Annotated in this window: 46 protein-coding genes, 1 rRNA gene and 1 riboswitch (1 of these 48 running past the window's edge); of the genes, 17 read left to right on the top strand and 30 right to left on the bottom strand. The window is 46.2% G+C overall.

Features of this window, described 5'->3' with window-relative positions:
* Both dhaK and J2T16_RS26275 read right to left on the bottom strand, forming a co-directional pair.
* Positions 1–515, bottom strand: the 5' end (the start) of a protein-coding gene (dhaK, locus tag J2T16_RS26280) for a dihydroxyacetone kinase subunit DhaK (RefSeq protein WP_221789311.1). Its footprint begins 1,255 nt before the window's first position; 515 of the gene's 1,770 nt are visible here — the first part of the coding sequence; its start codon is at positions 513–515; its stop codon lies beyond the left edge, outside the window.
* Positions 516–1,655: a glycerol dehydrogenase gene (locus J2T16_RS26275; RefSeq protein WP_090917434.1), complete on the bottom strand. Its 1,140-nt coding sequence runs from the start codon at positions 1,653–1,655 to the stop codon at positions 516–518. It lies immediately after the preceding gene.
* Positions 1,656–2,022: 367 nt separating this feature from the next.
* Between J2T16_RS26275 and J2T16_RS26270 the strand changes: the two genes are divergently transcribed.
* Positions 2,023–3,054, top strand: a complete 1,032-nt coding sequence (locus tag J2T16_RS26270) for a PocR ligand-binding domain-containing protein (protein WP_154985564.1) — start codon at positions 2,023–2,025, stop codon at positions 3,052–3,054.
* 106 nt (positions 3,055–3,160) lie between these two features.
* The gene (locus J2T16_RS26265) at positions 3,161–4,150 is read left to right on the top strand and encodes an aldo/keto reductase family protein (protein ID WP_499019708.1); all 990 of its coding nucleotides are present in this window, start codon (positions 3,161–3,163) and stop codon (positions 4,148–4,150) included.
* 6 nt (positions 4,151–4,156) lie between these two features.
* Here the strand turns inward: J2T16_RS26265 and J2T16_RS26260 are convergent, their stop codons facing one another.
* Genes J2T16_RS26260 through J2T16_RS26245 form a run of 4 tightly spaced genes read right to left on the bottom strand, consistent with a single transcriptional unit; the run spans position 4,157 to position 7,500 of the window.
* On the bottom strand, positions 4,157–5,032 hold the full coding sequence (locus tag J2T16_RS26260; RefSeq protein ID WP_221789313.1) for a LysR family transcriptional regulator: 876 nt from the start codon (positions 5,030–5,032) through the stop codon (positions 4,157–4,159).
* 28 nt (positions 5,033–5,060) lie between these two features.
* On the bottom strand, positions 5,061–5,534 hold the full coding sequence (locus J2T16_RS26255; RefSeq protein WP_499019704.1) for an SMI1/KNR4 family protein: 474 nt from the start codon (positions 5,532–5,534) through the stop codon (positions 5,061–5,063).
* Positions 5,531–6,625: a threonine aldolase family protein gene (locus J2T16_RS26250; protein ID WP_154891142.1), complete on the bottom strand. Its 1,095-nt coding sequence runs from the start codon at positions 6,623–6,625 to the stop codon at positions 5,531–5,533. The genes J2T16_RS26255 and J2T16_RS26250 overlap by 4 nt, the downstream gene beginning before the upstream one ends.
* Positions 6,626–6,639: 14 nt before the next feature.
* Positions 6,640–7,500: a LysR family transcriptional regulator gene (locus J2T16_RS26245; protein WP_221789316.1), complete on the bottom strand. Its 861-nt coding sequence runs from the start codon at positions 7,498–7,500 to the stop codon at positions 6,640–6,642.
* 268 nt (positions 7,501–7,768) lie between these two features.
* On the opposite strand from J2T16_RS26245, the gene J2T16_RS26240 reads away from it, so the two are divergent.
* The 6 genes from J2T16_RS26240 to J2T16_RS26215 all read left to right on the top strand — a co-directional run bounded on the left by J2T16_RS26240 (position 7,769) and on the right by J2T16_RS26215 (position 11,499).
* A complete protein-coding gene (locus J2T16_RS26240) occupies positions 7,769–8,761 on the top strand; it encodes a zinc-binding dehydrogenase (protein WP_499019777.1) in 993 nt (330 codons plus the stop codon).
* 84 nt (positions 8,762–8,845) lie between these two features.
* On the top strand, positions 8,846–9,148 hold the full coding sequence (locus J2T16_RS26235) for a hypothetical protein (protein ID WP_221789317.1): 303 nt from the start codon (positions 8,846–8,848) through the stop codon (positions 9,146–9,148).
* A 57-nt stretch (positions 9,149–9,205) separates the two neighbouring features.
* The gene (locus J2T16_RS26230) at positions 9,206–9,424 is read left to right on the top strand and encodes a bacteriocin immunity protein (RefSeq protein ID WP_221789318.1); all 219 of its coding nucleotides are present in this window, start codon (positions 9,206–9,208) and stop codon (positions 9,422–9,424) included.
* A gap of 26 nt (positions 9,425–9,450) precedes the next feature.
* Complete coding sequence (locus J2T16_RS26225; RefSeq protein ID WP_221789319.1) at positions 9,451–9,972, top strand: hypothetical protein; 522 nt, start codon at positions 9,451–9,453, stop codon at positions 9,970–9,972.
* On the top strand, positions 9,972–10,385 hold the full coding sequence (locus J2T16_RS26220; protein ID WP_154985555.1) for a hypothetical protein: 414 nt from the start codon (positions 9,972–9,974) through the stop codon (positions 10,383–10,385). Before J2T16_RS26225 ends, J2T16_RS26220 begins: the two co-directional genes overlap by 1 nt.
* Positions 10,386–10,707: 322 nt before the next feature.
* The gene (locus J2T16_RS26215; RefSeq protein WP_090917411.1) at positions 10,708–11,499 is read left to right on the top strand and encodes a formate/nitrite transporter family protein; all 792 of its coding nucleotides are present in this window, start codon (positions 10,708–10,710) and stop codon (positions 11,497–11,499) included.
* A 175-nt stretch (positions 11,500–11,674) separates the two neighbouring features.
* Here J2T16_RS26215 and J2T16_RS26210 read toward each other — a convergent pair whose 3' ends face one another.
* The 5 genes from J2T16_RS26210 to J2T16_RS26190 all read right to left on the bottom strand — a co-directional run bounded on the left by J2T16_RS26210 (position 11,675) and on the right by J2T16_RS26190 (position 22,697).
* Positions 11,675–12,127 (bottom strand): GNAT family N-acetyltransferase, encoded by a 453-nt coding sequence (locus J2T16_RS26210; protein WP_090917408.1) that lies wholly within the window; start codon positions 12,125–12,127, stop codon positions 11,675–11,677.
* A gap of 267 nt (positions 12,128–12,394) precedes the next feature.
* Positions 12,395–17,368, bottom strand: coding sequence for a DUF5724 domain-containing protein (locus J2T16_RS26205; RefSeq protein ID WP_499019697.1), 4,974 nt, complete (start codon positions 17,366–17,368; stop codon positions 12,395–12,397).
* Positions 17,369–17,404: 36 nt separating this feature from the next.
* Positions 17,405–17,824, bottom strand: a complete 420-nt coding sequence (locus J2T16_RS26200) for a hypothetical protein (RefSeq protein WP_221789322.1) — start codon at positions 17,822–17,824, stop codon at positions 17,405–17,407.
* Between the two features lie 398 nt (positions 17,825–18,222).
* On the bottom strand, positions 18,223–20,355 hold the full coding sequence (nasC, locus tag J2T16_RS26195) for an assimilatory nitrate reductase catalytic subunit NasC (protein WP_336122746.1): 2,133 nt from the start codon (positions 20,353–20,355) through the stop codon (positions 18,223–18,225).
* 35 nt (positions 20,356–20,390) lie between these two features.
* Positions 20,391–22,697: an FAD-dependent oxidoreductase gene (locus tag J2T16_RS26190; RefSeq protein ID WP_499019694.1), complete on the bottom strand. Its 2,307-nt coding sequence runs from the start codon at positions 22,695–22,697 to the stop codon at positions 20,391–20,393.
* Between the two features lie 505 nt (positions 22,698–23,202).
* Between J2T16_RS26190 and J2T16_RS26185 the strand changes: the two genes are divergently transcribed.
* A complete protein-coding gene (locus J2T16_RS26185) occupies positions 23,203–24,435 on the top strand; it encodes a nitrate/nitrite transporter (protein ID WP_154891132.1) in 1,233 nt (410 codons plus the stop codon).
* An 83-nt stretch (positions 24,436–24,518) separates the two neighbouring features.
* Here J2T16_RS26185 and fabF read toward each other — a convergent pair whose 3' ends face one another.
* Positions 24,519–25,757 carry a beta-ketoacyl-ACP synthase II gene (fabF, locus tag J2T16_RS26180; protein ID WP_336122747.1) on the bottom strand — a complete coding sequence of 413 codons (1,239 nt, stop codon included), beginning with the start codon at positions 25,755–25,757 and terminating at the stop codon, positions 24,519–24,521.
* Positions 25,758–25,905: 148 nt separating this feature from the next.
* On the opposite strand from fabF, the gene J2T16_RS26175 reads away from it, so the two are divergent.
* Together J2T16_RS26175 and J2T16_RS26170 are read left to right on the top strand one after the other, a co-directional pair.
* Positions 25,906–26,754 (top strand): helix-turn-helix transcriptional regulator, encoded by an 849-nt coding sequence (locus J2T16_RS26175; protein ID WP_336121074.1) that lies wholly within the window; start codon positions 25,906–25,908, stop codon positions 26,752–26,754.
* A 74-nt stretch (positions 26,755–26,828) separates the two neighbouring features.
* A complete protein-coding gene (locus J2T16_RS26170) occupies positions 26,829–27,503 on the top strand; it encodes a response regulator transcription factor (protein ID WP_090917395.1) in 675 nt (224 codons plus the stop codon).
* Between the two features lie 15 nt (positions 27,504–27,518).
* Here the strand turns inward: J2T16_RS26170 and J2T16_RS26165 are convergent, their stop codons facing one another.
* The 6 genes from J2T16_RS26165 to J2T16_RS26140 form a co-directional block, all read right to left on the bottom strand.
* Positions 27,519–30,743 carry a response regulator gene (locus J2T16_RS26165; protein ID WP_499019687.1) on the bottom strand — a complete coding sequence of 1,075 codons (3,225 nt, stop codon included), beginning with the start codon at positions 30,741–30,743 and terminating at the stop codon, positions 27,519–27,521.
* Positions 30,744–30,985: 242 nt separating this feature from the next.
* On the bottom strand, positions 30,986–32,974 hold the full coding sequence (locus J2T16_RS26160) for a methyl-accepting chemotaxis protein (protein ID WP_499019685.1): 1,989 nt from the start codon (positions 32,972–32,974) through the stop codon (positions 30,986–30,988).
* Positions 32,975–33,173: 199 nt separating this feature from the next.
* Positions 33,174–34,010, bottom strand: coding sequence for a MetQ/NlpA family ABC transporter substrate-binding protein (locus J2T16_RS26155; protein WP_499019683.1), 837 nt, complete (start codon positions 34,008–34,010; stop codon positions 33,174–33,176).
* A gap of 51 nt (positions 34,011–34,061) precedes the next feature.
* Positions 34,062–34,733 (bottom strand): methionine ABC transporter permease, encoded by a 672-nt coding sequence (locus J2T16_RS26150; protein WP_499019680.1) that lies wholly within the window; start codon positions 34,731–34,733, stop codon positions 34,062–34,064.
* Positions 34,730–35,557 (bottom strand): methionine ABC transporter ATP-binding protein, encoded by an 828-nt coding sequence (locus J2T16_RS26145; RefSeq protein ID WP_499019678.1) that lies wholly within the window; start codon positions 35,555–35,557, stop codon positions 34,730–34,732. The genes J2T16_RS26150 and J2T16_RS26145 overlap by 4 nt, the downstream gene beginning before the upstream one ends.
* A 153-nt stretch (positions 35,558–35,710) precedes the next feature.
* Positions 35,711–38,134 (bottom strand): outer membrane protein assembly factor BamB family protein, encoded by a 2,424-nt coding sequence (locus J2T16_RS26140; protein WP_499019675.1) that lies wholly within the window; start codon positions 38,132–38,134, stop codon positions 35,711–35,713.
* 241 nt (positions 38,135–38,375) lie between these two features.
* Between J2T16_RS26140 and J2T16_RS26135 the strand changes: the two genes are divergently transcribed.
* Entirely contained in the window at positions 38,376–39,338 is a 963-nt protein-coding gene (locus J2T16_RS26135; RefSeq protein ID WP_499019673.1) for a copper amine oxidase N-terminal domain-containing protein, read from the top strand.
* A 169-nt stretch (positions 39,339–39,507) separates the two neighbouring features.
* Here J2T16_RS26135 and J2T16_RS26130 read toward each other — a convergent pair whose 3' ends face one another.
* From J2T16_RS26130 to J2T16_RS26100, 7 genes are all read right to left on the bottom strand, one after another.
* Positions 39,508–40,209 carry an ankyrin repeat domain-containing protein gene (locus tag J2T16_RS26130; protein WP_261769403.1) on the bottom strand — a complete coding sequence of 234 codons (702 nt, stop codon included), beginning with the start codon at positions 40,207–40,209 and terminating at the stop codon, positions 39,508–39,510.
* Positions 40,210–40,218: 9 nt separating this feature from the next.
* On the bottom strand, positions 40,219–41,730 hold the full coding sequence (locus J2T16_RS26125; protein ID WP_499019670.1) for an S-layer homology domain-containing protein: 1,512 nt from the start codon (positions 41,728–41,730) through the stop codon (positions 40,219–40,221).
* Between the two features lie 120 nt (positions 41,731–41,850).
* Positions 41,851–42,543 carry a response regulator transcription factor gene (locus J2T16_RS26120; RefSeq protein ID WP_090917376.1) on the bottom strand — a complete coding sequence of 231 codons (693 nt, stop codon included), beginning with the start codon at positions 42,541–42,543 and terminating at the stop codon, positions 41,851–41,853.
* Complete coding sequence (locus tag J2T16_RS26115) at positions 42,536–44,017, bottom strand: sensor histidine kinase (RefSeq protein WP_221789336.1); 1,482 nt, start codon at positions 44,015–44,017, stop codon at positions 42,536–42,538. The genes J2T16_RS26120 and J2T16_RS26115 overlap by 8 nt, the downstream gene beginning before the upstream one ends.
* A 319-nt stretch (positions 44,018–44,336) precedes the next feature.
* The gene (locus J2T16_RS26110; protein ID WP_154891123.1) at positions 44,337–45,005 is read right to left on the bottom strand and encodes a pectate lyase; all 669 of its coding nucleotides are present in this window, start codon (positions 45,003–45,005) and stop codon (positions 44,337–44,339) included.
* Between the two features lie 333 nt (positions 45,006–45,338).
* Positions 45,339–48,176 carry an S-layer homology domain-containing protein gene (locus J2T16_RS26105; RefSeq protein ID WP_154891122.1) on the bottom strand — a complete coding sequence of 946 codons (2,838 nt, stop codon included), beginning with the start codon at positions 48,174–48,176 and terminating at the stop codon, positions 45,339–45,341.
* 249 nt (positions 48,177–48,425) lie between these two features.
* Positions 48,426–49,307 (bottom strand): radical SAM/SPASM domain-containing protein, encoded by an 882-nt coding sequence (locus J2T16_RS26100; protein WP_090917367.1) that lies wholly within the window; start codon positions 49,305–49,307, stop codon positions 48,426–48,428.
* A 229-nt stretch (positions 49,308–49,536) separates the two neighbouring features.
* A riboswitch (TPP riboswitch) is annotated at positions 49,537–49,639 on the top strand.
* 156 nt (positions 49,640–49,795) lie between these two features.
* Between J2T16_RS26100 and thiM the strand changes: the two genes are divergently transcribed.
* From thiM to J2T16_RS26080, 4 genes are all read left to right on the top strand, one after another.
* On the top strand, positions 49,796–50,605 hold the full coding sequence (thiM, locus tag J2T16_RS26095) for a hydroxyethylthiazole kinase (protein ID WP_154891120.1): 810 nt from the start codon (positions 49,796–49,798) through the stop codon (positions 50,603–50,605).
* Positions 50,605–51,417 carry a bifunctional hydroxymethylpyrimidine kinase/phosphomethylpyrimidine kinase gene (thiD, locus tag J2T16_RS26090; RefSeq protein WP_336121083.1) on the top strand — a complete coding sequence of 271 codons (813 nt, stop codon included), beginning with the start codon at positions 50,605–50,607 and terminating at the stop codon, positions 51,415–51,417. Before thiM ends, thiD begins: the two co-directional genes overlap by 1 nt.
* A complete protein-coding gene (gene thiE, locus J2T16_RS26085; RefSeq protein ID WP_499019664.1) occupies positions 51,417–52,082 on the top strand; it encodes a thiamine phosphate synthase in 666 nt (221 codons plus the stop codon). The genes thiD and thiE overlap by 1 nt, the downstream gene beginning before the upstream one ends.
* A gap of 413 nt (positions 52,083–52,495) precedes the next feature.
* Positions 52,496–52,951 carry an Lrp/AsnC family transcriptional regulator gene (locus J2T16_RS26080; protein WP_090917359.1) on the top strand — a complete coding sequence of 152 codons (456 nt, stop codon included), beginning with the start codon at positions 52,496–52,498 and terminating at the stop codon, positions 52,949–52,951.
* Positions 52,952–52,984: 33 nt separating this feature from the next.
* Here the strand turns inward: J2T16_RS26080 and J2T16_RS26075 are convergent, their stop codons facing one another.
* Complete coding sequence (locus J2T16_RS26075; protein ID WP_336121085.1) at positions 52,985–54,172, bottom strand: MFS transporter; 1,188 nt, start codon at positions 54,170–54,172, stop codon at positions 52,985–52,987.
* Positions 54,173–54,435: 263 nt separating this feature from the next.
* Between J2T16_RS26075 and J2T16_RS26070 the strand changes: the two genes are divergently transcribed.
* Positions 54,436–55,179: a MerR family transcriptional regulator gene (locus J2T16_RS26070; protein ID WP_336121086.1), complete on the top strand. Its 744-nt coding sequence runs from the start codon at positions 54,436–54,438 to the stop codon at positions 55,177–55,179.
* Positions 55,180–55,310: 131 nt separating this feature from the next.
* On the opposite strand, the gene J2T16_RS26065 is transcribed toward J2T16_RS26070, so the two are convergent.
* From J2T16_RS26065 to rrf, 4 genes are all read right to left on the bottom strand, one after another.
* A complete protein-coding gene (locus J2T16_RS26065) occupies positions 55,311–55,793 on the bottom strand; it encodes a hypothetical protein (RefSeq protein WP_221789340.1) in 483 nt (160 codons plus the stop codon).
* Between the two features lie 271 nt (positions 55,794–56,064).
* Positions 56,065–56,721 (bottom strand): deoxynucleoside kinase, encoded by a 657-nt coding sequence (locus J2T16_RS26060; protein ID WP_221789341.1) that lies wholly within the window; start codon positions 56,719–56,721, stop codon positions 56,065–56,067.
* Complete coding sequence (locus J2T16_RS26055) at positions 56,718–57,341, bottom strand: deoxynucleoside kinase (protein WP_090917349.1); 624 nt, start codon at positions 57,339–57,341, stop codon at positions 56,718–56,720. Before J2T16_RS26055 ends, J2T16_RS26060 begins: the two co-directional genes overlap by 4 nt.
* Positions 57,342–57,576: 235 nt before the next feature.
* Positions 57,577–57,671 (bottom strand): 5S ribosomal RNA (gene rrf, locus J2T16_RS26050); the annotation flags it as partial.

Raw genomic sequence — 57,671 nt, 5'->3', positions numbered from 1 at the left:
ACTTCTTCCAGGCTACGTCCTTCTTCTGCTGCTGCGCCGGCAATTTTATGAACCAGAACCGTTCCAGCCACACCGCGGCGTCCTACCGTATACAAGCTGTCTTGCACAGCAATGTCATCTTCCACACGTACATATTGCACGTTGATGCCATCTTCTTCAGCCAGATGTGCTGCGTTTTTGAAGTTCATCATGTCGCCGCTGTAGTTTTTGATGATAAGCAGTGTACCTTTATTGCTTGCCGTTGCTTTGATCGCTTGATATACCTGGATTTGGGAAGGGGATGCGAATACATCTCCGCACACCGCTGCATCCAGCATACCTTTACCGACATAACCAGCATGTGCTGGCTCGTGACCGCTACCGCCGCCGCTAATCAGGCTGACTTTATCCGCCTGAATCTCTCTGCGTTTAATCACTTTATATTTTTTCAGGAACTCTAGCTCCGGGTGCGCAAGCGCAATCCCGTTGCACATTTCCATGACAACATGTTCAGCTTGGTTGATGATTTTTTTCATTTATTTTGCCTCCTGGCGTGCTTTGTACTCCCGTCCGATTCGGTCAGCTGCTGCAATCGCTGCGGCTACTTCAGGAACAGTAATCGGGAATGGCATCGCGTGGATAGATTCCTCTGGAATGCACGCAATCTCTGCTACTTTCAACAATTCTTCTTGTGTAATGGTTTCTACGCCGATATCTGCCAGACTTACAGGCAATCCCACGGAAAGACAGAAATCCATCACTTGGTGTAATTCTTCGGTCGGTGCATTTTCAAGAACGAGCTGTGCAATCGTACCGAAGGACACTTTTTCACCGTGGAAATAGTGGTGTGTGCCTTCCAGAACCGTCAGACCATTGTGGATCGCGTGAGCTGCAGCCAAACCGCCGCTTTCGAATCCAAGACCGGACAGCAAGATGTTCGTTTCTACGATGTTTTCCAGGGCTTGAGTTACCACATTGCTGTCACTCGCTACTTTTGCTTTAGCGCCGTCCGTCAGCAACATTTCGTAACACAATTTAGCAAGTGCCAGTGCTGCATTCGTTCCTACAGCAGAAGGTGTGTACCCTTCACGGGAACCCATTGGCAGACTTGCATTCACACGGGAGTAAGATTTTGCTGTTGCTCTTGCCTCGAAATAAGTTGACAACGCATCTCCCATACCGGATACGAGGAAACGTGTTGGTGCATTCGCAATAACCGTTGTATCTACCAGCACCACGCTTGGGCTTTGTTTGAAGTATGCATAATCGTCAAAAGAACCTTCTGGTGTGTACAATACTGCCGAGTGGCTTGTCGGTGCGTCTGTTGCTGCAATCGTTGGGCAGATGATTAATGCATCACCTTCAGCAACACATTTTGCGGCATCAATGGCTTTACCACCACCGAGACCGATCGTGCACGTACAGCCTTTTTCTTTCGCAATTTCTTGCAAACGAGCAACTTCCTCACGTGAACATTCGCCTCTAAAACCGCTTTCAACAAACGTGATATTGAATTTTTCTGCTGTTGCATCCAGCTTGGCTTTAACACGCTGTACATCGTCCGGGTGTGCGATCAGCAATGCAGAATCTCCGAAGGATTTTACGAAATAACCCAGGTTCAACAATTCGTCTTCGCCTTGCACGTACTTGGTTGGGCTGATAAATGCTTTTCTCATAATATGATATGCCTCCTAAAAGTAGATTCGATAGAATGTTTTGCGCAGCAACGCTTGTCCTTCTTGACTTGAATTCAGAGGTTAAGGTGCCTCGCTCCGTGTTACATCAAATTTTAATTGTTGCAATTGACCTAAATATAACGCAGAAACAAGAGGTTTACAGTGGACTTTGATAACAAATTATTATAATTTGCAATCGTAATTTTTTGCTTTTTCGCATAATCGTGGTATGTTATTGTCATGAGATGGTTGAATTTTGACCTCCCATGTTCCATTACCCGTCCTGTTCACGTCTTAATATGTACAACTTTCAACTTTTTAACGACTCTCCAATCGATGAATTCGGTCTGCCACGGAGGTTTTTCACATGATTAAAGAATATCTGCACATCAATAAAATACTGGATCTGGACAAGTGGAAGCGCCTTCAGGATTCCCTTGCCACCGTTACCAAACTTGCCATTCTCACCGTTGATTATAAAGGCATACCCGTGACCAGCCACAGCAGCTGTCAAGCATTCTGCCAGAACGTTCGCAAAGATCCTGAGCTTCTTCCCTACTGCCAAAAATGTGATTCTCGCGGCGGTTTGGAAGCTGTCCGCCTTAACGAACCTTACGTTTATCTATGTCATTTCAATATCATTGATATTGCGATTCCGATTACGATTGACGGAAAATATATTGGCGCGGTCATGGCCGGACAAGTCAAACTGGCTGACCCCGAGAAGGGAAGCGATCTGGAGCAGATCGTGACGTCCAAAAACGTACCGATGCATGATGCGAAAATGAAGGAGTTGCAGGCAGATTACGATCAATTACCCGTCATGACGTATGAGGAGATCGTGAAGATTTCCAATATGTTATCCCTGCTCTGCAACTATATTGTAGAGGAAGCCTTAAACAAAAACTTGCTGGTGGAGATGTTTGAGAAAGCTTCAGGCAATCAGGAGTCCGTCAACTTGTCCACCATCCTGCCGGGTTACTCGATCCGTAACATCGAGTCGATCAAAAAGGAAATGACCAATGCCATTGCGGACGCTTATCTCAAAAATAGTCCAAGTGATACGGAGAGTCTCAATCCGGTAATCCAGCCTGCTTTTGAATATATCCATAGCCACAAGAGCGAACAAGTGTCTCTTAAACAAGCAGCCGATCTGTGCCACCTGAGTCCAAGTTATTTCAGTAGACTGTTTGCCAAGGAGACGGGTGAAAACTTCACCACCTATCTCGCCAAGCTCAAAATCAAGTGGGCCAAGCAACTGCTGGAGGTCACAGACATGCCCGTTTCACAGATCAGCGATGAGCTGGGATTTAATGAATCGGGGTATTTTATTAAAATATTTAAAAAGTTCGAGGAAATCACACCTGCCCTCTATCGTAAATATATTCAGGAGAGCTGATTAACCTGTGATATGTTTTTCATATCAATCATGCGCTTAATAGATATTTCACCTAATTATCTGCACTTGCTACAATGGAGTCCAGATGAGTAAGGAGGCATGACAAATGGAATATCGCAAATTGGGAAACAGCGGTTTAACCGTCAGTGAGATTTCGCTGGGCAACTGGATTACACATGGATCACAAGTTGATGATCCAACAGCACAAGCTTGTGTCCAAGCTGCATTGGAGGCAGGTATTACGACATTTGATACGGCAGACGTATATTCGGATACCAAGGCGGAAACTGTGTTGGGACAGGCTCTCAAGGGAGTACCAAGAGAGAGTATTGAACTATGCACCAAAGTCTGTCATCCAACCGGCCCAGGTCACAATAACAGAGGACTTTCCCGCAAACATATTATGGAAGCCTGCAGTGCTTCATTACAACGATTGCAAACAGATTATATCGATGTCTATTACGCTCACCGCTATGATACACACACTCCACTGGAAGAGTCATTCCTTGCGTTTGCTGATCTTGTTCGTCAAGGCAAGGTTCATTATATTGGGGTTAGTGAATGGACAGCTGCTCAGATTGAGCAAGGCTCCGCACTAGCTAAAGAGTTGCGTGTACCTTTCATCGCAAGTCAGCCGCAGTATTCGATGTTATGGCGTGTAATTGAGCAAGAAGTTGTGCCCGCAAGTGTACAGGCAGGTCTGGGACAGATTACATGGTCTCCACTCGCTCAAGGCATACTATCGGGTAAATACCTTCCGTATGAAGCAGTGCCACCCGGATCACGAGCAGCAGCCCAAGCAGGGAAACCCTTCTTCAACAAGCTCGCCGGTCGTTGGTTACACGATGATGTGCTGACTGCTGTACAACAGCTTCTTCCTCTAGCGAAGGAACTAGGTCTGACTCTTCCTCAACTCGCTGTTGCCTGGGTTCTTCATCATCCCTACGTCAGCTCAGTGATTATTGGGGCATCCGGGCCAGAACAAGTACTGGAAAATGTGAAAGCTTCCGGTGTGAAACTGGATCAGGATATCCTCACTCGAATTGATGAAATATTAGGAAAATGGATTGAGAGAAATCCTGTCCTGACGGGTTAATATAGTTTAGTCGCTCTTGTCCATGTGTATAAAACGGGTGACCACACCCTGATTCATGTCCGTCCGCCATGCCATGTATAAGGGCACGGAGGGCGGTTTTTCTATTAAAGGTAAAAATACCACACCTCTGCGCTGAAACACCTCCACCGAAGAAGGAACAATGGAAACTCCCATGCCTGCAGCAACGAGGTTCACAATCGTATACATCTGGATTGCTTCCTGCGTAATTCGCGGTTCTACCCCATGCTCCCTGCAATACTCCCGAACGAGACGATGAAATGGTGAGCCCAAATGGCTAGGGAACAAAATAAAATCCTCTTCCGCCAAGTCAGTAATCGACACTTGAATCTGCTCTGCCAAAGGGTGATCGTCTGGAACCACCACCATTAACGTTTCTTCCTGGAAGATCCGGAAAGACACATTTGGCGTATGCTCCTGATATCGTAAAAATCCAATATGGATCTGTCCATCTTGCAGTGCCTGCAGCTGTTCAGAAGATGTCATCTCACGCAGTGTAATTTCGATCTGTGGGTACGCTGCTCGAAATCGCCTTAGCATATCGACCATCATACTGCCTGAAGCCGAATCCACAAAAGCTACCGTTATATGACCAACGATGCCTTGGTCAACCTTCTGTGTGAGATAGATAGATCGTTCAAGCTGAGCCAAAATTAGTCTTGCCTGATCTAGAAATACGGCTCCCGCAGGTGTTAGCCTAACCATCTTTTTCGTACGTTCCAACAGCTTAACACCTAGTTCTTCTTCTAGATTTTGGATCTGTTGACTCAGCGGCGGCTGAGTCATATTTAATCTTTCGGCCGCACGATGGAAATGAAGTTCCTCCGCCACGGCGATAAAGTAGTGTAACTTTCGAATATCCATTACACCTGATACACCTCCCCTCTCCCCGTTACTTCATCTGCTCCTCCACCCAGATGGCAGACTCGGCATGCATCGTCATGAGTGCACAAAAATCAGACTCGATCTCTACTAAAGGAATATCGTCTCCACAATCATGTACGAGCATTAGCACTTTGCCAGAGGATTCATCCAGAACGGCTATGCTACCCTCACCAAATCCGCCGATTGGAAAAAGCTTCAGCCCGCCAGGCAGGTCGTATTCCTTCTCGTACTCTCGATATGCATCCAGAAACTCGGGATACGCCCAGTCTAGCTCTTTGACTGAATACAAAGCGGGGTCACCAAAGTTGCACGCCCCGAATTCTAGTAGCAGCGCACGGTACGCCGCAGGCAGCTTCACTTGGTACTTTTGCTCAAAATTCTCGATGTCCTGCTCGGTTTCAGGTTTACTGCCACTCCCCATCGATGTTCCATATGCCTGCACCAACAAATCCCGAATCGGGTCTAGCTCTACGAATTTCATCTGTTTTGCAACTCTCCGTCCAGCCAAGTTAGTGCATCTCGTAGCTTCTCCTGCGGCACCGTATCGTATCGATCCCCTGTCGACATTTCGAATGAGCAGCTGTTGCCTCCGGTTTTGTTCAGATAAGATGTAATCGCGATCTCAAACTTCTGCACCATCTGCACGAGCAAGGGTTCAACCTCGGAAGCTGCGAGTGTAAAGTGTACGTGAAACATATTGGATACAGGAGTTTCAGGGATCGTGTGAATCCCGTGGCATGCATTGAACAGCGAGGCAAGTTCCTTGGCCTGCTCGTAATAATGTCCCATTTTGCCAACACGTTCGTTGTAATAATACTTGGAGCTGAGAATATACGGATACAGTCCGATCAGATCGCCGCCATGCCGCCGTTTCCACACCTTGGATTCCTGCATGATGTCCGTATCCCCAGCAAGAATAGCTCCTGCAATGCCGCCAATACCTTTGTAAAAAGAGATGTATACACTATCAAACAAACCGCAGATCTCCGCTGGTGTTTTCTCGTAATAAGGCGTGATCTCAAACAGGCGCGCTCCGTCCAGATGTAACTTGATCCCGTGCTCACGGCAGTATGCCGAGATCGCCTCCAGTTCCTCATAAGCCGGCAATTGCCCACCTATCTCTCGCTGTGGTAACTCAAGTAACAAACAGGCGTATTTCTCCTTAATTGCTTTCACATCGCTGAGAGTAATCAATCGATCCGCTTTGCCAAGCAAAATGCTTTCGATCTGATGCAGCTCCTTTAGCCCATCTTCTTCATGAATCTCCAGGTGAGACAGCGGATGATACGCCACTCGCTTGATACCTGCCCGGTCACACCAGATGCGAAGTGCAATCTGCTGCGCCATCGTGCCGCTTGGGAAAAACACCGCCGATTCCTTCCCTAGCACATCTGCCATCTCCTGTTGAAACTCATCAATGATTGAGCCATTCCCGTAGTGGTCACTGAACGTTTCTCCATCCACCTGTTCCAGCGCTTCCTGCAGCACTTTCACTTTGCGACTGCCGTGCCCGCCTACAATGTACGCCGCCTGACCGAATGCGTCGGCAAGTGTTAATTTGTTATTAACCAAAATCAACCTCTCCTTTACTGTTCCGGTATCGTCATAATCTCCACTAGAGCCTGGAGCGCGTTAGAACGATGTTCACCATGAGCATAAACAAATCCTACTTCCAGACGAGAATACGGGTCAGGCAATGATACGAGGTGTACCTCATCTCTCGATGCCGCTTGAACCACCGAAGAACGGGGTAACAAGGATACGCCTAAGCCGGAAGAAACCCCATGGATAATGGTATCGAGTGTCCCATATTCCATGACATTTAATGAATCAACCCCTTGGGTTTTCAAAAAATCCTCCGCCTGAGCTCTGTGCGTGCATCCAACCTCAAAAAATAACATCGGCTTGCTGAGCAGTGTTGACATGTCATGTTCGCCCGGTTTAACGATGAGCACCAGTTCATCGTCATACATTTTTATATAATTCAGCTTCTCATGTTTGACCGGGCCATACACCAAAGCGCCATGTAATTCATGGGCTATAACCTTCTGATTCAGCTCGTGTGTACCACCAGTGACAAGGGAATAACGTACCTTCGGATAACATGCGCAGTACTCGGCCAAAAGCGGTGTCAGAAAACGAGAAGCCGCAGTCTCAATCGAACCCAAACGAAGATTTCCTGTCGGTGGACTTCCTTCCTGTGCGGCCTGCTCTGCTTCATCTAATAATTCCAGTATTCGATCTGCGTATCCCAGCAGGTTCTCCCCCGCTGGAGTGAGCAGCATGCCACGATTAGAGCGATGAAACAACGGCACTTGAAGCTGATCTTCCAATTGTTTGATTCGTGTGGTCACGTTGGACTGAACATAATTAAGTGCGGTGGCGGCTTTAGTGATACTGCCTTCGCGGGCAACCGCCTGGAATATTTTCAAATCCCCTGCATCCATTTTCTTCTCACCTGCTTGTCTTTATATCAGAGCATTCCGCTCTATTGAGATGTCGTACATCAGGCTAAACGCTCTTCATTTCTTCACGTATTCTTATCTATCATTATTCCTGATACTGACCTTCATTTCTGTTTATTTTACGTGTTTCCATCTCGCCTGTACAATGACTCCGTAATGAGTCGTCCATCTACTCTATAAGAGCACAAAGAACGATGACAGAGTAACTATATTATACAGGGAGGTAACATCCATGAACGTATCCAAAACGATGAATGCAATCATCCATTCAGGTCATCGCGGCCTTGAAGGTCTTCAATATTCAACCTGTCCAACACCTGAAGCAGGCCCCGGACAAGTCGTTGTAGAGCTGCGCGCTGCTGGACTGAATCACCGGGATCTCTTCATTATGTCAGATCGTACGCCTCAAGACACTCGGCTTATTCCCGGATCGGACGGGGCAGGCATTGTGGTAGAAGTTGGCGAAGACGTGCAACATATCTCCATAGGCCAAGAAGTCATCATTCACCCGACGCTCGGCTGGGAACATACCGCAGAAGTACCTGTCGTTCCAGGTATAGTCGGAGGCCCTTCGGATGGAACACTAGCGCAATATATTACACTGCCTGCCAGCAATGTGTTGCCCAAACCTGAACATCTCTCCTGGCTTGAAGCTGGTGTATTGTCTCTTTCTGCACTGACGGCGTATCGTGCGCTGTTCACTCGCGGGGGGCTGAAAGCAGCCGAACATCTTCTGATTCCCGGAATCGGAGGTGGTGTCGCAACGTATGCTCTTCTTATGGCTTTAGCTGCGGGAGCAAAGGTCACCGTAACATCTAGAAGTGAGGTTAAACGAGCTGAGGCATTACGTCTCGGGGCTCATCAAGCTTTGGACAGTCATGCGGATTGGAATGACACGATGAATTCTGATGAGCCTGTAGACATCATTCTGGACAGTATTGGACAAGTGATGTTCCCCAAATACGAAAGTGTCATCCGACCTGGCGGACGAATCGTCATGTTTGGCGCAAGTTCAGGCGATGACTTACATCTGCCGATTCGTTCGATCTTTTTTCCGCAGATCAGCTTGATCGGTACTTCTATGGGCAGCCGTGAGGAGTTTGTACAGATGCTGGATTGGGTAGATAAACATAAGATCCGCCCTGTAATAGACAGCATCTATCCACTGCAAAATACGGCACAGGCGTTTGAACGCATGGAAAAAGGCGAGCAGTTCGGCAATATCGCGATTACGATGCACTAAACAACGACCTTTTTACCATGAACTTTCCCCTTATCAATGATAGACTAATGCTTAGACATGGTCATCAGATAGGGGGATTTGTCTTTGACTCGTTTTCTAAAACGTCATATGAAACGAGCTATCCTTTTGCTGATTGTATTTTTGCTTGCTGCTCAGATCCCTGTGATGAAGGAATTGCTGGCTAGAGGAGCTACAACATTATACGCAGCTGTCAAGTATCCAGATCAAACGATCACATTTGAACACTTTGAATATGAGCCGCACTTTGGGGACTATATCATTTCCTATAAGACTCAAAAGTCAGATGCGCTACATCTCACATTAGCACCAAAAATGCTACCCATTTTCGTAAAATATGATCCATGGAGTGAGCCTATATTAGACTAAACGGGCCTGCACCACCTCATGCATTTAATCCATTTCAATATTCAGGAGGTACTAGCAATGTCCAATCAAGAACATCTCGTCCTATTAGTTCGCAAAATCATGAACGCGGAAGGAACGGAGCAAGAATTGGATGATATGCTGACAGAAGTGCAGAAGGCTCTTCCTTATGCGGAGGTCAGTAATCTGATTTTCTGGGATGAACGTGAGTTAACTGCGGAGCAGATTGTAGAAGAAGCACTTCAAGCTCGCCCAATACAGCTCCCGTCCCAATCTTGAACTTATTCAGGAGGTGAATGATATACATGTCTAATGAAGATAAAGAAATACATTATGCAATTGGAGCTCATCATTTCGATTCAGCGACTTCAGAGGAAAAACAGGAAGCGCTTCGTCAGATCATCGAATTACATGATGCAGAAATAACTCGGCAAGTCCTTGCTCTTGGTATGAATACACAGGAGGAAGATCTGGTGCGTATTGAAGCTTGGCGAGCCCTCGGTATGGCGGGAACTTCTCCACTTCTTACTGAAATTCTTGAAGCAGCAGGACAACTGGTACGTAATCCGGAAGAAGACGAAGATGTTCAGATTTATGCTTTAATGGCGTTAGCCCTGCTCCCCGTTACCGAGGCTGAAATTGGGCTGGCTCTGGATGTCATTCAGTCAGATGCCTACATATTGGTGCAGAGTGCCGCTTTCGATATTGTAAAAGCAAACAAACACCGGCCTCATGCTGTGCTGGCGCTGGAATCACTGCAAACGCATCCTGAGTTCGGTACTTCGGCAGCACGGGAACTTCAATCTATCTCGGGACGTGATCATTAATGAGTTCGAACGATAAACAGCAGTCACCAGAACAAGCCGGTGAACATTTAACAGAGGAAACGACTCAGGCGGTACATCTTACTCAAGGCGAGATTCATGCCATTCAGAAGGCACTTCTTTTTCTCAAGTTCGAATGTGAAGAGACCTCCTCTTTGTTGTATGCAGGCAGTCCCTTAATCAATAGTGCTCTTAGCAAACTGAGAGAGGCAGACATTCACGGCGATTTTTCCAAACAGTTTCACTCTCGCCCTAGTCCCCATGCAGAAGGCTTTATGCGCGATAAGCTGGAGCGCTCTTATAGCGAAGAGCATGTTCCACATGAACGGACAGAAGCACAGCTGAATGACATCTGGCAGAGTTGCATGTTTCCTTTTCCTGCAACCTCCTACAAACAAGATTCTGATCCTAAATAATTTAAAGTTCTCCCCCTGCGGAAGGGCACACCAGCCCACGGCTTTCTCGGGCGATCTAATAATGTATAGTTTAAATTCTTTCATTTCGGTCCACTATTGAAGCAAATTACAGGTATAATGTAGAAAAGTTAGGGCGTGTCTGAAAACGCTGAAGGAAGCAGATTTTGCTGATTTTTTGTTCCAAGCCAGGAAGTTTATCGCAGGCGTGCCGGGGCACGTCAAGGGAAAGTGACGCAGCAGGGGGCAAAAAGGCGGTAAAAGATGCACTTCAGCGGATTTCAAGACACGCCCCAGTTGATCCATTACATACAGGAGGGGAATTATGGAAACGGAAGGTTTACGGGGCGTCGAGCAGCTTGCTCTGAAGAAACACAAAATTTACAAGCAAAGTTTGTTGCGATATCTGTCACGCTCCATGCTGGCCAGCATGTTCATCGGCTTCGGGGTCATCGTAGCTTTTAAGACGGGCAACTTCTTCTATATGGAGAATTCCCCGTTCACATACCCTATGGCAGCCATTACGTTCGGTGCGGCAATTATTCTGATTGCCTATGGCGGCGGTGACTTGTTTACAGGCAATACGTTCTATTACACCTATGCAGCATTACGCAAAAAACTGCGCTGGTTTGAAGTGGTTAAGCTGTGGATTGCGAGCTACAGTGGAAACTTGATGGGCGCGGCGGTATTTGCCCTGTTGATTTATCTTACGGGACTATTCGATTCGGCACAGGTGAACGGTTTCCTACTCAGTGTAGTCGAGCACAAAATGGAAGCTCCAGCGATGCAGCTCTTTTTCCGCGGAATCCTCTGTAACTGGCTCGTGTGTCTGGCGTTCTTTGTGCCGATGTTCATGAAAGAGAATGGCGCCAAGATGTTTGCCATGATGCTTTTTGTATTTTGTTTCTTCATCTCGGGATATGAGCACAGCATTGCGAATATGTGTACGTTTGCGATTGCGCTTGTGTTAAACCACCCGGGCACGATCTCATTCGGTGGTGTGATTCACAACCTGGTGCCTGTGACGCTCGGTAATCTGGTAGGAGGCGTGTTGCTGATGGGCTTCATGTATTATGCGGTGAACAAACCTTTCCTGGACGATGAAGAGGCACATTAATTTTTTTGAAAAATAGCCCCCTTCCTTCCCGGTTCAATGACCACGGTTCACCAGTAAGGAAAACATAGAACCCCGTTAGCGTCTCCCATACAGGAGTCACCGCCGGGGTTTTATCTTTACCTAGAGAAGCATCTTAAACCGTTCTCACTTAAGCCTGACAGATGATTTCTCCTAATCAAGCTCCTGTTCGTTTCATCTCCAGATGAAGCAACGGAAAAGGATTACCTGAACTGTCCAGTTCGGATCGTCCTGTCTGTACAAATCCCATCTTCGCATAAAACCGGGCTGCATCCTCATTCTGCTCATTCACATCTACTCTAAGCTCAGTGCCTTTCATTTTCATCGTTTGATGAACCAGAAATCGCCCAACGCCTTGTCCCTGAAAATACTCGTCCACAAACAACATCTCAATAAAGCTATTGTCCAGACCGATGAAGCCAATCGGCTCTTGCTCGGTATCCAGCACTTCCCAGACCTCGACTTGTTTGAATTCCAAAGCTTCACCGACCATCTTTTTATAAAACAGAATGTGATGCTCCTCCAGAAATGTATGTGTCGCTCGAACAGCACGCTCCCAGATGGCTACTAACTTGGCGTGATCCTGCTCCCGATAAGGTACCATTAACATGTCTTATGCACTCTCCTCTGCTGAAAACATAATGTAGCGCAGAATCCCATCCGTACTTACTCATGTACCATTCGTATGTACCTTGATTCCTGCGTATATCTTAACATATTCTGTCATCCTCAACATCTGCAAACAACAGCATTATATAGCCAATCCAATCCATAGATTACACCACTGCTTCTCTCATTAGAAAGTGGTATGACCAATAGACCGCCCCAAGTGAGGCGGTCTATTGTCATTCGGTATATTAATGCTACACATATATTTTTATTGCTGAAGCTGTGCGAGAATCTGCGGATCTTTGATTTTCTTGTCCTCAGCCAGCAGTACGATTTTGGACAAAATCTCGGCGGTTCTTGGATCTTCATCCAGGAATGGCAGGAAGATTCTTCCCCGGTGCTGGCTATGCACAGGCACGATATACATTGCACCAGTGGCCCGCTTGAAGACATTACCGCTTCCCAAATGAACGGCATATTCACCCAGTTCACCTTCGATTCGTGCATAATTGCCGTCCAAACGCACATTATCCAGCTTGAGCAAACGCAAAGACTCATTCACAATAACATGTCGCATCTCTATGGTTGTAAGACTTGCCTCTGGGTCCACACCGCCAACGTGGGCAATGCTAACTACCAGATCAATATCACGCATGACCTCTGAGAAGAACACCTGTGGTACATCCTTCAATTCTACAGGTTTATACGTGCGACGATCATAGAATTGAACGGTCTCCAGCGTAGGTGCCTCTGTATCTGCTGGAGAGAACCAGTCCGCCATCGCATAGAGATTAGCGATCAAGTTATGCTCATAACTCACCTTTTGCAATCCCTCTTCATAACTTACCGTCCATTGACGGCTTTTCAACAAACTTACCGTTTTATTCGGCTGAATCTGATATCCTGCGTAGCGACGAGAGACCGTACCTTGAGCAAGTTCATCTTCATTCGGCAGGTAAAGTTCGCGGAAAACCTGTTTAAACGGCTGACGCTCCTGACGAGTAAAGAGATCGCGCTGGAATTCACTCCACTTGCCGCTCTCATACAAATGTAGCGGATGTGCAATCAGCAACTGATCTTCTTCCTTCAAGGTATAGGCAACTCCCTCTGCGACCGGGGCTAGCAAACCACCGGATGCAACATCAAATCTTCCAAGCTGTTCACCTGACTTGAAAATCAACGTGTTCAACAACGGTCGAATAACCGGATTGTTCATCAGACTTGCAATCTCCTGACGTGTGAAGGCTGTGCCTGCGACCATGGAGCGCTCCAGTTCCTGTCTAGCCCGTCGATACTGATCGACCAGATCGGATTTTAGCTCCTTCAACTCTGCAATATATCCGTCCTTTTTGAGACGAGCAGGAACGGACTTCAGCACTTTGCCTTTACTAACAATAACGAGATCAGCCTGCCCCTCCTCATCAATGACGAGTTGAGCCGTCGTTTCGTCATCCAGTGCATGCGGTTCGAAATACGATTTCACCTCATCCAGCTTACGCGCTTCCATATCCCACATGAGACGTGTTACATCAGCATAACCCGCATTCCGCGCAAGGTTACCAAGCGCAATCTGTGAAGCTAATCCTTCACTCGCGCGCCGCTGCGCCCCGAACTGCTTGCTCTGCAACTGAAACTTCTGGATAAAGTCGTAACGCTCTCTTACATCCCGATCCCGTTCCTCTGCCAGCGGAATCAGACTATAGGTCAGTAAGTGATCCTTATTCCGCTTGTCTGCTACCGAATCATACATGTCCTTCAGACTGAGTTTGCCGAGCGCTGCATCTGCGAACAATTGTGATCTGCGATGGTTGGCTCCGCCCGAGATGTACTTCGCACAATCGTACAACAGGTTGAATCGCTCTTCTCCAACCTCAGCGTAAGCCTCTTCAAACCAGGCGATATCAAAGGCCCCATCATTAAAGTCCTGCGGCGTAATTGGGGAGTAATGCGCAACAATTGTTTCCTTCTCCGCACTGAATTGTTCATTAATGTGAGCATGGAAGTACCAAGCCGCACTACGAAGCCCCTTCCAGCCTAGATGTTTCGCCACAAGTTCCATCCATTGCGGTGCATACATGGCGGCTTCCAGCAGCTTTTTCTCCTTAACCGGATACTTCTGCAGCAATTCCGCCAGCAACTGTTCATCTTCCCCAGCCCGTGGATGACAGTGCTTAATCAGATAACTGAACATTTCTTTACGCGTTGTATTCCCTTCACCATAACTATAAATATACCCACGAACAAACGTATCCTGATCCATGGCAGCAACCAGATGCACCCAATGTTCCATGCCTTCAATGCGTTCCAGTTTCATAGCCAGATTACTCACTTCAGTAGATAGTTCCCCCCGGGTCAGTTCAATCTCCAGAATGCGATTGACCACCGTATCGCGCAGTTGAATCAGCTTTGGATCATCTTTGATCCGCTCTGTGCGAGCCGAGGTCATGTCACGGATGAACAGATAACGGAACGGTCCAACCATCAGTTGACGGTAAATCTCCTGATCATCAATCAGCTCTAATTGGTAGGCTCGCAGGAAATCGTCAAGTGACAGGAGAGACAACGGATGGTAAGGCTCTACCAGGTAAGAGAATTGATAGGCTGTCTGGAAATATCGCTTAAAGCTCGCGTCGTCATACACGGCATTCCGGACAATATATTTCCACGGTTCAGTCAGAATCTGAAGCATTCCCATTTCCTTCTCCATATGCTCTGCAGGCATACTTAAAATAATGGAACCCCATGCCTTCTCTGCAATCTCGAAGATTTCAGCTGAATCACGATCCAGAAATGCAGCCGAGATCAATGCATGAACCTGATCTTTATATGGCAGTGTGCCCATCATCTCGTGCAGCTTCACCATCTCATTCAATGGATAGGTCTGTTCAGCAAATGTTTTGCGCCAACCCTCTAGTAATGGCATCTTTCTTAATTTGTCGTAATCATACTGCTCTCGATAAAAAGAGTAATGTTCATCCAATGTGCCGTTCAGCTTGCCTAACTGCAGTTCGACATATAGCTGTAACAGTTCAATACTGCTCAGACCGTTTTGCTCGAAATATTGCTTCCACACTTCATCCAGCGGAAACTGATCCAGTTGTTTCATTTTCGACCGATCGCCATAAGGAACCTTGGAACGAAGGCTGGTTCCGACTAACAGGGTATCTTTGTAACCTGCATAGTACTCCACCACATATTCATGATCCCTGTGCTCATGAACCAGTTCATTTAATCCTTTCATGAAGGCACTGATCTTATCCAGTGATATATTAAATATATCCTTCGGTTTGTTGCCAGAAAGGTCACGTTCTTCATCCAACAGCGGTTGCCGTTGATTCGGGTCAAATAGACCATAGCCATTGGAGGCCGTATAACGACTTCCTTCATTAAACAGTTTGTCGAGCAGCTTCTGTTCCTTGGCTGTAGGCTTCTCTAGTTCCTCTGCGAATGGCTTGAGCTGTTCCAGTTGCTCTGCACGTGCCGTATCCGTTTTAATCTCCGTTAACAGTTCAAGTGCACCCAGACGTTGCAGCTCATTCTTCGTTTTTAGTAATCGTTGAACTGAATCTTTCAACTTCTCAACAGGTTGCAACAACAGGGCTTGAATCACCTTTTGCCGGAGTGATCCCGTTTTGAGTTTTAACAGTACTTCCATCTGCTGTAGCTCATCTTCGGTTAGTACCAACTTTTTCACTTTTTGCAATGCACTCTCACGGTTACTCATGCTTTTGTCAGACAAACTTTCAAACACAAACTGGCGCTGCACCTCGTTATCAGGCTCTTGCACAAAATGCGACAGTAGCTCTCCGCGCATTTCGGGGCTTAATCGATCCTTGAGAGCAATGATCTCAGCAATCCAGTCCGCATCCATATCATAAGCAGCCAAATACAACATTTTTTTGATGACGTCATCACTATCGATCTGATAGTGCACAAAATCCAGCACACCTGAAGGCCCGCCTGCACCGCCCTTAGGAATGAAACCCAGCATCTGTTTGAATTGATCAAAATCATGGCGGCGTGCCTGTTTATCTTCAAGCACATCCCAGCGAGGCACATAGACACTGCGTTGGTGTTCTCCCTCTTCAAAGCTCCAATTGTGCGAATACGCCGCCGTATAATTTTTCACAACCCAGTGGATCAGTTCCGGATGCTGAACACCCAGATGATTACGCGCCATAGCAAGACGAAGCCCCAGGTACTGGCTGTTAGCCAGAACGTACTGAGCTACGATCTTCTGGTACATCTCACCCTGTTCCATGATCTCAGTAACCTTAGGCTGCAAGTCATTCTCTTCAATGACCGCCGTGGCCCACAGGCTGATGTATAGTTTATTAGCATTTTTCTCCTGTCTCCACGCCTCACGAATATCCTCATGTACTAGCGCTTCGTAGACCTGTTCAAGTAATTGTGTTGCCACACGCTGGTTGGCCGCTTCAATCCCGATCCCTGTCCACACGCCCAATGCTCTGACGACAGAGCTGAACCGTATCAGATTGTTGTCCAGAATGATTTTTAATATGTAAATATACGCTTCTAACGTGCCTTCGTCCATTCGTTCCACAATGCTCTGGCGAAGTCCTTCCTGCAGTCTGGCTGCAATCAAGAGTTCACCCACCATGTGATAGGCTTCGGCCTGTTCACTCATAAAAATGCCTTTAATCATCTCGTTTGTCAGTAACGCAGCCTGATTATCTCCATAGATAATATCGTGCAGTGCCTGCTTGACTTCAAGGTTCGAATGATCCAGTTCATAGGCAATACAGTCCGGCAATACCGCACGGAACTCATGCTGATGAAGCATGTTTGGCTCACGAATGGTTAAATACTCGTTCAAACTAAACCCTCTTGCCTCCATCCGGAATAGACCAAGCAACTTGCGCATCACATGAACAACATGTTGTCTTGGATCGGCGGTCCGGAAAGGTCTGCGCTCATAGCTTGTACTATATGGATACAGCGTCGCACCTTCAGCAATATAGCGGAATCTGGCAACAAACCCGTCAGAGGCCAAGTGCTCAAGCACCTCAAGGATCGGCTGGAATAATGGCTGTTGCTTCTCGATCGCAAGGTTGATAAGTTGTTTTTCTATATTAAAATAGTCCTCTTCATCCCCACGCAAGTAAGTTGATTCTGCCAACGTTATCACATATTTCGCTACGTCCAGCTTTGCCCCTGTAAGCGTAGCTGCTTTCTCCTGTAATCCCTCAATATACGCCTGTACCTGATCTTCCTGATTCATCCTGTTCTCCTCCTTGTCATACTACTTCTGCTCCCCTTACCACAGACGTCCGGCTAGCATCGTGAAGCGGATAAAGGTCACATGAGCTCCATCCTCTATGTTCAGTGGTTGATCCAAATCTTCCAATTCTTCATCATTCAGAAATACTTTGTACATTCCGTCTTCATAAGCAAGTATCGCGGCTTCCTTCGCCTCTCCAAGATCAGGAACGCCCTCGCCATGTATTGTGCCAAAACTCACTTTTCCCGTAGCACCCTGCGCGTCGATGTCTTGAGGCATCAGATAAGCAAGCATCCCCGCTGCGTCCTTCCTCTCTCGAAATGCTTGCACCTGTTGTCCAACCATGTTCTCGATAAGCAATCGCAGTGTGCTTGTTGTTTCCGGAAGTTCAGCGGCTTGTTTCGCAAGAGCCGGTTTGCGTTTGCCCAGACTTTTCACTGTAATCCATACATTCAATGCATCATTCCTCCTTTCATGACTTCAATTAAAACCCACTCAAAAAAACCATTTTATTACAAATATATAGATTCCTTATCCATCAACAGTTAATACCCTGTAGTGGCATCTTGCAAAACAGAACAAATACGTACATATGTACCCCTAATGAACATCATAACGAAATTACTCACCTCTTTCATGGGCCAATATTCATGTTTCCATCGAACCAGCGAACTAGGGCGTGTCTTGAAACCCACTGAAGTGCACGTTTTACCCCTTTTCGCCCCCTGTTACGTCACTTCCCCTTGACATGCCCCGGCACGCGGTTACACATATAACGCAAAAAGCCGCTCCATCCCGCAAACTTCATGAGATGGGCAGCTATTTATTCTTGGAACAATCCATTGATTCAATGATTAGACCAGTCGTAACGGCTGAATTTTCACGGCAGCTGTCTTGAATCCAGGCATTCGGCAGAAGGGATCCAGATCAGGCCTCGTTGCCCGGTTCACATTTTGGATTCCGCCCCAGTGCATGGGCACAAACAGCGTATCCTCGCGGATGGATGCCTTGATTCGCGAACGGACAGTGAAGCTTCCGTAGGCCGACTGGACCTCTACCCACTCTCCGTCACGGATGCGATGGCGAGCTGCCGTTGACGGGTGCAGTTCCACAAAGTTCTCTAACTCACGAGCAGCAAGTGCTGGGCTTCTGCGTGTTTGCACACCTGTTAGATAATGAGCGAGAATACGCCCATTCGTTAGAATCAAGGGAAAAGCTTCCGAAACATCATCCCACCCTAGACTGGCTCCCGGAGTAAACGTAGCTTTTCCGTCGACATGAGCAAATCGTTCATGAAACAACATTCCCTCGCCCTGCTCATCTAAAGAAGGACAAGGCCAGTACACTCCTTGTTCATTTCTCAGTCGTTCATAGGTGATTCCATAGTAATCCGCTACTCCGCCACGACTCGCAATTCGCAATTCATTAAAGATATCCTCGGCCTTCGCATATTGGAACAACGAACCTTTGCCCAGCTTCTCGGCAATGCGGCACAAAATGTCCCAATCGTCTAACGTTTCTCCAGGTGCAGACCTTCCTTGTTCCCGCAGGAGAACACGCCCTTCGAGATTGGTGAGTGTGCCTTCATTTTCCATATAAGCGGTTACGGGCAGTACAAGATCGGCCAATCTGGCCGTTTCAGACAGAAACATATCGGCTACGACGAGAAAATCAAGCTTTCGTAAACCTTCCTCTACCAAGCTTACATTCGGATTTGAAACGATCGGATTAGAACCCATCACAAGCAATGCGCGAATGTCCTGCTCATAGATACGTTCCATCATCTCATAAGCTGATACACCTTTGCCTGGCAAAAGAGTAGGGTCTACTCCCCAGACAGATGCTATATATGCACGGTCTTCCTCATTTTCAATAGAACGGTATCCTGGTAGCTGATCTGCCTTCTGTCCGTGCTCCCGTCCCCCCTGTCCATTTCCTTGTCCGGTAATTGCGCCATATCCGCAACCTGTTCTGCCGATCTTTCCGGTTGCGAGCACCATATTCAGAAAATGCCGGACAGCCATGTGTCCATCCGTCTGTTGTTCCACCCCGCGTGCCGTCATAATCATGCCAGTATGTGCTTCGCCATAAGCCATTGCCGCCTGACGGATCAAGTCCAGTTCGACCCCACATGCTTTTGCGGCTTGCTCAAGATTGAGACTTTCCATCTCCTGCACAAGCTGTTCATATCCGGTCGTACGTTTCTGAACAAAGCTGGAATCAGCCAAGCCCGCATCCATAATTACCTTCAGCATCGCATCGGCCAGCAGTGCATCCTTACCCGGTTTCACTTGGAGGTGAAGATCAGCAATGGCTGCCGTTGCTGTCTTACGAGGATCAATCACAATAATAAACGTTCCATTTTCCTTCGCTTCATTAAAATACGGTAAGAGCGTTGGCTGACACTCAGCTACATTCGTTCCTGCCAGTATGATACATGCTGCTTTAGGGATGTCCGAAAGCGGAAACGTTAATCCACGATCCATTCCGAAAACTTTGCTACCGGCAGAAGCTGCTGCTGACATGCAGAAGCGGCCGTTATAGTCGATGTACTTGCTGCCGAGTGCTACGCGGGTAAATTTTCCAAGCAGATATGCGGTTTCATTGGTCAACGATCCCCCGCCGTATACGCCTACGGTATCAGAACCATACGTCGTTTGAAGCTGTTGCAACCGATTAGCAATCGTCTGCATTGCCTCATCCCATGAGCACGGCTCCAATTCTCCCTGACGGCGAATGAGCGGATACATCAGACGCTCGGAACTGAACACTTGCTGATGAGCATTCATCCCTTTCACGCACAGGCGGCCCTGCGAAGCCATATTAGGCACGCCCTGAACCGTATACTCAGCCACTTTCTGACCCGCAACGGGAGCGGCAAGCTCTTCTACGGACATTTTGCATTGCACACTGCAATAAGGGCATTGGGTCTCTTTTACATATAACCTCGACTTAGCTTGGCCTGTATTTACCGCGTCTATCATCATGCTCTCCTGCCTTTCCGGGTTATTCATGTAAGCCTTCAAACTCTCACCTGAGCAATGAGGTTTTCAAAAAGTGTCTCCGTTCCGCGCTCAACATCCTTCTCGCGCTCCTGCGCACGATTAAACGTAAGTTCTTGCTGGAATTGTGTATCCAAAAGCGTTTCCCGAATCGACATCACTCCCAGACGTTCCGTCCACATCCATAAAGGTTCATCAAACCAAGCCGTTTGTCGATACCATTGCAGACAGGCCGAAGCGAGAATGAACGCTTGCTGCTCTGATTCCGTTGTGCCTAGCAGGGAACCCTCCTTCACCGGATGCCCGGCATGACCTCCGACGTAAATTTCCCATCCAGCCGGAGAAGCCTGCAGTCCTAGATCGGAAACCAGTACATTCACCGGGGATCGAGAACCCCATGCAATAGCGATGTTCACTTCGGAAGGCATCGCTGCAGTTTTCCAATCGGTACGAAGTCGCGTCTCCAGATCGCTTGCAGTAATACTAGAAGCCAATGATGGTACATGTCGCTCCGAATAGATGTGAACCATCTGATCATGTTCCTGCGCAAGTTCCCCTTGTAAATCTTCCGCTTCCAGTCCGTAAGGGTCTGTTTTCAGCTCTGTTTTCACATCATTTTCTGCGGAGGACTGCATTAATTCTGATACACAAACATAATAGCGAATTGCAGGAAGGCAGACCGGGCACCCGTGTTCCGAATGCCAGTTCAGCTCCCTCAACAGTGAATTGAACTGTGTGTTTTCCAATGGAAGGACTCCAGATCCAACGTTCGAAATGTCAGCTTCTTTTGCATATGACTCAAAGATAACGCTCACCCGATGCTTCAGCTCTGCGTGGCTCATCTCCGTACAGTGACATACAGGGAGCTCGGCAGGTTTTTCCTTCGTACCGCCTGATTCAGCACTTGTGCTGATACCTCCATCAACCTCCACACGTTTAGCGAGTTTCAGCAGAGCGCCCACCATAGGTTTACAACCACCGCATGAACCTGAAGCTTTGGTTTGTTGCTTCACTTGTTCTTCCGTTTCCAACCCTTGCTCCTGGATGGCTTTTAAGATCGCTGCTTTGGTTACATTGTTGCAAGCGCAGACCGTTTCCTGGCTTGGAAGCGCAGCTGCTGCTGTTACTGCAGGATCTGGCGTATCTTCCTTGGAGGCAAGCTCAGCCACATCGGCTCCACGTTGTACCAGACCAAGGAGGGCCGTGCCCTCAACCGTGTTGCCAAACAAAATAGCACCTCTAACCTTGCCAGCTTGCATCAGCACTTTTTTGTATGTGCCCTGAACACCATCCAAATGCTGAATGGCCGTCTGCAACCCTTCGTCACTGATGTCTCCTGCCGAGAAAACATCTACCCCCGAGACTTTCAGCTGTGAATACGGAACAGAACCTGCATAGCCCGGCACCTCCTGTCCGCACAATGTGCGAGCCAGCACCTTTCCCTGCTCATACAGCGGTGCTACCAGACCATAACTGATCCCCCGATGCTCTGCACATTCTCCCACGGCATATATATCAGGTACGCTGGTACGCATATGATCGTCAACCACAACAGCACGTTGTGTGGCAATGCCACTTCTCCTGGCCAGATCCACATTCGGGCGAATCCCGACAGCAACAATGACCAGTTGTGCCTCCAGTTTGGATCCATCTGTGAAAAGCAGCCCCTGCGCTTGTGAACGTCCGGTAACTTTTTGCGTATTTTTATTCAAAAAAAAGGACATGCCCTGATCTTCAAGCTCACGTTGAAGCATCGCTGCAGCTTCGTAATCCAGTTGTCGATTCATAATATACGGTGCATTATGGACCACCACCGCTTCCATCCCTAGATACAACAGCCCCCTTGCAGCCTCCAGCCCAAGCAATCCACCACCGATGACAGCCGCTTTGCGGTATTCTTTGGAGTAATCTGACATGCGAGTACAGTCATCAATGGACCGAAAAGACATTACACGCTCCTTATCAATGCCTGGAATTGGCGGAATAAACGGAGAGGACCCTGTCGCGAGGATCAATATGTCGTAGGTTTCCTTTTTGCCAGCTTCCGTCTCAATGAACTTCATACGGGTGTCAATCCGATGAACAGTCTCACCTGTGCACAGCCGGATATTACGCTCCGCATACCAGGTCCAGTCATTGATGATAATGTCCTGTATGGAATGCTCACCTTGAAGTACTTTGGATAACATAATTCGATTGTAATTAGGGCGAGGTTCCGTCCCGTAGATGACAATCTCATACCGATCCGGCTCCAGGTTAATAATCTCTTCTACACATTTCACTCCAGCCATGCCATTGCCGATAACCACCAGTTTCTTTCTACTCATGGGCCGCCCCCTATCCCTTTCACATCTGCAAACTAAACCGAATTGCCTCTCTCTGATTTAAAACGCAAAGACCCCTTTTTCGATTTAAAACAGAACAACCCCTTTTCTGATTTAAAACACAATAACCCCTTCTCCTTATGGGGAAAAGGGGCACCATTGCCTCCGAGTTCTACACGCCATTGTGCAGATTCTTATTAAATTCAGATTAATTGAATTTAAAATATATGTCAACTAAATTGACATGAAATAATGAAAATTGGGTCATGAAATAAATATTTTAAAATTTAATGTTATTTTTGTTGACATTACCTTTTTCCCTTTTTATAATTTGAATCAAAATCACAGCGATGTGATCATCTCAGAAGCGGGAGCACAAAGAAGTGTACCGCCTGTCGGCAACGGGGCCGCAAATCGTTCTAATTCAGGACGGCTTGCGGCCTTTTTCTGCCCGAACAAAAACATAGAGACATAACAAAGAACCTACTTGGATGAGGAGCGATGAGGAATGGTAGAGAGCAAAAGTTTTTGGAAAAGCGGGCATAAGCCCACACTGTTCGGAGCATTTATGTATTTTGACATCAGTTTTATGATCTGGGGTATGCTCGGTCCGCTCGCTGTTATTATTGCCATGGATTATCCGATGACCCCGTTGGAAAAAGCAAATCTGGTTGCCCTGCCCATTCTCGGGGGTTCCATCCTGCGGCTGGTGCTTGGCTTCATGTCCGACTATATTGGTCCCAAAGTAACCGCTCAGATCGGTATGTTATTCACCCTCGTTCCATTGTTACTGGGCTGGTTATGGGTGGATTCGCTCAGCCAACTCTATGTCGTAGCTCTTTTACTCGGCGTAGCGGGCGCCTCATTTGCAGCCGCGCTGCCGCTTGCAGGACAGTGGTATCCTAAAGAACATCAAGGTCTTGCCATGGGGATCGCCGGAGCAGGTAATAGCGGAACGGTTCTTGCTACCTTGTTTGCCAATCGTCTGGCCACTCATTTTGGTAGCTGGGAAGTTGTTTTCGGACTCGCGATCATCCCGATTGTTATCGTCTTTATCCTCTTTTCCATCTTCGCCAAAAACAGTCCGAATCGTCCAGAGCCTAAGAAGTTATCCCAGTACGGAACTTTGCTTAAACAAAAAGATGCCTGGGTCTTCTGTGCCTTCTATTGTGTCACCTTTGGCGGTTTCGTTGGACTGTGTAATTATCTGACTATTTTCTTTAATACCCAATATGGACTTTCTGCCGTTCATGCCGCTGACATTACGACGTTCTGTGTCATTGCAGGCAGCTTCTTCCGGCCTGTTGGTGGTTTTCTGGCGGATAAAATTGGCGGAACCCGGATGCTTACCTTCTTGTACTCCGGCGCCTGCATCATGCTTCTGGGTGTATCCTTCCTACCGCCGCTTCCGGTAGTCATCGTCATGTTGTTCCTCGGCATGATGTGCCTTGGGGCCGGGAATGGTTCTGTATTCCAGCTGGTTCCACAACGTTTTGGCAACGAGATTGGTCTGATGACAGGCATCGTAGGGGCTGCTGGAGGTTTGGGAGGTTACGCGTTGCCACTCATTCTGGGTCAACTGTACAGCTCTTATCAATCTTACACGCCAGGATTTGTTATTCTCAGTCTCATCGCTGCCGCTTCCATGTGCCTTGTTCTCTTCATGCAATCCCGCTGGCGGGTAAGCTGGCTGAGCAGAAGTGGCAAAGGCATTGCGGATTCAACTTCTCTGACGTCTTGATCCCTTGCCTACACATGAAAACAGCGCAGCCATATTGGCGGCGCTGTTTGTTTTATTCCTATCAATTATTCAATCCATTTTGCTCATGCTGAATACTTCTGAAGAATAATAACGGCATTATGTCCGCCGAAGCCGAAAGAATTGGACATCCCTGTCTGCAGGACTGCTTCTCTCGCGACATTCGGGACATAATCCAGATCACATTCAGGATCTCTCTGCTCCTGGTTAATGGTTGGCGGTATGATGCCTTGCCGCAGCGTTTGAACGAGAGATATTGCTTCTGCTCCCCCTGCAGCACCAAGCATATGCCCTGTCATGGACTTGTTCGCTGTTACGGGGATATGATAGGCCAATTCACCAAAAAGCTGTTTAATCGCTCTCGTTTCAGACAGATCACCCGCCTCTGTGCTGGTCGCATGAGCATTGATCACATCGATATCTCGAGGCTCCAGCTTTGCATCCCGCAACGCTGCCCGCATGGCAAGATAAGCTCCTCTGCCTTCAGGATGAGTGGCGACCATGTGGTACGCGTCGGAAGTAGCCCCATATCCGATAACTTCAGCGAGAATATTTGCTCCCCTTGCCAGTGCATGAGACAGAGCTTCCACGACCAGAATCCCTGCCCCCTCGGCCATAACAAACCCGTCTCTGCCTGCATCAAATGGTCGGCTTGCCGCTGTACAAGCTTCATTTCTGGTAGATAACGCTGTCGCATTGCCGAAACTCGCAAGCGATATTTCTGTGACTGCCGCTTCTGTACCTCCTGCAAAAATAACATCTGCTCCTCCGTGGCGAATCAGCCGGTAGGCTTCACCAATGGCTGTATTTCCAATTGAACAGGCCGTTACCGGGGAGAGCGTTGGCCCCCAGCAGCCAAACCTCATACTGACTGTGGCTGCCGCCATATTGGATATCATCATCGGGACAAGCGTTGGACTGACCCGCGATGCTCCTCGTCCTGACAAGACACTGCCCTGATCCATCAAGGTCTGAATCCCGCCTATACCTGAGCCAATATACACACCTGTCCGCTCCCGGTCCAGCGATTCCAGCACTAGACCTGAATCCGATAACGCCTGGTCTGCTGCTGCAACAGCAAATTGTACAAACCGATCCATGCGCCTGGCTTCTTTGCGTCCAAATCTGGCTTCACCATCAAAATCATGAATCAATCCGCCCATTCTTGTTTTATACAATGCGCTGTCCAGATGTTCAATCGGAGAAATTCCCGATCTGCCTTCCTTCAAAGCGCCCCAGAATGTATCTACATCATTGCCGAGTGGAGAGATCACACCCATTCCTGTAATCACAACACGTTCCATACTCATCCCGCTTAGTCCTCCTTATAACGTTCTTCATTCGGTTTCCTGATGCTTATGCATTCATAGTGCCATTTCTATATATCCTATTACAAGTTGTCATTTATCATAGTATAATGACTACCATGATAAACAGATTGAAGGTGATCCATTGAGTGATGTTATTCGACTACAGGCGTTATCCACTTTTCTGAAAACACAGCGTTCGAAACTCTCTCCAGAATCCGTTGGCTTGCCTGCCGGAGGCCGGCGAAGAACACCTGGTTTAAGAAGGGAAGAAGTCGCCCAATTGGCTAACGTCAGCACGACCTGGTATACCTGGCTGGAACAAGGACGAAGCATTCAGGTTTCACATGCTGTACTTGACAGCATTTCTTCTGCTCTCAGACTCACTGCAGATGAACGTAAATACTTGTTTTCTCTAGCTACGGAGCATTATTCGGATCTGCCCGTGCCGGAACCAGACACGCTTCAGCTTCACCCGTCATTGCAGAAAATCTTGCAGGAATTGCGCTATTGTCCTACCATTATCTCTGATCGGCGCTGTTTCATCGTCGGCTGGAATGAAGCTGCCGCACAAGTTTTTATGAACTTTGAACAGATCCCCTTAGAGCAGCGGAATATGATTAGTCTGGTATTTGATCGAAAAGAGTTGCGCAGGCTTGCAGTGAACTGGGAGGACTTCGTCAGCGGATTTTTATCTATTTTTCGTGGCTATTATGGTCGTTATGTCGACGATGAATGGTATAATTTATTTTTGAATGATATGATGAATCGCCACCCTGATTTTCAAGCATTGTGGAAACAAAGCAGCGTAAGCAGTGCTCCTGACGTATGGATTGAATTCAGACATTCGAAAGCAGGAAAAATGTTGTTTGATCTGACCTCACTACAAATTCAAGGTAATTCTGATTTGCGATGCAGCATTTATACACCCGCACCAGAAACGGCAACAGAGCGTAAACTCATGCAACTGCTTGATCGAAGTAATGAATCCTGAATTGCTTACTTGCCAGGGAGAGCGACATCCATTACCTAACATACCTATATAACGTGGATTTAGAAAGGAACACCATGACTAAAGTGCTTATTATAGAGGACGACAACATGCTGGGCGACACTTTATCCCTGTATTTACAAGGTGAAGGCTACGAAGTAGATCGTGTGGACACCATCGGGTGTGCACTTTTGCAGCTTGAAACCAGACCAGATATCATTTTAATAGACCTGATGTTACCTGATTCAGGTGGGAAAAATCCATGCGCAATCATGCGTGAACATACCTCCCTTCCGATGATTGTCATTTCTTCGTTAACCGAGGTGTCTGAACGTATTCGCTCCTTAACCGACGGCGCAGATGATTTTGTCTGTAAACCGTTCAGCATGCAGGAACTGAAGGCTCGCATCGAGGCCGTTTTACGCCGCTATGCTTTATTGGAAAACTCTGTAGTGACCGAAACCGAAAATGGGTTAAGCCTCGATGTCGCACGCAGAACCATTTTGCTAAACAATCGCAGAGTCGAAACCACATTTTCCGAATTTGAGATCATGAAGCTGTTTGTGCTTAATCCTGGCAAAGTGTTCAGTCGGTACGCTTTAATCGAGGCCATTCGCGGAATAGATGCGTATATTAATGATCGAACCATTGATGTACATATTACGAAACTTCGCAAAAAAATTGAAGATAACCCGAAAAACCCCCAATATATTCAAACCATATGGGGGGTCGGGTATAAATTCACACCTTAGCATGACCTCTGCTAGTCATATTTTCCATGGTAGTGACTCTGAAATATGATCAATTTCTTGCTGCACTTGTTCCAGGATGGAGGTCAATTCCCCTTCGAAGGATGGAACCGACAGAAGTGATTCCAGATGCAGAACGGCCTGCAGCAGTTTCGCAGCATGCAGGTGGGCTGCAACACCTTTGAGAGAATGTGTACTCCGTACAACTTCATTCATTTGCTTTTTCTCAAGATAATTCTGAATTTTTTGCTCAAATCCGCTATATTCTAGAGCAAACTTATTCAACGCGTACTGCAAAATGTGCGGTTTGTTATCCATCTGTTTCAGGGCTTTATCCGTATCAATCCCCCTGATGTCATGCAAGCCCTTCAGATCAATCCAGGCCGTCAATACATCTTGGAGCTGTTGTTCATCAATCGGTTTCGTCAGAACGGCATTCATACCCGCCTCTATATATTCCTTATGATCTTTCTTCATGCTATTTGCCGTAAGTGCAATAACGGGTAAGTGATCGTACTGCCTCATCTGACGAATGTGTTTAACAGCTTCTAATCCATCCATTCGCGGCATGAACAAATCCATCAAAATCAGCTTCCACGGCTGAACATGCAGCTCGCTCAGTACCTCTTCTCCATCCTTCACCACTTTCACTTCAAAGCCCAACTGCTGAAGCAGCGCCCGAATGGCGATCTGATTAATCTCATGATCCTCTGCCACTAAAATGGCTCCTTGATTTATTCGTTCTGAGGACTCATCCTGATTTGTAATTTGGTTCAAATTCTGCACTTCTCCATCCTGCAATGTCAACAAAGTCTCAAACAGCCCGACACGGGTAATCGGCTTAAACAAGACTGCCTTCGGATTAATAAAAGTCTGCTTAGCTACAAGAGCATCCTCACTAATACCGCGCGTATACCCAAACACCTGAATCCGTGTACCCCGGAGCCTATTCATTAAATACTCCCAGTCCGGTTCATCATGTACATGTTTCATATCCATATCGAGCATGATCAGGAGTGAAAACGATTCATCCCTTTCGTAATCATAGTTATCATTGACAAGCACTTCATGAAAAGAAGAATAGATTTTAGGTCTAAGACCAAATGAGCGCAACATCTGTTCCAGATTTTCTGCAACTCTTCTGTCACTTTCCACAATCATCACATCATTCACTGCATATAACAATGGATAGGTTGGCAGGAAAGAACGATCCTCTACTTCTGTCAGTTCATACACTAGCTCAAATGTAAACATGCTATATTCACCAAGTACACTTTCTACTTGCAGACTGCCGCCTAATGAAGTGATCAGGAGATAACAAATGACCAAGCCCAAGCCAGAGCCTCCATACTTTCGATAGGTCGATGGTTCGGCCTGACTGAAAGGTACAAATAAACGTTCCATCTGTTCAGGGGAGATACCAATCCCGGTATCCTCTACCTCGAATCGAACTTCAACATGTTGATCCTCAAGTGTGAGCACTTCTGCGTGAAATATGACATACCCTTCGTCCGTAAATTTAATGGCGTTATTAAGCAGATTAATAAGAACCTGTTCCAAACGGAACGGATCACCAATGACCGTTAAAGGCAGCTCGGGATCGGTATGAAAAATGATCTCAATATCCTTGTTACCGATAGCTGTACTGATCTGATCCGCCACTCGTTTAAATACATCCTCCAGAGAAAAGGGAACATTCTCCACATTAAACATTCCTGCTTCAATTCTCGAAAAATCTAGAATATCATTGACCAACGCAAGTAACGATTGTGAGGATACGGTGATCTTGCCTAGATAGTCCTGTTGCTGAGGCGTAAGAGGTGTTCGTTGCAACAAGGAACTGAAGCTGGTAATACTGTTCAGCGGCGTCCGCAACTCATGGCTCATCAAGGCCAAAAACTCACTCTTCGCCTGACTGGCTTTATCCGCTTTCACCCGTCGATACTGGTCGGTCATATCTTGAAAGACAGCCTTAATTTGCTCACTTGAACCGGATGACTTGATCGGATAAAGATGAACGCGAACATGCAATTCATCACTTTCACCGATCCGGAAGGTCAACTCCGCCTCATGATTGGTTTTAGACGAGACAACTTCTCGTAAAACGGTAGCCCAGCAATCTGATTTCTCCATCACAAGCAAGTCTGCAAGCGCACGACCAATGACCTGTTGCCGATCCGCCTGAAGGACATCCAGAAATTTATGGTTAACGGAAACGATGTTGCCTCTATTGTCCAATCCTGCAACCCAATTAGAGGACACTCGCTCCAGCAAACGATAGCGCTCCTCACTTTCCTGAATCCTTCGCCTGACAGCACGATGTTCTGTAATATCAAGTCCATACCCGATAACATACTTCACTACCTTGCCTTCCAGAAAAGGCCCGAGCTTAACCAGAGCATAGTATCCTTTATGCTCAATCTCGAAAAAAAAGTGTTCGCCTCTCCAGGCGCGGTTGAATTGTGTTTTCAAAAATTGAATTTTCTCCTGAGGTAGTGCATTAATAGTCCCGAGCTGGAAGCTTTGCTCCAGACTTCGCATATCCATACCTAGATGAGACAACATTTCCCCTTCGAGCAAAAGAAATTCAAACTTCCCGTTCAGCTTGCGCAGTTTAAATGTAAACCCTGGCTGTCTGCGTAGCATCTCCAGCATTTCCTGCTCTTTTTGTACCACCAACTGTCTATATTGATGATTCTGATTCAGGAAATAGATGAACAATACAACCAGCAGCATACATACAATTTGAGACAGTAAAGTAATCCCGTGACTATAGGGTGTCGCCGGATATGTCAAAACCATCGTGAACTGGTAAACCGAAATGAACAGGAGCGATCCGGAGAACCACCGGAGATTAAATTGGTGTATATACTTAAAATTCAGGGATGCGAATAGAACAAATAAAAGTTCGTACAATGCATAATCAAAATTTTCAATAGACGGCCAAAAACCAGCATTAATTCTAAACATCCACAATCCCGCAAAGGTAATAAACGCTGTTCCGCCTCCCCCATAATAGGCAGCAAGAAGATATACGATGGATCTAAAGTTTAACATCGAGCCGTCATCCAATATAATGGAGAAGTAGTATAACGCAGTACCTAACATGCTCATCGCTATCCCAATGATCAAGCGAGAGGTAAATGATGGCTTATTCCGATTACTCGATTGATTCAGATAGTGATGAATAAGGAAGACGAAAATTAAAATTAATGTAAAATTTAAAACGAGATCGCGTAGCAAAGTTCACCATCCAAGTTACGACTTTAGCGTTGTTTAACATACGAAAAAACAGGCCAGATTGGCCGATTGTATCTCCGCATTAATCAAATCATATTACGCGTCTCCCCCTTATTCAATTGCGGATATTGGCTTATTTCTCCCCAATTCCTCCTCCTTTCTTCTAACATTTACCCTTCGATACACATTCCAGAAACTCCCACGAAATTGCCAGACTAAATGTAAAAAAGGAGCCTCTCGGCTCCCTAGTACTTGAACTGCTGTATCAGACTTTGCAGATGTTCTGCCATACTTGACAAACTTCTTGCAGAAGCTGATATCTCCTCCATCGAAGCCAGCTGTTCTTCCGATGAGGCTGCGACCTCTTCCGAAGTTGAGGCATTCGCTGAAGCAATACCTGCCAGTTCGCTAGACACAGCCCCAACCTCCTGTACTCCAGCCGTAATCTGCTGTGAAGTGGCTGCGATCTCTTCAATCTGAGGTGTAGTCTCGCGCATACTCTCCAGAATACGTTGGAACTTCTGAATAGCTTCCGTGGAAACCTCCATGCCTTGTTCAACCTCTAATGCCACTTTCTTCATCATATCAACCGATTCCAATGTATCCTTCTGGACCGCAGATGTCAGGGCAGTAATATCTTGAGCAGACTGCTGGGATTGCTCTGCGAGCTTGCGAACTTCTCCAGCTACTACGGCGAACCCACTCCCGTGTGCACCTGCACGTGCAGCCTCAATCGACGCATTCAGAGCTAGTAGATTCGTTTGTTTTGCCATATTTCCCATCAGCTCTGTGATGGCGGAGATTTGCTCAGAACGTTGATCCAATGTCTGAATGATACGACTCATCTGTAAGACGGTCTCTTGAATTGATCTCATCTGATCTACCGTCTGCTTAACCGTGTTGCCACCTTCTTCTGCTTGTAACGTGGTCTGTTTGGCTAATTCGGACACATGAACCGATCTCTCCGCAATATTGGTTACACCAGACGTAATTTCGCGCATGGCCTCGTGATTATGCTCAATACCATGCATTTGTTTCTCGGCTCCCAGCGTAATTTCCTGAATAGCTCTGGCCACCTGTTCACTCGCAGCACTGGTCACTTCTGCGCTCTGCGTCATCTCTTCTGATGAGGTAACTACCTGACTTGCGCTATGCTCTACATTCTGGATCAGCAAGCGCAGATTCGTCTGCATTTTGCCAAAAGCGTCGCTAAGTTCACCAAGCTCATCCGAACTTTTACTTACAATAGTCTGTGTCAGATCTCCCTCACTCACTTGTATCGCTTGATTTTTCAATTCTCTGATCGGTTTAATAATAGATCGCATGACAAGCCAGATAATTACAGCCCCAACGCCAAGGCAAGATAACAGCACAATGATCATACGATGCAGAATCGGAGCTGTCGCCTCATGCACCTCGGAGGTAAACATCGTACCTGCGATTTTCCAATTGGTTGAACCATTCGTTAAATAATACATAACCTTAGGCTCATCATTATAGACATAATCAAATGTTCCTGATTCGTTATCAAATACCTCTGTCCAAAATGACTCTTTCGCGTCTGATCCAGCTGGGCTGTTCGGGTGATAGATATACTTTTTGCTACGATCCAGCAAGACCATATATCCCTGCTCCCCTACCTTGATCTTGCTTATACTATTGCTAATGTCGTTCAGATCCAGATCAAGGCTGACTACACCAGAGCGGTCGTCCAATGCCTTTGCAATTGAAACCGTAACTGAATTCGTTGATGTGGAGGTGTACGGGTCTGTGACGATAACCTGACCAGGTTGACTCATCGCTTCTGTATACCAAGGTCTGGTTCGCGGATCATAATCTTGCGGGGTAGCTGTATCCGAAGAACTTAAATATTTTCCATTTTCATTTCCTATACTGACCAAAACCACATCCGGGTTCTGCCCGATGAAACCCTTTATTTCCTCCAGCATGTTTGCTTCTGAATTTTTCATGGTGTCTGCAGTAAAAACTTTCGCATAATATTCAACCTGCTTGCGTTTTACATTGACTATTAAATCAATCGTACTATTAGCTAAATTCACGTTTTCCTCTGCACTATGTAGAATTTGTTTCGTTACTTCCTCTTTGGCATTGTTATAAGACAATACACCTATAGTGATGGAAGGGGCCGCCAAAAAGATAATGAAGGACATGATCAGTTTGACCTTAAAATCGGTTACAATCTTTCCTAACCAACCTGTTTTTTTGTTTTCCAACGACAATTCACTCTACCTCTTCCATATTAAATTGATATTTTCACTAACATACAAAAAATATATTAACTAAATTAAACGAATTTAACTCCGGTTCTATTAAGTTTCTAAATAGTTGTTAACAGAAGTAAGATCACAAACAAAAAGACCCAAGCATATTTGCTCGGATCTCAATGTTCGAATCTCTATACTCACCTATACCTTAGAATGCTGGAATGGCAATATCTGCGTAATTTTTTTCGAAAAAGGCTTTCACTTCAGGGCCAGCCATACGTTTAGCCAGCTTCTGGATGGCTTCGGAGTCTTTGTTATCCTCACGGGCTACCAACGTGATCGCAAAATGGGAATCGTCCTTCTCGGTCAGCAAAGCATCCTTTTTGGGCGTCAGACCGAGCGGGCTCGCATAGGCAGGAGTCATAGCTACCAGATCTGCATCATCCATCATACGGGCAAGCATCAGCAAATCTACTTCTTTGAACTTGAAGTTCTTTTTATTCTCTGTGATGTCCGCTTGTGTTGCATTAAAACCTACACCCTCTTTGAGTTTAATCAGGCCGTTTTGTTCCAGCATGACGAGGGAGCGCCCGATGTTTGAAGGATCATTGGCAATCGCAATCTTTGCTCCTTCTGGCAGTTCATCGATGGACTTGTAGGTTTTGGAGTATCCACCATAGATCGCGTTGTAGATGGGCTGAGCAGGAACCAGAGTTGCACTATTCGCCTCATTGTACTGTTTCATGTACGGCACGTGTTGGAAGAAGTTCGCATCCACTTCCTTGTTTGCTAGAGCCGTATTCGGCTGTACGTTATCTGACAGCACCACAACCTCCAAGTTTACGCCATCTTCTTTAAGAAGCGGTTTAACGATATCCAGTACATCCGTCATTGGCGGAATCAATGTCGCTACTTTTAGTGTAACTTCCTGTCCGGCTTGTGATTCTGGCTTCGCCCCCTCAGTAGCAGGCGTTTCTTCTTTTTTACCGCAGGCGGATACAACGAGCATAACCGCGAGTAGCATGAGCATCAATTTTACTTTCATTGAATATTTACCCCTTCTCTGTACATTCTGTAGTCATTTTTAGCGGGTTCCTCAGGATCTGCGATCCAACCAGCGAGACAGTCGGCTACCCGTGAATTGAATCATCTGTACCAGCACAATCATGATAATAATTGTAAATATCATAATTTCCGTTTCGAAGCGTTGGTAACCGTAACGAATAGCAAAATCACCAACGCCTCCACCACCCACAATCCCCATTACCGTAGAATAGGAAACAAAACTGATCGTTGCTGTGGTAAGTCCCAGCACAAGACCAGACCTCGCCTCCACGTACAGGAATTTAAGGACAAGTTGCACGGTTGAGGCTCCCATAGAAGAGGCTGCTTCGATGACACCTTTAGGCACATCGAGTAGCGCCTGTTCGACAAGGCGTGCATAATAAGCAATAGCAATGACCGATAAAGGCACCGTTGCAGCTAACGTACCGATGGATGTGCCTACAACCAACCGAGTGAACGGGATCATGAAGACGACCAGCAGCAGGAATGGAAAGGAACGAATGATATTCACAAGACTGCCCAGAACAGTGAACAAGGCTCGATTCTGGTATCGTTGCCCTTTACGAAACAGGTACAATAGCGTACCGAGAGGCAAACCGACCAGCACTGCTGCCGCGATGGATATCCCCACCATCACAAATGTTTCTCCAATGGCCTGCCAGATTTCATGCTGATATTTAAGCACCGACTCAGGTAACATCATCGCCCGTCCCCCTGTTCCGCCAGACGGTCGAGAGTAGTTCCCGTTACCTTTTCCGTTTCTGTTCCACCCAAAGTGTCGTCTGCAAGCAGTGAAGTAAGGATATCCGGCTGTGGAACCGGGATACTGCGAACTTCTGATTCAGATAGGGTACGCACAATCTGACCCTCTTTCATCACCGTAATACGGTGACACAATCGACGAGCGACCTCCATCTCATGGGTAACAACGACAATCGTCACCCCCATCGTTTCGTTCACATGACGAAGCACATCCAATATTCCCCCTGTTGTCTGCGGATCAAGTGAAGACGTTGGTTCATCGCAGAGCAATACAGCTGGATGACTGGCAAGCGCTCTGGCAATAGCAACGCGCTGCTTCTGTCCGCCGCTCAGCTGAGCCGGATACTGGTTCGCTTTGTCCTCCAGTCCTACGAATCGAAGTACTTCCAACCCTCGCTCTCGCCGCTGTGAACGTGATTTGCCGGCCAGTTCCAAGGGCATGCTCACATTGCTCAGCACCGTGCGATTGCTGACCAGATTGAAATGCTGGAAGATCATACCGATAGACCGACGTGCCTGACGCAAGTCTCGCTCGTTCATTCTGGTTAGTTGCTGACCATTGACGGTAACTTCTCCAGCATCAGGCTGTTCCAAACCGTTGAGCATCCGTAGCAAGGTCGACTTTCCTGCCCCGCTGGAACCAATAATGCCATGAATCTCACCTTTACCTATTTCAAGCGAGACGGATCGCAAGACCTCAAATCCCTGATCCGCACGGGAACCGCGCTCGTTGAACCGTTTGCTCACACCATATACTGAAATCATGGAGATTCCTCCCGTGAATGATCATGTATGTTCCCTCAAGTATCTCTCAAGAATCTTTCAAGAACACATGAAGAAAGCCCGCACAGCCGATAACCGGAGCGCGAGCAATCCTGTTCATTTATAATAAAACAACATGGCGACCCAGACAAGCTTTTAAAAAGAGATATCTCCTTCCAGCTGATCAACTGGAAAGACACGGAAACGTCCGTTAGCTGATCCGACATACACTTTATCGTCGATTCGGTTGATCATGCCATTCTTTGCATCCCGATCCCGATGCTCCGGAGTCCCCATGACTACATCATGCACACGCCCTAGCAGAATTCCATCCTTTTTATCCATCACAAGCAAGTTTTCATTTCGCGGAAGCAACAAACGATCTCCAATGATGAGGTAACTGCCCTGATTGGTCGAATATTGGTTTGTTCCAACAGATTCTTGTGCATCCCACCGTGTCTCCCCGGTATGGTAATCCACGGCGGCAGGATATCCATTTCTAATGACATACAGCTGATCCGCCTCTAGAAGTCCACGTTCAATCTTCGCATCAACCGTCCAGCGAATCTTGCCTGTATCTGGGTCAAATAAGGAGGTTGTATAATCTCCGTAATCACCGTACATATTTCCTTTTTTATTCTGACGAATCAGCACCATATCATCATTCAGTACTTCTATCTGCTGACCTATACGTGCAGGAATTAGAGATTTTTTCTTACCAGAATTCAAATCAAGCAGCACCCACTGATCATCCAGCAACATCCAACGCCCAAGGGGTGCTGAGCCAAACGGATCATAACGATGGATGCCGTCAAAATAGGAATCATTCTCGATATGATCTATCGCGGATGGTCCCGCCTTCACCTGCCAAACCGTTCGTCCCGTTAGAGGATCTGCGGCAACAAGCTGATTTTTCTCCTGATATAGAACATAAGGTTCGTCGGCATTCCGATTAAGCAATTGATATCCTGTCGTTAATTTCTTAGTCCATACCCGTTTACCGGTTGAACTATTAAGCACATGAATCCATCCATTGCTGGAGCCTTCAGCCGCAGGGATATCTACAATAACTACATTTCGGGCAGCTTTGATGCCGTTCAACCATACCATATCGTCAGCTGTATTCTTCTTGTTTGTGCTGTTATTCCGCTTATCTTGTACCTCAGGTTTATATTCCCATAGAAGCTTTCCCTCTTTCAGATTGATATGGCGCAAACGATCCAGATATTGCTTGCGATCGGTGTCATAACTTGTATATAGTGTAACGGCATCCCGCTTGGTATTTAAAACCGCTTGAGCAGGACCATATCCGTTATGCACTCTCCAGAGCAATTTCCCTGTATGTCGATCCAGCGCGTAGAAGGAATCATCATAATGCATGCCGCTAAACCCGCCATCATCTCCCTTCATGAGGAGCACATCATCTGTACCCGCTTGTAAAAAGGTATAGTTCAGATCTCCCTGATTCACCCATTCCGGTTTCCAGGGCAGCGTTGGCGGGAGCGACTTTCCCACAGCAACTTGAGTGAAATAAGTAAACGTGCCCATACGCTCATCACTTCGGAGATCTGCCTCATTATCCTGACTCGCTGGCATACTCCAATGAATCTCGGTCAGCTTGCCGTTATTATTAAAGGTTAACAATAAATGTGCATCATGCCGCTCATATCTCCAGGTCTGTCTAACTCGCATCGGATCACCTGGTTCATTCAGATTTCTGGACTGCTCCTTCCAATCCGGCTCCCCTAACCACTTGGCAACCTGCTTGGTGGTCGTCGTTTGATCCAGTTTGGTATCTACCAGATGGCGGAGCATAGAGATAGATAACGATGGCTCACTTACAAACCATCCATCGGAGACAGGAGGATGACCTGTAATATCCTTTTTCTTGATCCAGAGCATCACATGGTGATAACCTGTCCATTCCTTGCTCCAAATACGGGGAGCAATGGACACGCCGACCCACTCCTTCCACTCAGCCACGATGAGCGCCTTCTTCAATAGCGCCTGATCGGAAGGCCAAGTTATCGTACTGTCAGGAGTGAGGTACAATTTGCTATCCGTTTGAACAGTGAATGTATGAGGATCAGTTTGCGTTATGTTGTTACTCTGCTTAAGCGCATACCAGGCAGGAAGCCAGTAGCTATCTTGCTGCTGGTTCTTGACTTGCATCCACTCCCCCTGAACCCCAGTCAAAATATACTTTTCCTTCGGTATAGTGAGATATGTAATCTTCATCTGATCTACTGCAACGCGATTATCCTTCCGCCCACTGAAAAGAGGCAAGCCCTCTCTGAGCGTTACTCGTTCTCCCTTTTTGTAGGGGATCTTGGCGGAAATTTGCTGCGCTGAAAGCAAGGTTGATGAACCAGGCAACTGTAAATCGTTAAAAATTGTATCGGAGACTTGAATTGGAGCTTTCGTGTCAGTTGTCTGTGTTGTTGAAACCTGAGCCTGTCTGCCCGACACATCCGTTTGGGGATCTGGCATCATACATCCTGTTAGCAGTAGCACAGTTATTCCCGTTAAGGTAAAGCAGCGAGTATAACCCCATATGTTCTGATTAGGCTCCTTTTTCACACACATTCATCTCCCAATAGAAGTTATTTCCATATAAGACGCTCCCCATATCAAAAAGTTACCTGTTTTCCGAATGAATCTTGGAAAAAATCATATCCTTTCTTCCCTCAAACACAGCTTTATTTTATGCCTCAATTTACAGTTTAATATACAGGAATTAGGTTAATATCTTATGGATGTTCCATTAATATGCAACTTTTGGAACAATCCATCCGTCTAATGATCTGAAAGGAGATTGATTATGAAAAACACAGCACCATTACACCGCGCAATTTGGAAGCAGAAAAAATGGAAGATGCTGCTGGCCGCCTCCATTCTGACCGCAGGAGTAGCTCCTGCAATGTTCATGCCTACTGTAGCTGAAGCAGCCACTACAATGAAACCTATGGCATATATTAACAATATGCCTGCACAATACGATGTAGTCATCCGCCAAGGGGTCACATACATTGCCTTGACTGAACTGCAGTTTCTCGGAGATTACACCTTCGGTTATGATAATAAGAGCAAACAAATCAGTATTAAAACAGGCAGTGACCAATACGTGCTGACACCCAATAGTAAAACGATAAAAAAGAATGGACAGAATGCCACCCTTTCATCGGTTCCCATTCTCGTAAAAGGAAAAGCCATGCTTCCACTTCGTGCCATTGGTGAAACGTTTGGAGCACAAGTACGCTGGAATCAGGCTGCCAAGGAAGCTTATATTTACACCACGAATACTTCCATAGTGAAGGATTACAACGGTTCCGATTTGACGGCAGCCCGTGAAGCAGCATTGCAACTGCCGCGGCTTTCAAATTTCGGCCAACCGCGCCTACAGGTGAATAATCCGCTCGGTCCAGTAGATTCCTCTACAGCTTATATTTTTGAACAAGGCCAAAAGGACCGCTTCTTCGTGATTGAAGATAATGATCTGGTCAGCTATTATACAATTACAAACGGCAATGCCATGCTGAAATGGCAGGCTAATCTGGGGAAACAAGCCGGAACGATTGGTGATTTGTTCTTTATTAAAACCAAGCCTGTTGCCGAAGCAGGAACCCGTCCTTCTGTCGGTGATAAAACACTCGTATCCTTCAAATACTCCCGCATGCTAGAGGAAACCGCCTATGACATGATGAACAAGAAAGGCTCACTTGAAAGCGGCTCTGCTAAGCCAACCAAAGGCAAAGTTATCGTCGAAGTGCCAGGGGAGAAGTAGTTCGTTTGGAAATAAAGATAGGTTGAATAAAGAGATGCTTGCACTAAACATATCGCAATAACAACAAAAAAACGGGATGAGATAGCAAAAGCTACTCTCATCCCGTTTTCGTTGTTGTTCAGTTACTACCTCGGCAGATGCCCGTTTACTCTACAGTAATAATGTGTCACTATTTTGCACCTGCTTGCAACAAAATAGCTTCGATTTCCTTAAAGCCTTTTGCTCTGGCATGACGGAGGGGAGACACACCATCGCCATCAGCCAGATTAACATCAGCCCCATGATGAATGAGCAATTCAATGGTCTCCTGTTGCCGTTCATTGCCATCGTTTAGAATGATCGCCTCCAGCAATGCTGTCCATCCTAATTTATTCACATGGTTCACATCTACCGTGGTATTGGTTAGCAGCTCTCGAACCACGTCGACGTATCCATGCTCTGAAGCGGGGATGAGCGCCGTTCCTCCGTAGCGGTTTGTGATAGCAGGGTCTGCTCCTGCCTGAATAGTCAGCTTCAAAATATCCAAATATCCTTCAGCACCCGCATATAAAAAAGGACTATTCAACATGTCATCCTGCTGGTTAACATCCGCACCTGCTTCAATCAGCTTTTGCACAGATGCGGTATCGTGATTGTACGTTGCAATCATCAGGGCCGTTCTTCCGCTCTGATCTTGAGCCTTAACATCGGCTCCCTCCTGAATGAGCTTTTCGATACTCCCGGTATCTTTTGCTTCAGCTGCACTGAATAACTGTTGATTTAGTGAGGCCATACGGCTTCCCTCCTTTGAGTTATCTTCTTCGTTAAGCATACAGCCTTGAACGAACAGCACACTGCTGATCAGAATAATCAGCATCAGGGATTTGTTCATGGGTCCTCCTTACTGCTGTACCACCGTTACTGATGATGCAACACTCCAATCGCCAACTGGGTTCAGCGTATAGATTGTGCCGGAGATCAGCTTTTCTCCATTCGCAAGTTCAAATACACCTGTTGCATCTTTCCGGCTTGAATATTTATACGTCGCTGTCAGGACATGCCCATCTGGTGCTGTCAGGCTAACACTCCGTCCAGAGAATAGTTCATCTCCCGGATCTTGGGCAAGTTTCACTTCAATGGCACTATCACTTGCAACTCTGGCACTCTCAATGACTAATGATTCGAATGATTTCGCCGCAAACGAAGCATGTTCGATATTGGCCCACTCGGAAGTCACGATATAAGTTACTCCTGGTTTTAGAATCTGGCCTTCTGGCAATCGGAATTTGGGTTCTTGTCTGCCATCAGTGGATTGCGTAAACGGAACATATTTGGCAATGATCGGCTCGCCATTTTCCGGCGTAATAATCACTTGTCTTGACTGCATGGACGAAATAATTTGATATGTTTTGCCGTCTGCCTGCTCCTGATCGTTCAGAATGAAAGCATTAGCCCCGCGACCAGCGCTGTATGCCGAAATAATATAACCGTAATCCACCACACCTTTTTCCTTCAAAGCTTCAATCTCAAACGTATCATTCGTGACCTGACGCACTTGAGTCATATTTACTTTAACGTCACTGCCTTTGAATGAACCAGCATCTTGTCCTTTATATGTAAGGCTGTATGCTTCTCCAGCTTGTTGAACGGATGTCGGCACGATGTATGTAGCAACAGAGCCTGTTTTCAAACGTGGCATATTGGTTAAGGTTAGTCCCCCGCTGAATACAAAGTCTGTTCGGGATTTGGCAAACACTTCATCTTCTGCCGTAAGTGGCTTGTCGAAGGTGATCACAAGAGTCATGTTATTCAACGGTTTAATACTTTCAATGCGAGCTTGATCCGAAGGGATAGCTTGATAAGCCTTTTGCAGCAACACTGCCGTTTCGCCCCGTGTCACAGAGCCCGTTTCTTCATAGAAAGCACTCATCCAATGGTGTACGGACTTCACATCCCGTTTTAATGCTTTAGATACGACCTCTTCCAGCTCCGCATCCGTTACCAGACTTTGAGGATGGAACTCTCCATCGACGGACTGCATGATCCCTGTCTCCACCGCCTTAAGAGCATAAGGCGCATACCAAGCGTTCACCTGGATATCCGTTAACGTTACTGCACTGTCTCCTGTCTTGCTCTGCAAATCAAATGTTCTATATATCAATGAAGCTAACTCTGCGCGTGTGATCGCCCGAAGTTCACCCATCGATTGATCGCTATATCCGTTCATGATACCCAGACGGTTCAGTTCCTTGATGGCCGCCTGCACCTGTTGATTCGTAAGCTGTGTCGCTGTAGCGGACATAGAAGTTGTGAATCCAGCTGCCTGAGCTTGAGGTGTTGTGAATGGAAGTGTCGCTGTTCCCAATGCGGTTATCGTTAATAGTGCTACTAGTTTACGAGCTGTAAGATTCATGAAATGTTCTTCCCCTCTGTAGGTAGTTGTTGCATCTATCTATAGCGTAGGGGATAAAAAGAAACTCCAAAGAACAAATATATTAACAAAATATAAACTGCAACGAATCTTTCTCTAAACTTATATGGTGAAACGATACCCCGCACCCCAGACCGTTTCGATGTATTCGGGATGTTTCGGATCACTCTCCAGTTTCCCGCGCAGCTTGCGAACATGCACTGTTACCGTTGCAATATCGCCATTCGATTCCATGCCCCAGATCCGTTCGAACAGATCGGATTTGCTGAATACGCGGTTCGGATGACTCGCCAAAAATACAAGCAGATCAAATTCTTTGGTGGTGATGCCCACCTCTTCTCCGTTCAAAAATACACGGCGTGATCCCTTGTCGATGTGAAGTCCGCGAATGTGGATCTCATCCTGTTCAGCAGGTTTGCTCTTGCCGAGCAATCTCTCGTACCGGGTCAGGTGAGCCTTGGCTCTTGCGACCAGTTCGCTTGGGCTGAACGGCTTCGTAATAAAATCGTCGACACCGAGATTAAACGTGCGGATTTTATCGATCTCCTCTTTTTTTGCGGAAACGACAAGGATGGGCACTTCCTTCTCCTCACGAATGAGCCTGCATAATTCGAAACCATCCATCCCGGGAAGCATCAAATCTACGATGACAAGTCGGTAATTCTCGTCCAAAGCACGGCGCAATCCTTCATCCCCGTTATGACACAGCTCTACCGTAAATCCATGGAGTTCGAAATAGTCCCGTTCCAGTTCGGCAATGGTCGTTTCATCCTCAATGATCAGAATATCAGTCATGGCTTTCTCCCCTTTCTTCCATGAGGCGTTTCAATTGAATATGGATACTGGTGCCTTCACCCAGCTTGCTTTCTGCCCAGATTAAACCACCATGTCCAGCTACAATCTGGTGGGCAATGGCCAGTCCAAGACCGCTTCCGCCCGTAGACGAGTTGCGTGAATGCTCGGCTCGGTAGAAACGCTCAAATATATGCGGCAGATCTTCCTCGGATATGCCTTTCCCATTATCCTGGAATATGATGGTATTCCACTCTTGATTCGTTTCAAGAGTAATACGGAGTCGTTTGTCATCATCATTCATATATTTCAGTGCATTATCAACAATGTTGACAACCGTGCGTTTCAGTTTATCCAGATCCACAGCAGACAGAACGGAGCCCGAAGTTCGGTTATGCCACTCGAGTCCTACTCCTTTGTCCTCCAGATCATATCGCAGTTCTTCAATGCTATCCTCCATAAAATCAACCAGATCCACTGGGCTGAACACAAACGGTTCCTGATTCAAGTCCAGTTTGGAGTACAAGAACAATTCATCCACCAGTTTATCCATGCTAACCGCTTTGGAATGAATAATGTTGACGTAAGTGTCCATCTTCTCCGGTGTGTTCGCTACCCCATCCCGAATGCCCTCGATATACCCTTTAATATTAGTAATCGGCGTGCGAAGATCATGCGAAATGTTGGAGATCAACTCTCTGCGGTTAATCTCATCTTGCTGTCGCAACTCATTGGATCGTTGCAACTGATTCCGCATACTTTCAAATGCCTCACTAAGCTGTCCCACTTCGTCATTGGAGGAAGGTTCAAGCTTGAAAGACAAATTACCGTTTTTGATCTGTTCGGCCGAACTTCGTAACTGATGCAACGGTTGAATGAAACTACGTGTAATCCAGCGGAACAGAAGAAGGTTAGCGATGATCAGGACACCAATCAACAGGAGAGACATCACAGGCAACAGCTTGCGTGTCAGTTCTGCAAACGGACTTCTCTCCCGGATGACAAAGATACTGCCTCGTTCTCCATCTGAATACTGAAAATCAAACTTGGCATACGCGTAGAAGCGCTCACCGATGTTAAACGTACTTCGAATCTGGTTGTTGTTCAGATCATAGGCGGGCAGTGCCTGTCCCAATCCGGGTTGATGGAATGTCCGCGATTCAAAGATCGGACTGTCCTCACGCCTCACGTAGAGCCCGGATTTCTCGGCTCGAAGTTTCATATCGTATTCCCGAAGCAATACCTTGTCCTGCAGCTCGTCCGGATCACTTTTCGCTGTAAACTTCATCTCTTGAAAGATCGTCTCTCCCTGTTCCGTCAGTGGATTGATCTGATAATGGACTTTGTATATATCTCGGAAACTTTGCAAATCCCCTGTTGCCGCAATCGTATAGAGACTTGCTGTAAGCAATATAAACAGGAGACTGATAACAAGCATGCCTGTAAACGAAAGCAACATTTTGATGCGAATTGACATAAATATCCCCTCTTAACCATGCGATTGGTACAGTTAGTGCACATGTTATCACAAGAAGCTTCATATTGCCCATATGCAAATCAATTTGGCTAAATGTTGTCGTATGGCTATGAGCATAAAAAACAGGGTGAAGCAGCATTTGCTCTGCTCCACCCTGTATGGTGCATATGGCTTAGTTATATAAGCAACATGCTTATTCAAACGATTAATGGATAGATTATTCAATGGTTAGATTAGTGATCCTTACTGCACTGTTCGACAGATAAATTTGGTACACTGATCCAGTCTACCTGGTTTTGATAACTAAGCTCCGCACAATTTAATACTGCGTATTACCGGACTGGCTCGTTTTACCCGAAGCAAATCCTTTGAAAAGTGTTGGCACTTTGGAATAACGTGTATTCGTAATTCGCCCTTGTGTACTGTTGCTATCTGTACGCATAATGGAATCTTTGACATTGGATATGTTGGAATTATCAAGCGTCATATTAACTGCATAGGATGTTCCTCCATTTTGCCGAACCAGCTTACCGATATCATCTGCTCTGAAATTTTTGATATTAATCGTACCCGAAGCATTCATCTGGAACACTTTATCATAAGCCTTGTATGCCGCACCGCCTGTAATGTTCACCGTTCCTGACGATTTCAATGTCAACGCGTCCTCGCCCACATCCTGCCATACTACATTCGAAATATTACAGTTACCATAACAATGTACACCGTCTGCCGCTGGCGCACCAATGATGACATTTTTCAGTGTAGCACCTGCTTCCAGCCGGAAGACCGGCTTCTGATTCTCTGCTTGAGAACCGTCACCCAAGGTGGATGGATTAGCCACAAAGGTTTTCCCCTGTCCATCATACGTCGTGCCCTTAGGTACAACAATCGTTGAATTTACAACCGTTGGCGCAGCAGCTGCGGGCATAACACCAAATATGGAAGCGACCAGACCGGCGGACAACAACAGCGTTAACATTTTTTTCATCAAGAACATCCTCCCTTAATATAAGTGAATTTGTCTCCAAGCACGCTAGCTTGTCTGACAGAACCGCAGAAGTAGATCACTGCTCGGAACCTGTCCTAATCCTACAAAAAAAGGGAGATTACAGGAATAATCTTAAGATCACATTTACATTTTTTAGCATTCCTTCTGCATTGTTCGCATATATACATTCTGTTTTTACATTGATATGTACCGATATCAACTTCAAATATGCCGTCTTTATTGTCTGGATATCATCGTTAACCTAAAAAGAACCCCCTGTTTTTAAAATAACAGGGAGTTCTCTAAATATACTTCGTCTAACCAAAGATTATCCTATTCCTCTGCTCCATCTGTTCCTTGAGAAGAAGAATCTGGTGTTAACGTATAAAGCGGGTTAACATTAGTAAATTGATTCACAGTTTCATAAGTCACTGTACCGTTTTCAGCAACAATCATTTTCAGAACGATCCAGTACAATTCATTTCCGCTTCCTTCTTCAACCGTGTAGGTTGCACTTGGCGTTGGGACAGCTCCGTGGAATACATCAATTTTAGCACCAGACATCTTGATTGTACTTGTGCCTGAATAATGATGTACGTAGAAGGTATATGTTCCCGGAAGCAATTGGCGAATCGTCGTCGTCTCTGGTCCATAAGATGTAGTATCATCTAGATCCAGATCTACCATCAGTTCTTCATCATAATAATAACGTTTATCCACGTAGTAGGTATGGAACACTCCTCCATCACCTGCTGGGCCGATAAGATGTGAATCCAGATCTGCTGGATCTTTACCCCAGGTTAATACAAAACGTGTTTCATTAGCTGCCGGAATCTCAATCGCTGTTTGATTTTCATTTTGGTTTTTTACATTAACAGCCGATACACCAATAAGATATGTTCTAATGTACTTTGTATCTCCGCCTCCAAGCTCACCTGTATAGATGCCCGGTTGCAGATTAATGTAATAATCACCATAAGTGTCTGTCGTTACTGTACCAACAATATCACCCGTTTTGTTATCCAGACCTTTTCTAAAAGAAATCTGCAAATTGGCTACTGGTGCTCCAGCGACATCTTTAATATGTCCACCGAATCCTGTAAGTTTTACAGAAGCACTTTGGCTTCCTGCAAAATGAGTCTTTTCCGTATTGGAATCAACTGTAATGTACAATGTGGAACCGTAACTATCGATAGGGCTAAATGTAAATTCCCCATTGTGATACTGTAAATTATTCAATTCCCGCTCTTGACCGTTATAGTATGCATGTACCACAAAGTCTTCAGCAGTCAGTCCAGATGCATCCAGTCCATTGGTAAATGTCAGTTTAGCACTTCCATTTGTAACCTGAATCCCTTCAAGTCTTGGGTGTGTCAATTCATTATATACTGCAACAGTCACTGGAACTTGAATTTGATATTCTCCGTATTTAGCCTTCACAACGGTTGTACCGTTAGCTACAGCTTGAATTTTACCAGAGTTTACAGTGACAATGCTGTTATCTTCCACTTCCCAGTTTGCAAGAGAGGTAACATCTTTGTTCGCTGAGCCAGCTACACCTGTAAGTACAATTTGTTTCGTTGCATTTACAGCTGAAAGATCACTAATTTCAGGTAAGTATACCAAACTAGTCACTGTAGGATCTGCTTCAATTCTTGGATGCTGTTGCAACCCGCTAAAGTCACTTCCCTCTACATTGACTTGTGCAGAAGTTAACGCACCCGCTCCAGAGAATTGCACAATAGCGTCCAGTATTGCGCGATTTACGGTTGCACCTTGATTGATTTTGAAAACCGTATTCAGTGCTTGTTGGAACACCTCGAGATTCCCGATGCTGGAGTTGTCTCCAAACTCTACTGAAATCTGCTCTGCATGAACCATAATAGAGTCAAACGTTCCGTTCAACACTACCGCAGCATTATGTGGAATAGAGTCTGTCAATTCAATTGGACCAACATCACCTGTGGAATCATTCTTTACGATGGCTCCAGACTTGATCTCAATCTGTTGTACATCACTCGCACCTTCCAGAACCAAACGAACACTTCCATCTGCCTTATCCACAATTACAGTCGCAAGAACAGAGTTCAGTGCATGGATACTGTTAGGTCCTCCACCTTTGATGCTAGTTGTTCCTGTAACAGTAACGTGATCAAGTGTAACATCTCCATTAGCTACAGATTCAAGAACTTGAAGGTTACCATTGATCTTAGTGTCTTTCAGAATTACACCTTGAGAACCAATCGTGACATTACCAGTTACGTTACCCAAAGTGTATGTGCCTGGAGAAGTAAGGTTTTTGCTGGAAGTTTGTTGACCTCCTCCATTATTTCCACCTGTGTTGTTATTATTTCCATTATCCCCGGTAGAGCTATTGTTGCTACTGTTACCTTTATTGCTGTTTTCAGAAGGCTTCGTTGTTTCTGGTTTTGTGGGGTTAGAGTTGTTTGTATCTTCGTCTGTCTTCGCAGGAATCATAATATTATCATATGTAGACTTATTCATGACAAACTCATAAGCAAGTCTTGCTAATGCTTGTCGATCCGCTACACCCGTTGGATTAAACGTTGTTGTTCCGTCTTTCCGAACAATACCTTTAATAAATCCGGATTGATATGCGAGTGACACAGAATCCTTCGCCCAGTCTGATACTTTATCCAAATCAGCGAGCTGTGGCTTTGTTGTTTGAGTTGGTGCGTTCTTTGTTTCCCAGCCGAATGCTCTTACGAAAAATACAGCCAGTTCCTCTCTCGTAACTTTTTTATCTGGAGAAAACGTATCCTTCGAGGTTCCTTGGGCAATACCAGATTGAACGAGTGCAGATACATAGCCAGAATACCATTTGGATTGCTCCACATCTTTAAAGGAACTAGCTACAGTAGAGTCAGGCTTTAATTGAAGCGCACCCACCATAATCTTTGCCAATTGAGCACGTGTTACTGAATCTGAGGGTTTAAATGTTCCATCCGCAAATCCAGCTAAAATACCTTTTTCAATTAACTTCGTAATTTCTGTTTTGGCATAGGAGTGTTCAACATCCTTAAATGACGTTACAGATGATGGGGCCACTTCCGCCGAGGCTAGCAATTGCATAGAAAACATAGAGGCAATCAATGATGTAGAGAGTACTGCTGACAACTTTCGATTAAACTTTTTCCATTTTAAATTCAAAACTCGACACACTCCTCTTAAACGTCCGTTATTAACACAAAAGTGTAACTTTTGAACTACTCCCCCTTTTATGATCAGTAGGATAATAATACCATGTATATTTATAAAAACAAGATTAATAGACTATCATTTTACATAATAGTTGAAATCATGAATCAAATGGTGCCTATTCTTTCCTAATAATAAATAAAAAAATGTGCTACTCGGAATATTACCGAATAACACACTTGAGTTATCTGTCGTATGATTTTAGGCTCCTGCTCCAAAGCGCTGCCGGTATCCGCATTTGCGGCAAAGTTCTTCTACAGCTTCCCGTTTGGAAAAACCGTATACCAGATTGTTCGCACGCTCTCCATCCACAATATCGGAAAAAGACTTTTCATGGATGTTTCCAAGGTTGATGACACCTTCTCCATCCAAACAGCATGGAACCACGGTTCCATCAACCAGCACAGCTGCCTGACTGCGTAATGCATGACAAAAACCTTTGCCATCATCTTCAGGTGCATCGAGGCTTGGCCATTGGAATTCATGGTCCTGATTCAGGTATACGTTGGGTGCAATTTTCACGCCACTACCCGCAACCACCTTTTCTTCAATACGGAAGTCCAGATTGAATTCCTTTTCCAGCACCTCAAGCGTCTCCCGATTGCGATTCATCTGAGCATTGGTGAAGTTATCCTGAGTCAGATTCCATAGTCTGAACGAGACAATGACGTTATGTTTCACCGCTTCACGAACAAAAGACAAGATGTTATGCAAATATCCGTCACGATCCGTAGAACCTTCATGGCCGTCAAAGCTGTGCAGCGAGAAATTCATCTGTCTCAGTGCAGGTTTGCCCAATAATTTATGCTGTGTCTTTGGCAGTAGCGTACCGTTGGTCGTAATGTTCACTTTAAATCCCTTGGCATGAGCCATATCCAGCAACAGGTCAATTTTGGGATGAAGCAGCGGTTCCCCTTTGACGTGCAGGTAAATATGTTTTGTGTGTGGTTTGATCTGATCCAATATATTATTAAAGACTTCAGGGTCGATGAATCCTTTGGCTCGCTTCGTTTGTGGACAAAAGCTGCATGCCAGATTACAGATACTCGTAATTTCAATATATACTTTCTTGAACGTTTTCAACTCAGGGTCCCCATTCTGCCGGGAGGAACAACGGTCCTGCCCTCATTCGTAGTACGGCCATATGAGCCAATCCCCATTATATCGGGTTCACGAGCTAAGGTAAATCAGAATAGCGGATCAGTAACAAAGTCCAGTGTATTTTTCATCCCTATTTCAAGGCTTAAATCCTCGCCCTATTTACATTAAGTCAAGATGGATATATGCTGAGTACATAACTGCATATCTTGTACATTTGCACTGGGGGAGCCTTGCGGCTGAGACGAATACGACGATTCGGACCCTTTGAACCTGATCTGGATTATACCAGCGGAGGGAAGTGGAGCGGCTTTTATTGGCAGTAGGGGATCTCTATCCTAGATGGGGATCAACTTCAGTTCAAACGTATAGCTCTGCTCATTTCTCCGGAAATGGGTGGGGCTTTTTTGTATTTCAGCCAGTCGTCTCGCTCATAACCATATCCATCATTTGAAAATAAGGAGGTCATTTGGATGTCTTATCTTGAACGTGTACGTTCACTCAATCCTTTGGTTCATAATATTACCAACCTTGTGGTTGCCCCTTTTACCGCAAATGGTCTGCTTGCCCTCGGAGCCTCTCCGTTTATGGCCTATGCTCATGAAGAAGTCGCTGACGTCGCTCGAATGGCTGGCGCGGTGGTTCTGAACATCGGCACATTGGATGAAAAGGTCGTTCAAGCGATACGTCTAGCCGGACAATCAGCCAATGCACATCATGTGCCTGTTGTCCTTGATCCTGTTGGTGCAGGAGCCACGACATATCGCACCGATACGGTACAGATGCTGGTTCGTGAGCTTCGTCTTACCGTATTAAGAGGCAATGTCGCCGAAGTGGCTCATGTCATTGGTGTGCCATGGAATATCAAAGGTGTGGATGCGGGAGTTGGCGAAGGAGACCGGATTGACATTGCCGAGCGGGCAGCGCAACAGCTTGACTGTATTGTCGTTATTACGGGCCAGTACGACATTATTACAGACGGATATCATACTTTCCTCACAAGCAACGGACATGCATTGCTCACCCAAGTTACCGGGGCAGGCTGTCTTCTCAGCTCAGTCATTGGTGCTTTTGCTGCGATTGCCGAGCCGGGGCGCGACATGCTGAACAGCGTGGTGGAAGCCGTCTCAACCTACGGTATAGCTGCCGAACAGGCCGCAGCACGAACGGCTCATCAAGGGCCGGGCAGCTTCCAGATTGAATTGTTAAATCAACTGGCGCAGGTGACACCTTCGCTGTTCTCCGAGCATGCACAAATCCGTCAGATTCGTGGAGGTGTGTGATGAATATTGCTCAAGCGTTAACGATTGCCGGGTCTGATAACGGCGGCGGTGCAGGAATTCAGGCGGATCTCAAAACCTTTCAGGAACTTGGTGTATACGGCATGACGGTCATTACTGCAATCGCCGCGCAGAACACTACAGGGGTTCAAGGCGTGTTTCCGATTGATTACGACGGCATTGCCCAGCAACTTGATTCAACGGGAGTCGACTTTCAGCCGCGTGCCCTCAAGACAGGTATGCTGTATAGTGCCGAGATTATTCGTCTTGTTGCGGCAAAATGTCAGCAATACGACTGGTCAAATCTGGTTATTGATCCCGTGATGGTTGCCAAAGGAGGTGCACCTCTGCTCCAGCAGGAGGCTGTGCAATCACTTGTGGAAGATCTGCTGCCTCTTGCTTTGGTTATCACACCTAACATTCCCGAAGCCGAACTACTTATCGGGAGTTCGATTCGGAACCTGAGTGAGCGCGAGGAAGCCGCAAAGCAATTGGTGCAGATGGGTTCAACATATGCCTTGATTAAAGGAGGACATGATACGGGAAGCGGTACGGTTATCGATGTCCTGTATGACGGGCATTCCTTTCATTATTTGGAGAACCTTCGTGTTATGACACGTCATACCCATGGAACCGGCTGCACGTTCTCTGCTGCCATTACGGCGGAACTGGCGAAGGGTGCCCCTATTCTGGCTGCCGTTACGACCGCGCGAGCATTCATTCAGGCAGCCATTGAAGATGAGCTGGGATTCGGGGCCGGGCACGGGCCAACGAATCACTTTGCGTACCAGCGCAGACAGCGGGGTGAACGCTGATGCGCAGATGGGATGCGGAAGCGGTCCGCCGCGCGCTGCAGTTGTATTTGGTGATGGGTAGCGTCAATACGACGCGAGACCCGGTGGAGGTGCTCCGCCAGGCGATCACTGGCGGCATCACGCTGTTCCAGTTCCGAGAGAAGGGAACTGGTGCCCTGGCAGGCGAAGCCCGCAGAACGCTTGCGCTGCGGCTTCGTGAGGTGTGCAGCCAGCACGGGATACCGTTCATCGTGAACGATGATGTGGAGCTGGCTGTGGCGGTGGAGGCCGACGGTGTACACGTCGGCCAAGACGATGCGGACGCGGCGCTGGTACGCGCCCGCATTGGAGATGGGCGGATGCTTGGCGTATCCGCCCACTCCGTCCTTGAAGCCCGCCGTGCCGTGCAGGCGGGCGCAGACTATCTTGGCGTCGGGCCGATGTACCCGACGCACTCCAAAGCGGATGCCCACGCTGTGCTGGGCCCCGCTGGGGTTGCGGAACTGCGCGCCGCAGGCATCGCAGTTCCGGTGGTCGGTATCGGCGGCATTACGCCCGATACCGCGGCCGCCGTGATGGCGGCTGGAGCCGACGGCGTAGCCGTCATCTCCGCCATCGCGGGCGCGGCCGATGTGCACGCAGCGACTGCACAGCTCGCTGCGATCACCCGCAGGGAGCAGGCGTAGCCATGCTCCCTGCCCGGATAATGCAAAGGCTGCAGCCACTCGGTCTGCAGCCTTTGCATTCTTGTTTTATTCTTCGCCTCCTTTGCCTCGTTCTGCAACCTATACATCCTCCTGAATCCTTTTTCATCCTTATCCTTATCCTTATCCTTATCCTTATCCTTCCGCAAACTGGTCATCCTGTAGCGCCCCATACCTCCTTCTGCATCCTATAAATCCTTTCATCTTTCTCACCTTCTTCCCACCTTGCATCACGCACATATGCTTTTCATCCCCCTCCCTTCCATCCCAAACATATTTAATATATAAATCATTTCTACTATAAAGCTTCACATTTACAAATCATTATCTTTTAATTACTATGAATATAAAAGCATCTCCGAAAAATCACCTATAGAATAAAAGGAAGTGAGTTTATGGATCAGATCGATAGAAACATCCTGTTTCATATGGAAAACCAAGCCAGATTGTCCATGACCGAATTAGGAAAATTGGTGGGACTTTCACAGCCAGCCGTCACGGAACGTGTAAAACGACTGGAGGAAAGTGGTGTTATTGAAGGGTACCGCACCATCATTAATCCGCAAAAATTAGGAAAACAGAGTACATCCTATCTACTATTTCAAACTAGAGAATGCACTGCTTTCCTTGATTTCTGCCGTATGTCGCCCGAAGTTGTAGAATGTTATCGCGTCAGTGGAGAACACAATTATTTATTGAAAGTCATGACAGATTCTATTGCAGACTTAGAGGCATTCGGAAATCAATGTGACAAATACGGAACCTATACTACACTTATCGCAATGTCCTCGCCTATTGCATCCAAAAACCTAATTGATGAACCCCAGTTCCTGATCTCAAAGGAATCCTAACCATTCATCTTTTCTATTTTAGATATCACCATTTCAAGGTGAACTAGGAAATCCTTGTTTTTTAGAGCACAACGCAATGAGAAGAGCAATAAACAACAATAGCACCAATGAACCCGGCAGGAATCTAGCTCCGATCCAATGAAGCAGGATAGCACCTGCCATACCTCCCGCACCGATCCCTAGATTCCATGCCGTTACCAACATCGATTGTGCGATATCGGCACTGCGGCCTCCTGCATGTGCAATAGCTGTTTGGAGTAACGTTGCCGCTCCGCCAAAGGTCAATCCCCATGCAATCACTCCTATAATGATAACAGCCGGCTGATTGCTCCAGATTGCCATCGCCGCTGAGGCAAAAGCAAATATCGCAACACTTAATAGCACCAGTATCCTTAAATAGCGATCAATCAGCAGTCCAATAATCCAAATGCCCATCACTGAAGTTACGCCAAATAGGAGTAAAATCAGATCAACTCTATCGGCCAGTGCTGTATTTGCCAGAAAAGGAGAAATGTAAGTATACAAAATATTATGAGCTAACACCCAGACAAGCACCACAAATAAAATAGGCCGGATTCCAGGAAGAAACAGGATTTTATGCAGTGAGAGTTGATTCTGCTTGACCTCGCCTTCATAATCTGGAACTTTCCAGAACACCCATACGATAAGCGCGAGCGTCAATATAGATATCGTTCCAAAGATTAAACGCCAGCCTACATACGTTCCAAAAAAAGTACCGATCGGAACACCAAGCGCTAATGCCAAAGGTGTACCTGCCATAGCAACGGCTATGGCTTTTCCTTTTAATGACTCGGGCACCATGCGACGTGCATATCCAGCGGTCATTCCCCATAGCACTCCCGCTGCTACTCCTGCACAAAAACGTGCAATTAACGTTATAACATATACCGAAGATAAGGCAGTCACCGTGTTAAATAAGAGAAAGCCTATAATACATAGCAGCAAAAGAGGTCTACGTCTCCACCCGCGAGTTGCCACGGTCAGTGGAATTGCCGCTGCCAGAGAGCCTGCAGCATACAACGTAACAAGTTGTCCGGCTTTTGCCTGCGTTATGCCAAGGCCCATGGCAATCTGAGGGAGTAGTCCAGCAGGCAGGCTTTCAGTAAGTATGCAGATAAATCCTGCCATAGCTAACGCTAGTAGAGCCGCCCATGGAAGACTTTGTTTTTGGACATATGTATCATCTTTAATAGAATACATCTCGTTTGAAATCACAATGAAAGCCCCTTTATTCTGTATTTTGGATAGCTCCAATACTCACTTGCTATCTTTATTAAGCTTACAGAAATAAGCAGAGGTTTTGCATACAGCATTAAAGGTACTTAAGCTTGTTAACGAAGAAAAACCTTGTTTTTCACAAGCTTTGCTTTGAATTCCTATGATGCTCCTTTTTCACAAAATTAACGTATTGACTCTCACGTAACGTGACATTGTACAATTCATGGTGTAAGGAGGTTTCACCCATGGCCATGAAAGTAAAAGAAGTCTCCGAACTTGCTTCGATCAGTGTGCGCACACTGCATCATTATGACGAGATCGGGCTGCTTGTTCCAGATCAGGTCACTGATGCCGGATATCGAATGTATTCGGATGCCAATCTGGAACGACTTCAGCAGATTTTATTTTTCAAAGAACTCGGCTTCTCGCTGAAAGAAATCAAAAACATTTTAGATGACCCCGCCTTTGATGCGGAGGAAGCATTGCATATGCACAAACTCATTTTGCTGGAAAAACGCCAGCGTCTGGATCAAATGATTACCACCATCGATAAAACCGTACTACATCTGAGAGGAGAGATTGAAATGACCCCTAAAGAACAATTTCAGGGCTTTGATTTTAGTCAAAATCCGTACGAACAGGAAGCCCGTGAGCGCTGGGGTGACCATGCCGTCAATGAGGCAAACCAGAAATTAAATGACCAGCCGGCTGACAAACAAAAAGAACGATCTAATCAGATGAATGATATCTTCAAACGATTAGCAGCCATTCGCCACACAGCACCCGAATCTGCCGAAGTACAGGGCGAGATTAAACAATGGTACATTTACCTGAATGAGATCGGGAACTATTCCCCAGAAGCCTTCAAAGGACTTGGTCAGATGTACGCAGACGATGAACGCTTCACTAAAAATATCGATCAGTTTGGTGAGGGACTGGCACAATTCATGTGTCATGCAATGGCTGTATTTGCCGATCAGAATCAATAACATCAAAAAGGACGTAACCCCTGAGGCGTTACGTCCTTTTTGATAATCTCTACCGATCCCTCGATCGAAATCCCGGCCGCAATGTGAACCATCCTGATGTTGATGTCCACTCCGAGAACTTCATGTTTTGCTTACGCTCTTGGTGCTTGATCCGAGGTCGATGCTTCTGATGCCATGCTTGTTTTCGCCATCCGGCCTGGAATTTGCCAAGCAGATACAATCGCCAAAACGATGAACAACCAGTCTGTAGGCTCGCTAAAGTATTCTTGAATTGTTTCTGCAAACGCACTAATCATTTCTCCGTCAAATACCAGAGTCAACATGCTCACATCGGTAAATAATTCAGATGTAAAATAAACCACCGTCAAGTATTTACCAAGCAAGATACCCACCATCGCGAAAACAACAGCAATAATCTTGTGCACCGTTGCGATTTTTTTGTTTGAGAACAACACGACAGCGTACCCGCAAAGCACGCCAACCAGTATCGCAATAAGTCCAACCTCATACTCCGTCATAGCTGCGATCGCAGCCCACACCACACCTCCCAGTATGGCAGCAATCAAACCACCGATAATCGGCACTCCAATCTTTACTCCTTGCTTTTCTTCCACGATGTCTTTCCCTCCTGAGTCATGCTTATACTATATTTCCAGAATTCACCTTTCTTATAAAACCACAAAAAGCTTCAAATTTCAACATTTTTCTGTATTTTAATAGCTATATACATACATATTCCAATAAAGCTTGATCAACTAAATCCTTTTTTTAGATTAACTTATATAAAAAACAAAAAAAGACACCCCTTCTACAGCCCGTATCACTGTAAAAGAGGATGTCTATTTTCCCCTAATCCTTGTCCTATATAGGATAAATATATTTAAATTATACCTGCGTTTCTTTGGAAGGCTTAATAACAGCTGCAATCTGCTCCAGAATAGCATCGACTGAAGCCGAATCATGCACATCATATTCATCAATGTTCAAGCGCAGTACTGGGCAAGCTGTAAACCGGTTAATCCATACGGAATAGCGCTCATGCATGTGCTCCCAATACGAGCGATCTGTCTGAATCTCCATTTCACGACCACGTTCGTTAATCCGGTTCAGAATCGATGGCAAACTGCCTTCCAGATAGATCAGAACATCCGGGTGTGGAAAATAAGGCGTCATGACCATCGCTTCAAACAAGCTACTATACGTCTCAAAGTCGGTAGCAGACATCGTGCCCTGATCGGCATGCATTTGTGCAAAGATGCCCGTATCCTCATAGATGGAGCGATCCTGTACAAAACCACCGCCCAATTCAAAAATCTTTTTCTGTTCTTTAAAACGTTCAGCGAGGAAATAAATCTGCAGATGAAAACTCCAGCGTTCAAAGTCATGGTAAAACTTTTCCAAATACGGATTATGATCAACCTGCTCAAGCGACGTTTTGAAATTCAATCGATCTGCAAGTGCCGCCGTCAGTGTGGATTTCCCCACCCCTACCGTTCCTGCTACTGTAATTAATGCATTCGCTGGAATGCCATAGTTATTCATATGATAAGCTCCTTTACTTGATTAACAATCTGTCTGAAGTCCTCAGGATGTTCCACAAAGTCAAGTTGCTCTGCATCAATCTTGAGAATGACTGGCGGATTCGTTCCATTGGCCAAATACTCCATCCCTGTTTTGTAGTCGGCAATTAACTGCTCCATATACGCAGGGTCCATGTCCTGCTCAAAGGAACGCCCGCGCTTATTAATCCGGTACATCAATGTATCCAGCTCAGCTTCAATGTAGAGCACCAGATTGGGTTTGGGCAGGTCATCCGTTAACAGATGATAGATTTGGCGGTATTTATCCCGCTTCGTTCCTTTTAAGGTACGTTCAGCGAAGATCAAATTTTTATAAATATGATAATCCGAAACGACTGGGCTGTTCTGTTTAATAAATTGTGCTCCGGTATCTTCTAGTTGCTTAAATCGGTTACACAGAAAAAACATTTCGAGTTGGAAGCTCCACTCGTCGATATCTTGATAAAAGGAGGCCAAAAATGGATTCTCCTCGACAATTTCTTTAACCAATGGGAGATTCAATTCTTGGGAAAGCATCGTAGCTAACGTTGTTTTCCCCGCTCCAATCGGACCTTCAACAGCTATAAACGGGGCTGATTTCATGGTGTTACGGTTCCTCCTCGTAATTATGCGTGTTCCGTTTCTATATAGACCTCACCTATTGTATCACAGCTTGGCACAATGGAAAGACAGTATTTTATGTATAAAACAAGTCAAAATAAGGGTGTTTCGTCAGACTTGTATCATATCATAACTGAAACTGCTTTTTCACTTAGCTTAGGTTTAATCGTTCACACAAAAAAACACACCTGATTTTCATCAAGTGTGTCTTTGCTTTGCTTGGCGGCGTCCTACTCTCCCAGGACCCTGCGGTCCAAGTACCATCGGCGCTAGAGGGCTTAACGGTCGTGTTCGGGATGGGTACGTGTGGAA

It is taken from the genome of Paenibacillus intestini (assembly GCF_030803945.1).
In the GTDB taxonomy this organism is placed as follows: domain Bacteria; phylum Bacillota; class Bacilli; order Paenibacillales; family Paenibacillaceae; genus Paenibacillus; species Paenibacillus polysaccharolyticus.
Note: the sequence above shows the minus strand (reverse complement) of the source record. Positions and strands in the feature narration are given on the sequence as shown.

Bases quoted from the DNA above. Each gene is read 5' to 3' on its own strand.
- J2T16_RS26060 (WP_221789341.1), bottom strand. From the start codon at position 56,721: ATGAATAACTATGGCATTCCAGCGAATGCATTAATTACAGTAGCAGGA.
- J2T16_RS26205 (WP_499019697.1), bottom strand. From the start codon at position 17,368: ATGAATCAGGAAGATCAGGTACAGGCGTATATTGAGGGATTACAGGAG.
- J2T16_RS26255 (WP_499019704.1), bottom strand. From the start codon at position 5,534: ATGAAATTCGTAGAGCTAGACCCGATTCGGGATTTGTTGGTGCAGGCA.
- J2T16_RS26070 (WP_336121086.1), top strand. From the start codon at position 54,436: ATGGCCATGAAAGTAAAAGAAGTCTCCGAACTTGCTTCGATCAGTGTG.
- J2T16_RS26170 (WP_090917395.1), top strand. From the start codon at position 26,829: ATGACTAAAGTGCTTATTATAGAGGACGACAACATGCTGGGCGACACT.
- J2T16_RS26075 (WP_336121085.1), bottom strand. From the start codon at position 54,172: ATGTATTCTATTAAAGATGATACATATGTCCAAAAACAAAGTCTTCCA.
- J2T16_RS26155 (WP_499019683.1), bottom strand. From the start codon at position 34,010: ATGAAAGTAAAATTGATGCTCATGCTACTCGCGGTTATGCTCGTTGTA.
- J2T16_RS26110 (WP_154891123.1), bottom strand. From the start codon at position 45,005: ATGAAAAAAATGTTAACGCTGTTGTTGTCCGCCGGTCTGGTCGCTTCC.
- J2T16_RS26225 (WP_221789319.1), top strand. From the start codon at position 9,451: ATGTCTAATGAAGATAAAGAAATACATTATGCAATTGGAGCTCATCAT.
- J2T16_RS26130 (WP_261769403.1), bottom strand. From the start codon at position 40,209: ATGAACAAATCCCTGATGCTGATTATTCTGATCAGCAGTGTGCTGTTC.
- J2T16_RS26120 (WP_090917376.1), bottom strand. From the start codon at position 42,543: ATGACTGATATTCTGATCATTGAGGATGAAACGACCATTGCCGAACTG.
- J2T16_RS26135 (WP_499019673.1), top strand. From the start codon at position 38,376: ATGAAAAACACAGCACCATTACACCGCGCAATTTGGAAGCAGAAAAAA.
- J2T16_RS26150 (WP_499019680.1), bottom strand. From the start codon at position 34,733: ATGATGTTACCTGAGTCGGTGCTTAAATATCAGCATGAAATCTGGCAG.
- J2T16_RS26245 (WP_221789316.1), bottom strand. From the start codon at position 7,500: ATGGATGCAGGGGATTTGAAAATATTCCAGGCGGTTGCCCGCGAAGGC.
- J2T16_RS26240 (WP_499019777.1), top strand. From the start codon at position 7,769: ATGAATGCAATCATCCATTCAGGTCATCGCGGCCTTGAAGGTCTTCAA.
- thiD (WP_336121083.1), top strand. From the start codon at position 50,605: ATGAATATTGCTCAAGCGTTAACGATTGCCGGGTCTGATAACGGCGGC.
- J2T16_RS26265 (WP_499019708.1), top strand. From the start codon at position 3,161: ATGGAATATCGCAAATTGGGAAACAGCGGTTTAACCGTCAGTGAGATT.
- J2T16_RS26185 (WP_154891132.1), top strand. From the start codon at position 23,203: ATGGTAGAGAGCAAAAGTTTTTGGAAAAGCGGGCATAAGCCCACACTG.
- J2T16_RS26080 (WP_090917359.1), top strand. From the start codon at position 52,496: ATGGATCAGATCGATAGAAACATCCTGTTTCATATGGAAAACCAAGCC.
- J2T16_RS26115 (WP_221789336.1), bottom strand. From the start codon at position 44,017: ATGTCAATTCGCATCAAAATGTTGCTTTCGTTTACAGGCATGCTTGTT.
- J2T16_RS26190 (WP_499019694.1), bottom strand. From the start codon at position 22,697: ATGAGTAGAAAGAAACTGGTGGTTATCGGCAATGGCATGGCTGGAGTG.
- J2T16_RS26275 (WP_090917434.1), bottom strand. From the start codon at position 1,655: ATGAGAAAAGCATTTATCAGCCCAACCAAGTACGTGCAAGGCGAAGAC.
- J2T16_RS26210 (WP_090917408.1), bottom strand. From the start codon at position 12,127: ATGTTAATGGTACCTTATCGGGAGCAGGATCACGCCAAGTTAGTAGCC.
- J2T16_RS26215 (WP_090917411.1), top strand. From the start codon at position 10,708: ATGGAAACGGAAGGTTTACGGGGCGTCGAGCAGCTTGCTCTGAAGAAA.
- J2T16_RS26220 (WP_154985555.1), top strand. From the start codon at position 9,972: ATGAGTTCGAACGATAAACAGCAGTCACCAGAACAAGCCGGTGAACAT.
- J2T16_RS26145 (WP_499019678.1), bottom strand. From the start codon at position 35,557: ATGATTTCAGTATATGGTGTGAGCAAACGGTTCAACGAGCGCGGTTCC.
- J2T16_RS26270 (WP_154985564.1), top strand. From the start codon at position 2,023: ATGATTAAAGAATATCTGCACATCAATAAAATACTGGATCTGGACAAG.
- thiE (WP_499019664.1), top strand. From the start codon at position 51,417: ATGCGCAGATGGGATGCGGAAGCGGTCCGCCGCGCGCTGCAGTTGTAT.
- J2T16_RS26230 (WP_221789318.1), top strand. From the start codon at position 9,206: ATGTCCAATCAAGAACATCTCGTCCTATTAGTTCGCAAAATCATGAAC.
- J2T16_RS26125 (WP_499019670.1), bottom strand. From the start codon at position 41,730: ATGAATCTTACAGCTCGTAAACTAGTAGCACTATTAACGATAACCGCA.
- J2T16_RS26260 (WP_221789313.1), bottom strand. From the start codon at position 5,032: ATGGATATTCGAAAGTTACACTACTTTATCGCCGTGGCGGAGGAACTT.
- fabF (WP_336122747.1), bottom strand. From the start codon at position 25,757: ATGGAACGTGTTGTGATTACAGGAATGGGTGTGATCTCTCCACTCGGC.
- nasC (WP_336122746.1), bottom strand. From the start codon at position 20,355: ATGATGATAGACGCGGTAAATACAGGCCAAGCTAAGTCGAGGTTATAT.
- thiM (WP_154891120.1), top strand. From the start codon at position 49,796: ATGTCTTATCTTGAACGTGTACGTTCACTCAATCCTTTGGTTCATAAT.
- J2T16_RS26055 (WP_090917349.1), bottom strand. From the start codon at position 57,341: ATGAAATCAGCCCCGTTTATAGCTGTTGAAGGTCCGATTGGAGCGGGG.